The sequence below is a fragment of the Mesorhizobium sp. M8A.F.Ca.ET.165.01.1.1 genome, assembly GCF_004792065.1.
Lineage (GTDB): Bacteria > Pseudomonadota > Alphaproteobacteria > Rhizobiales > Rhizobiaceae > Mesorhizobium.
The window spans coordinates 222,244-279,914 of record NZ_SRTH01000006.1 but is presented as its reverse complement, the minus strand read 5'-3'; the positions used below and the strand labels follow the sequence as shown (position 1 = coordinate 279,914).

At 63.4% G+C, this 57,671-nt stretch carries 49 protein-coding genes, 3 pseudogenes and 1 riboswitch (1 of these 53 running past the window's edge); of the genes and pseudogenes, 25 read left to right on the top strand and 27 right to left on the bottom strand.

Annotation, left to right across the window (positions count from 1 at the left end):
* Window positions 1–162 precede the first annotated feature (162 nt).
* The 10 genes and pseudogenes from EN808_RS19245 to EN808_RS19195 form a co-directional block, all read left to right on the top strand.
* Window positions 163–390 carry a hypothetical protein gene (locus EN808_RS19245; RefSeq protein ID WP_245454713.1) on the top strand — a complete coding sequence of 76 codons (228 nt, stop codon included), beginning with the start codon at window positions 163–165 and terminating at the stop codon, window positions 388–390.
* 121 nt (window positions 391–511) lie between these two features.
* A riboswitch (TPP riboswitch) is annotated at window positions 512–628 on the top strand.
* Window positions 629–731: 103 nt separating this feature from the next.
* Entirely contained in the window at window positions 732–2,567 is a 1,836-nt protein-coding gene (gene thiC / locus EN808_RS19240) for a phosphomethylpyrimidine synthase ThiC (RefSeq protein ID WP_135916643.1), read from the top strand.
* Complete coding sequence (gene thiO / locus EN808_RS19235; protein WP_135916642.1) at window positions 2,564–3,565, top strand: glycine oxidase ThiO; 1,002 nt, start codon at window positions 2,564–2,566, stop codon at window positions 3,563–3,565. The genes thiC and thiO overlap by 4 nt, the downstream gene beginning before the upstream one ends.
* Window positions 3,534–3,734: a sulfur carrier protein ThiS gene (thiS, locus tag EN808_RS19230; protein ID WP_135880790.1), complete on the top strand. Its 201-nt coding sequence runs from the start codon at window positions 3,534–3,536 to the stop codon at window positions 3,732–3,734. Before thiO ends, thiS begins: the two co-directional genes overlap by 32 nt.
* Before the next feature lies 1 nt (window position 3,735).
* The gene (locus EN808_RS19225; RefSeq protein ID WP_135916641.1) at window positions 3,736–4,509 is read left to right on the top strand and encodes a thiazole synthase; all 774 of its coding nucleotides are present in this window, start codon (window positions 3,736–3,738) and stop codon (window positions 4,507–4,509) included.
* Complete coding sequence (locus tag EN808_RS19220) at window positions 4,506–5,111, top strand: thiamine phosphate synthase (RefSeq protein ID WP_135916640.1); 606 nt, start codon at window positions 4,506–4,508, stop codon at window positions 5,109–5,111. Before EN808_RS19225 ends, EN808_RS19220 begins: the two co-directional genes overlap by 4 nt.
* Window positions 5,102–5,917, top strand: coding sequence for a hydroxymethylpyrimidine/phosphomethylpyrimidine kinase (locus EN808_RS19215; protein WP_135916639.1), 816 nt, complete (start codon window positions 5,102–5,104; stop codon window positions 5,915–5,917). The genes EN808_RS19220 and EN808_RS19215 overlap by 10 nt, the downstream gene beginning before the upstream one ends.
* Window positions 5,918–6,544: 627 nt before the next feature.
* On the top strand, window positions 6,545–6,769 hold the full coding sequence (locus EN808_RS19205) for a DUF982 domain-containing protein (protein ID WP_245454712.1): 225 nt from the start codon (window positions 6,545–6,547) through the stop codon (window positions 6,767–6,769).
* A 531-nt stretch (window positions 6,770–7,300) separates the two neighbouring features.
* A complete protein-coding gene (locus EN808_RS19200) occupies window positions 7,301–7,933 on the top strand; it encodes an Hsp20/alpha crystallin family protein (RefSeq protein WP_126057616.1) in 633 nt (210 codons plus the stop codon).
* A 29-nt stretch (window positions 7,934–7,962) separates the two neighbouring features.
* Window positions 7,963–8,745: pseudogene (locus EN808_RS19195) on the top strand (sensor histidine kinase); the annotation flags it as partial.
* 298 nt (window positions 8,746–9,043) lie between these two features.
* Here EN808_RS19195 and EN808_RS19190 read toward each other — a convergent pair.
* Together EN808_RS19190 and EN808_RS19185 are read right to left on the bottom strand one after the other, a co-directional pair.
* Window positions 9,044–9,326, bottom strand: a pseudogene (locus EN808_RS19190) (transposase); the annotation flags it as partial.
* Window positions 9,226–9,438 (bottom strand): hypothetical protein, encoded by a 213-nt coding sequence (locus EN808_RS19185; protein WP_126057615.1) that lies wholly within the window; start codon window positions 9,436–9,438, stop codon window positions 9,226–9,228. The pseudogene EN808_RS19190 and the gene EN808_RS19185, both read right to left, overlap by 101 nt.
* Window positions 9,439–9,560: 122 nt before the next feature.
* On the opposite strand from EN808_RS19185, the pseudogene EN808_RS36365 reads away from it, so the two are divergent.
* Window positions 9,561–10,074, top strand: a pseudogene (locus EN808_RS36365) (transposase); the annotation flags it as partial.
* A 314-nt stretch (window positions 10,075–10,388) separates the two neighbouring features.
* Here EN808_RS36365 and EN808_RS19175 read toward each other — a convergent pair.
* Window positions 10,389–12,971 (bottom strand): EAL domain-containing protein, encoded by a 2,583-nt coding sequence (locus EN808_RS19175; RefSeq protein WP_126057614.1) that lies wholly within the window; start codon window positions 12,969–12,971, stop codon window positions 10,389–10,391.
* A 422-nt stretch (window positions 12,972–13,393) separates the two neighbouring features.
* Here EN808_RS19175 and EN808_RS19170 point away from each other — a divergent pair, with 422 nt between their 5' ends.
* The 4 genes from EN808_RS19170 to EN808_RS19165 all read left to right on the top strand — a co-directional run bounded on the left by EN808_RS19170 (window position 13,394) and on the right by EN808_RS19165 (window position 18,219).
* Entirely contained in the window at window positions 13,394–15,865 is a 2,472-nt protein-coding gene (locus EN808_RS19170) for a hypothetical protein (RefSeq protein WP_245455307.1), read from the top strand.
* Entirely contained in the window at window positions 15,804–16,757 is a 954-nt protein-coding gene (locus EN808_RS37035) for a shikimate kinase (protein ID WP_245467324.1), read from the top strand. The genes EN808_RS19170 and EN808_RS37035 overlap by 62 nt, the downstream gene beginning before the upstream one ends.
* Entirely contained in the window at window positions 16,645–17,187 is a 543-nt protein-coding gene (locus EN808_RS37030) for a shikimate kinase (RefSeq protein ID WP_306462658.1), read from the top strand. The genes EN808_RS37035 and EN808_RS37030 overlap by 113 nt, the downstream gene beginning before the upstream one ends.
* 609 nt (window positions 17,188–17,796) lie before the next feature.
* Entirely contained in the window at window positions 17,797–18,219 is a 423-nt protein-coding gene (locus tag EN808_RS19165; protein WP_127275627.1) for a hypothetical protein, read from the top strand.
* Window positions 18,220–18,841: 622 nt separating this feature from the next.
* On the opposite strand, the gene recQ is transcribed toward EN808_RS19165, so the two are convergent.
* Entirely contained in the window at window positions 18,842–20,686 is a 1,845-nt protein-coding gene (gene recQ, locus EN808_RS19160) for a DNA helicase RecQ (RefSeq protein WP_135916638.1), read from the bottom strand.
* A gap of 204 nt (window positions 20,687–20,890) precedes the next feature.
* Window positions 20,891–21,433 carry a hypothetical protein gene (locus EN808_RS19155; RefSeq protein ID WP_135916637.1) on the bottom strand — a complete coding sequence of 181 codons (543 nt, stop codon included), beginning with the start codon at window positions 21,431–21,433 and terminating at the stop codon, window positions 20,891–20,893.
* Window positions 21,434–21,547: 114 nt separating this feature from the next.
* Here EN808_RS19155 and EN808_RS19150 point away from each other — a divergent pair, with 114 nt between their 5' ends.
* Window positions 21,548–22,969 (top strand): coniferyl aldehyde dehydrogenase, encoded by a 1,422-nt coding sequence (locus tag EN808_RS19150; RefSeq protein ID WP_135916636.1) that lies wholly within the window; start codon window positions 21,548–21,550, stop codon window positions 22,967–22,969.
* 153 nt (window positions 22,970–23,122) lie between these two features.
* On the opposite strand, the gene EN808_RS19145 is transcribed toward EN808_RS19150, so the two are convergent.
* From EN808_RS19145 to uxaC, 8 genes are read right to left on the bottom strand one after another with little or no spacing between them, the layout of a single operon-like run.
* Complete coding sequence (locus EN808_RS19145; protein ID WP_127275631.1) at window positions 23,123–23,461, bottom strand: cupin domain-containing protein; 339 nt, start codon at window positions 23,459–23,461, stop codon at window positions 23,123–23,125.
* Between the two features lie 10 nt (window positions 23,462–23,471).
* Window positions 23,472–24,236 (bottom strand): 2-dehydro-3-deoxy-D-gluconate 5-dehydrogenase KduD, encoded by a 765-nt coding sequence (gene kduD, locus EN808_RS19140; RefSeq protein WP_127873382.1) that lies wholly within the window; start codon window positions 24,234–24,236, stop codon window positions 23,472–23,474.
* On the bottom strand, window positions 24,233–25,084 hold the full coding sequence (gene kduI, locus EN808_RS19135; RefSeq protein WP_135916635.1) for a 5-dehydro-4-deoxy-D-glucuronate isomerase: 852 nt from the start codon (window positions 25,082–25,084) through the stop codon (window positions 24,233–24,235). Before kduI ends, kduD begins: the two co-directional genes overlap by 4 nt.
* A 22-nt stretch (window positions 25,085–25,106) precedes the next feature.
* Window positions 25,107–25,880 (bottom strand): FadR/GntR family transcriptional regulator, encoded by a 774-nt coding sequence (locus tag EN808_RS19130; RefSeq protein ID WP_135916634.1) that lies wholly within the window; start codon window positions 25,878–25,880, stop codon window positions 25,107–25,109.
* Window positions 25,881–25,891: 11 nt separating this feature from the next.
* The gene (locus tag EN808_RS19125; RefSeq protein WP_127275635.1) at window positions 25,892–27,172 is read right to left on the bottom strand and encodes a TRAP transporter large permease; all 1,281 of its coding nucleotides are present in this window, start codon (window positions 27,170–27,172) and stop codon (window positions 25,892–25,894) included.
* A 3-nt stretch (window positions 27,173–27,175) separates the two neighbouring features.
* Window positions 27,176–27,763, bottom strand: a complete 588-nt coding sequence (locus tag EN808_RS19120; RefSeq protein ID WP_167531540.1) for a TRAP transporter small permease — start codon at window positions 27,761–27,763, stop codon at window positions 27,176–27,178.
* Window positions 27,760–28,737, bottom strand: a complete 978-nt coding sequence (locus EN808_RS19115; protein WP_127275636.1) for a TRAP transporter substrate-binding protein — start codon at window positions 28,735–28,737, stop codon at window positions 27,760–27,762. The genes EN808_RS19120 and EN808_RS19115 overlap by 4 nt, the downstream gene beginning before the upstream one ends.
* Window positions 28,738–28,771: 34 nt before the next feature.
* The gene (uxaC, locus tag EN808_RS19110; RefSeq protein WP_135916633.1) at window positions 28,772–30,178 is read right to left on the bottom strand and encodes a glucuronate isomerase; all 1,407 of its coding nucleotides are present in this window, start codon (window positions 30,176–30,178) and stop codon (window positions 28,772–28,774) included.
* Between the two features lie 200 nt (window positions 30,179–30,378).
* Between uxaC and EN808_RS19105 the strand changes: the two genes are divergently transcribed.
* A complete protein-coding gene (locus EN808_RS19105) occupies window positions 30,379–31,887 on the top strand; it encodes a mannitol dehydrogenase family protein (protein ID WP_135916632.1) in 1,509 nt (502 codons plus the stop codon).
* A 143-nt stretch (window positions 31,888–32,030) separates the two neighbouring features.
* Here the strand turns inward: EN808_RS19105 and EN808_RS19100 are convergent, their stop codons facing one another.
* From EN808_RS19100 to EN808_RS19065, 8 genes are all read right to left on the bottom strand, one after another.
* Window positions 32,031–32,438 (bottom strand): F0F1 ATP synthase subunit epsilon, encoded by a 408-nt coding sequence (locus EN808_RS19100; RefSeq protein ID WP_127873378.1) that lies wholly within the window; start codon window positions 32,436–32,438, stop codon window positions 32,031–32,033.
* 111 nt (window positions 32,439–32,549) lie between these two features.
* On the bottom strand, window positions 32,550–34,124 hold the full coding sequence (gene atpD / locus EN808_RS19095) for a F0F1 ATP synthase subunit beta (RefSeq protein WP_167531538.1): 1,575 nt from the start codon (window positions 34,122–34,124) through the stop codon (window positions 32,550–32,552).
* A 70-nt stretch (window positions 34,125–34,194) separates the two neighbouring features.
* A complete protein-coding gene (locus tag EN808_RS19090) occupies window positions 34,195–35,082 on the bottom strand; it encodes a F0F1 ATP synthase subunit gamma (RefSeq protein ID WP_127275642.1) in 888 nt (295 codons plus the stop codon).
* A gap of 46 nt (window positions 35,083–35,128) precedes the next feature.
* Window positions 35,129–36,658, bottom strand: coding sequence for a F0F1 ATP synthase subunit alpha (gene atpA / locus EN808_RS19085; protein ID WP_127275643.1), 1,530 nt, complete (start codon window positions 36,656–36,658; stop codon window positions 35,129–35,131).
* On the bottom strand, window positions 36,658–37,218 hold the full coding sequence (locus EN808_RS19080) for a F0F1 ATP synthase subunit delta (RefSeq protein ID WP_127275644.1): 561 nt from the start codon (window positions 37,216–37,218) through the stop codon (window positions 36,658–36,660). Before EN808_RS19080 ends, atpA begins: the two co-directional genes overlap by 1 nt.
* Before the next feature lie 246 nt (window positions 37,219–37,464).
* Window positions 37,465–37,860 (bottom strand): DUF4345 family protein, encoded by a 396-nt coding sequence (locus tag EN808_RS19075; RefSeq protein ID WP_127275645.1) that lies wholly within the window; start codon window positions 37,858–37,860, stop codon window positions 37,465–37,467.
* Between the two features lie 94 nt (window positions 37,861–37,954).
* Window positions 37,955–38,650 carry an aspartate/glutamate racemase family protein gene (locus tag EN808_RS19070; protein WP_135916631.1) on the bottom strand — a complete coding sequence of 232 codons (696 nt, stop codon included), beginning with the start codon at window positions 38,648–38,650 and terminating at the stop codon, window positions 37,955–37,957.
* A gap of 50 nt (window positions 38,651–38,700) precedes the next feature.
* Window positions 38,701–40,884 (bottom strand): primosomal protein N', encoded by a 2,184-nt coding sequence (locus EN808_RS19065; RefSeq protein WP_135916630.1) that lies wholly within the window; start codon window positions 40,882–40,884, stop codon window positions 38,701–38,703.
* 91 nt (window positions 40,885–40,975) lie between these two features.
* Here EN808_RS19065 and fsa point away from each other — a divergent pair, with 91 nt between their 5' ends.
* Entirely contained in the window at window positions 40,976–41,632 is a 657-nt protein-coding gene (fsa, locus tag EN808_RS19060; protein ID WP_135916629.1) for a fructose-6-phosphate aldolase, read from the top strand.
* Window positions 41,633–41,706: 74 nt separating this feature from the next.
* On the opposite strand, the gene EN808_RS19055 is transcribed toward fsa, so the two are convergent.
* The 3 genes from EN808_RS19055 to leuS form a co-directional block, all read right to left on the bottom strand.
* Entirely contained in the window at window positions 41,707–44,193 is a 2,487-nt protein-coding gene (locus EN808_RS19055) for a DNA translocase FtsK (protein WP_135916628.1), read from the bottom strand.
* A 331-nt stretch (window positions 44,194–44,524) separates the two neighbouring features.
* Window positions 44,525–45,103, bottom strand: a complete 579-nt coding sequence (gene lptE / locus EN808_RS19050) for an LPS assembly lipoprotein LptE (RefSeq protein WP_135916627.1) — start codon at window positions 45,101–45,103, stop codon at window positions 44,525–44,527.
* Complete coding sequence (gene leuS / locus EN808_RS19045) at window positions 45,090–47,714, bottom strand: leucine--tRNA ligase (protein WP_135863291.1); 2,625 nt, start codon at window positions 47,712–47,714, stop codon at window positions 45,090–45,092. The genes lptE and leuS overlap by 14 nt, the downstream gene beginning before the upstream one ends.
* A 153-nt stretch (window positions 47,715–47,867) precedes the next feature.
* Between leuS and EN808_RS19040 the strand changes: the two genes are divergently transcribed.
* Together EN808_RS19040 and EN808_RS19035 are read left to right on the top strand one after the other, a co-directional pair.
* Window positions 47,868–48,530, top strand: a complete 663-nt coding sequence (locus tag EN808_RS19040; protein ID WP_127873373.1) for a YggS family pyridoxal phosphate-dependent enzyme — start codon at window positions 47,868–47,870, stop codon at window positions 48,528–48,530.
* A 101-nt stretch (window positions 48,531–48,631) separates the two neighbouring features.
* On the top strand, window positions 48,632–49,681 hold the full coding sequence (locus tag EN808_RS19035; protein WP_127873372.1) for an aldo/keto reductase: 1,050 nt from the start codon (window positions 48,632–48,634) through the stop codon (window positions 49,679–49,681).
* Between the two features lie 56 nt (window positions 49,682–49,737).
* Here EN808_RS19035 and EN808_RS19030 read toward each other — a convergent pair whose 3' ends face one another.
* On the bottom strand, window positions 49,738–50,643 hold the full coding sequence (locus EN808_RS19030; protein ID WP_127873371.1) for a LysR family transcriptional regulator: 906 nt from the start codon (window positions 50,641–50,643) through the stop codon (window positions 49,738–49,740).
* Between the two features lie 137 nt (window positions 50,644–50,780).
* Here EN808_RS19030 and EN808_RS19025 point away from each other — a divergent pair, with 137 nt between their 5' ends.
* On the top strand, window positions 50,781–51,962 hold the full coding sequence (locus EN808_RS19025; RefSeq protein WP_127277733.1) for an MFS transporter: 1,182 nt from the start codon (window positions 50,781–50,783) through the stop codon (window positions 51,960–51,962).
* Window positions 51,963–52,017: 55 nt separating this feature from the next.
* Entirely contained in the window at window positions 52,018–53,052 is a 1,035-nt protein-coding gene (locus tag EN808_RS19020; protein WP_127277734.1) for an aldo/keto reductase, read from the top strand.
* Between the two features lie 125 nt (window positions 53,053–53,177).
* On the opposite strand, the gene EN808_RS19015 is transcribed toward EN808_RS19020, so the two are convergent.
* Window positions 53,178–53,450 (bottom strand): usg protein, encoded by a 273-nt coding sequence (locus tag EN808_RS19015; RefSeq protein WP_023784217.1) that lies wholly within the window; start codon window positions 53,448–53,450, stop codon window positions 53,178–53,180.
* Between the two features lie 306 nt (window positions 53,451–53,756).
* Between EN808_RS19015 and acs the strand changes: the two genes are divergently transcribed.
* The 3 genes from acs (at window position 53,757) to EN808_RS19000 (ending at window position 57,440) form a co-directional block, all read left to right on the top strand.
* On the top strand, window positions 53,757–55,712 hold the full coding sequence (gene acs, locus EN808_RS19010; protein ID WP_135863301.1) for an acetate--CoA ligase: 1,956 nt from the start codon (window positions 53,757–53,759) through the stop codon (window positions 55,710–55,712).
* 8 nt (window positions 55,713–55,720) lie between these two features.
* Window positions 55,721–56,467, top strand: a complete 747-nt coding sequence (locus EN808_RS19005) for an MOSC domain-containing protein (protein WP_135916626.1) — start codon at window positions 55,721–55,723, stop codon at window positions 56,465–56,467.
* A 154-nt stretch (window positions 56,468–56,621) separates the two neighbouring features.
* On the top strand, window positions 56,622–57,440 hold the full coding sequence (locus EN808_RS19000; RefSeq protein WP_135916625.1) for a sugar phosphate isomerase/epimerase family protein: 819 nt from the start codon (window positions 56,622–56,624) through the stop codon (window positions 57,438–57,440).
* A 22-nt stretch (window positions 57,441–57,462) separates the two neighbouring features.
* Here EN808_RS19000 and EN808_RS18995 read toward each other — a convergent pair whose 3' ends face one another.
* Window positions 57,463–57,671 carry the 3' end of a cyclopropane-fatty-acyl-phospholipid synthase family protein gene (locus EN808_RS18995; protein ID WP_135863311.1) on the bottom strand. 1,060 nt of this gene lie beyond the right edge of the window, so the window shows 209 of its 1,269 coding nt (coding positions 1,061–1,269); its start codon lies beyond the right edge, outside the window; the stop codon is at window positions 57,463–57,465.

The window sequence follows — 57,671 nt, the reverse complement described above, 5'->3', positions numbered from 1 at the left end:
CGCGCCCACGCGATTTCTCTGCTGGAACAGCGGCACATCCTCAGCGCCAGGACACGGCCGCCGCCGTCGGGTTTTACGAAGCCGGTGATTGCATAAGTTGCCCGCAAGATATCATTGGTATCGGGAACGCCGCCGATGCCGCATCCTGAATAGAGCGGCCGCTTGCACCTGCCAGCCCGACGACCAGATCATATCTGCAACTCCATCTACCTGGACGTGGTGCAAATCACCTCGCTGAAGCCGCAAATCGTCGCCTTCGACCAGGATAACCACATCCGTGACCGCCTGAGCTACTCGGTCGATCTCGACGCACATGGCCGATACAGTTTTTCCATCCTTCACGAAGCGAATGAGACTTTGGCCATTCCAGCCCTGGTCTACGGGGCGTGACTTGTCCCCGATGCATGCGCGAGCTCTCCGCTCGGCCGGCCGCCGGACGTCGCCACCGGCCGAAGGCGCCCGAAGGCGCCCGAAGGCGCTTGACAAAGCAGCACCGGCCCATTCAACTTGAGGCATTCACCAGGGGAGTCCCGGTAAGGGGCTGAGATACTGCTGGCTTTCGCGGCGCAGTGACCCGTTGAACCTGATCCAGTTCATACTGGCGTAGGGACGGTGCAAGCGCTTTGCGGGAGTTTACGCCCGAGGTCCTGCTGCAGCAGGTCTACAGAAGCGTCTTTTCATCCTTCCGGCACAGAACTGGGTCTCCAATGCATGAGCAAAGGAGCCTCACGATGAATGCCCTCACCCCCGCCGTGTCGACGGGACCACTGCCCGCCTCGCGGAAAATCCACAAGCCCGGCGTCCTCTACCCGCAGATCAGGGTGCCGATGCGCGAGATTTCCGTCCATCCGACGGCCGGCGAACCGCCCGTCACCGTCTACGATCCGTCCGGCCCCTACACCGATCCATCAGTCCAAACCAGCATCGAAAAAGGCCTTGCCCGGCTTCGCCACGAATGGGTCACGGCGCGTTGCGATGTCGAAGCCTATGACGGGCGCCACGTCCGGCCGGAAGACAATGGATTCGCCACCGGCGAGCGCCTGACACCGGAATTTCCGATACGCAATCGGCCGCTCAAGGCCAAGCAGGGCAAGGCGGTGACCCAACTTGCCTATGCGCGCGCCGGCATCATCACGCCAGAAATGGAGTTCGTAGCCATCCGCGAGAATCTCGGCCGCGAGGTGATGCGCGGCAAGCTGCAACGCGACGGCGAAGCCTTCGGCGCGGCGATCCCAGATTTCGTCACACCCGAATTCGTGCGCGACGAGGTGGCGCGCGGACGCGCAATCATTCCCGCCAACATCAATCATCCCGAGAGCGAACCGATGATCATCGGGCGAAATTTCCTGGTGAAGATCAACGCCAACATCGGTAACTCGGCTGTCACATCGTCGATGGCCGAAGAGGTCGAAAAGATGGTGTGGGCGATCCGCTGGGGCGCCGATACGGTGATGGACCTGTCGACCGGCCGCAACATCCACAACATCCGCGACTGGATCGTGCGCAATGCACCGGTGCCGATCGGCACGGTGCCGCTCTATCAGGCGCTCGAAAAGGTCGGCGGCATCGCCGAGGACCTCAACTGGGAGGTCTATCGCGACACGCTGATCGAGCAGGCCGAGCAAGGCGTCGACTATTTCACCATCCACGCCGGCGTGCGGCTGCACTACATACCGCTGACCGTCGACCGGGTCACGGGCATCGTCTCGCGCGGCGGCTCGATCATGGCCAAATGGTGCCTGCACCATCACCGGGAGAGCTTCCTCTACGAGCATTTCGAGGAGATCTGCGACATCGCCAGAGCCTATGACGTTTCCTTCTCGCTCGGCGACGGCCTTCGTCCCGGTTCAATCGCCGATGCGAACGACGCGGCGCAATTCGCCGAACTGGAAACACTTGGAGAACTCACCAAGATTGCCTGGGCAAAGGACTGCCAGGTGATGATCGAAGGCCCGGGCCATGTCCCCATGCACAAGATCAGGCAGAACATGGACAAGCAGCTCGCAGTGTGCGGTGAGGCGCCGTTCTACACGTTGGGGCCGCTGACGACCGACATCGCGCCGGGCTATGACCACATCACCTCAGGGATAGGTGCCGCCATGATAGGCTGGTTCGGCACCGCAATGCTTTGCTACGTCACGCCGAAAGAGCATCTCGGCCTTCCCGACCGCAACGACGTCAAGATTGGGGTGATCACTTACAAGATAGCCGCCCATGCAGCCGATCTGGCGAAGGGCCATCCGGCAGCGAAAACCAGGGATGATGCCCTTTCGCGCGCGCGCTTCGAGTTCCGCTGGGAGGACCAGTTCAACCTGTCGCTCGACCCCGAAACCGCACGGTCCTTCCACGACCAGACCTTGCCCAAGGAGGCGCACAAGCTGGCACATTTCTGTTCGATGTGCGGGCCGAAATTCTGCTCCATGCGTATCTCCCACGACATCCGCGCCGAAGCCCAGAAGGAAGGCATGGCGGCGATGGCGGCGAAATACCGCGAGGGCGGCGATCTCTACATGCCGGCTGACGAGACCGGCGTAGCGCTCATGCCAGAGGCGCCGGAGCCATCATGAGGGTGTTGGTCAAAGGGGCCGGCGTCGCCGGCCTCACCGCCGCCTTCGAACTCGCCGCCCGCGGCGCGACGGTCACAGTCGCTGAGATCCGGCAGACCCTTGGCGGCAATGCCTCGTGGTTCGCCGGCGGCATGCTGGCGCCATGGTGCGAGCGTGAAAGCGCCGAGCAGCCGGTGCTGGATCTCGGACGCGTCGCCGCCGACTGGTGGGATGCGGCACTGCCGGATCAGGTGACACGGGCCGGAACACTGGTCGTGGCCATGCCGCGAGATGCCGGTGAGCTTGACCGGTTCGCCAGTCGCACGTGGGGGCATCGGCGTGTCGACGGAGATGAAATCGCGTTCCTGGAGCCCGACCTTGCCGGCCGCTTTCGCCGCGGGCTGCTGTTCCCCGACGAAGCCCATCTCGACCCGCGCCGGGCGATGGCGGCACTCCATGACAGGTTGTCGGCCATGGGTGTCGAATTCCAGTTCGATGTCGATATCAGGCGGATTTCCGGTTTCGATCGTTGGATCGACTGCACGGGAATGGCAGCAGCCGATGACAGGCTGCGCGGCGTTCGCGGCGAAATGCTGATCCTGCGCGCGCCTGATATCTCGCTGTCTCGCCCGGTCAGGCTGCTGCATCCGCGCTTTCCACTCTATGCGGTGCCGCGCGCCGACCACCGTTTCATGATCGGCGCGACAATGGTTGAAAGCCAGTCCGCCGGTCCGGTGACGGCACGTTCGATGATGGAGCAGCTGAGTGCCGCCTATGCCCTCCACCCGGCCTTTGGCGAGGCCGAGATCGTCGAAACCGGTGTCGGCGTTCGTCCGGCCTTTGCCGACAATCTGCCGCGGGTCGAAACGAACGGCGGGATCATCGCGATCAACGGGCTTTATCGACACGGTTTTCTCCTCGCCCCCGCCATGGCGCGCCAGGCCGCCGACCTGGTTTTCAGCCAGGACAGAACCAAGGAGCTTGCTCATGAAACTGACCGTCAACGGCGAAGCGCGTGAGGTTGCCACCGCCACCACGCTAGCCGAATTGCTTGCCGCGCTCGACTATGAGGGCGACTGGCTCGCCACCGCCGTCAACAGCGACCTGGTGCACAAAGCCAGCCGGACGGCGTTCTGCTTGAACGAAGGCGACCGGATTGAAATCCTCTCGCCCATGCAGGGAGGCTAGCATGTTCGACCTTCTGGGGACGACGCTTCAATCCCGCCTGCTGCTCGGCACGGCTCAATATCCTTCGCCGGCCGTCCTTGCCGATGCAGTCAGGGCGTCGGGCACGTCGGTGGTGACCGTCTCTTTGCGGCGTGAGATGGCGGGCGGCAGGGCCGGCGAAAAATTCTGGTCGCTGATCCGCTCGCTCGGCACGAGAATCCTGCCCAACACGGCCGGCTGCCACTCCGTCAAGGAAGCGGTCACCACCGCGAGCATGGCGCGCGAGGTCTTCGGCACGACCTGGATCAAACTCGAAGTGATCGGCAACCACGACACGCTGCAGCCGGACGTGTTCGGCCTGGTCGAAGCCGCCCGTATCCTGTGCGAGGACGGCTTTGCGGTATTCCCCTATACCACCGACGATCTCGTCGTCGCCGAGCGGCTGCTGGAAGCGGGCTGCAAGGTCCTGATGCCGTGGTGCGCACCGATCGGTTCCGCCTTGGGACCGGTCAACATGACGGCGCTGCGCTCGATTCGCGGACATTTCCCAGGCGTCCCCCTGATCGTGGATGCGGGGCTGGGACGGCCGTCGCACGCTGCCACCGTCATGGAACTCGGCTTTGACGCCGTGCTGCTGAATACGGCGGTCGCCAGGGCGGCCGATCCCGTCGGCATGGCGCGTGCTTTCGGCAAGGCGGTCGAGGCCGGTCGTGAGGCTTTCAGCTCAGGAATGCTCGAACCGCGCGACGTCGCCGTGCCATCGACGCCGACGATCGGCAGGGCCGTTTTTTCATGAAGCTCGATCCCTTCTACCTGATCGTCGACAGCGCTGCCTGGATCGAGCGGCTGGTGCCGCTCGGCGTCAATCTGGTTCAGCTTCGCATAAAGACCATGGATGAGGCCGGATTACGCGCGGAGATCCGCTCAGCGAAGGCTTTGTGCGCTCGATACCGGTGCCAGCTGATCATCAATGATTACTGGCGGCTGGCGATCGAGGAAGGCTGCGACTTCATACATCTCGGCCAGGAGGATTTGCAGACCGCTGACCTCTTGGCGATACGGGCAGCCGGCGTAAGGCTCGGACTGAGCACACATGATCATCAGGAGCTGGAAACGGCGATGGCCGCCGAGCCTGACTACATAGCGCTTGGACCCATCTATCCGACCATCCTGAAGAAGATGAAATGGGCGCCGCAAGGGGTCGAACGGATCAGCGAATGGAAGCGCCAGGTCGCGCCGTTTCAATTGGTCGCCATTGGTGGCCTCAACCCTGAGCGGCTCGACGGTGTCTTTGCGGCTGGCGCGGACAGCGCGGCGGTGGTGACCGACATCACGCTCAACGACGACCCCGAGGCGCGCACGCGAGAATGGATCGAAAAGACGGACCAATGGCGCTGAGGCGAGAACCACATGTGCTTGTCGTCGGTGGATCGGACTCCAGTGGCGGTGCTGGAATTGCACGCGATATCGAGACGATCTCTGCCATTGGCGTGCGCACCTGTCTCGCCGTCACAGCGCTAACGGTGCAAACGCATGACGCCGTGATCGAAATCTATTATCCGCCACCTAGCCTGGTGGCCAATCAGATGTGCGCCGCGCTGCAGGCCAACGACGTGGCCACAATCAAGATCGGCATGCTGGCGACTGCCAAGATCATTGTTGCCGTTGCCGCAGTGCTGCGCAAATTTCCGCATGTCCCCGCAGTACTCGACCCTGTGCTGGCCTCCACCTCAGGCCGCGCACTTCTGCAAGCAGGCGCTATCGCTGCCATGAAGCGCGATCTTATGCCGCTTTGCTGCATTGTCACGCCCAACCTCCCTGAACTGGCGCTCCTTAGTGGCTCCGAACTGGCAGTGGATGAGGACGGAGCGCTCCAACAAGGAAAAAGACTGCTGGCCGCCGGCCCTCAAGCCCTGCTGATCAAGGGTGGGCATGCGTCGGGAACCCGGTCGACCGATATTCTGTTACGCTCCGGGCACGAACCCATCCGCTTCGATGCACCGCGCCTTGCCACATCGATGCGCGGGACAGGTTGCATGCTGGCCAGCGCGATTGCGGCGCATCTGGCGAAGCCGAAGCCGCTCGAAGACAGCGTGCGCGAAGGCAAGCTGTTTGTCTTGGAGAGGCTTCAGAAATGCCGGCTGAATAACCACAGCGTTCTGCGTCCAGCCAAGCAGACCCATTTTCCAGAATTTTTCCCGTAGCGAGACTAGAGAAGGGGCTACTGCTTCTCTATGCCATCCTCACAACGCGTTGAGTTTCTCACTGCCAATTATGCGACTTTCGAGGTGCAAATAGCGAATATCGAGTTCTTAGTGACAGAAACGACCGGAATTGGTTGCGTGGATCACCAGGTCGCTACCGATTGGGTCAGCGACTCAATAGAACGTCACATCTCTGTCCACACTCGAGCTTATTTGCCGCAAACGCGTCGAGCCCCGCGTCAATCGGTCTTATAATAGTATCCGGGGCAGCTCCAAAGCTGTGGCATCGGCTACCCGCCGGCCGTGGCGCTTGCTGTTCGAGCGTCGGACGCCGCCTGCCATTGAACATCTGATGGGCTATTGGGTGGCGGCGACACACTCATCCAGGTGCAACTGGCTTTTTCAACTCGGGAACCAGCAGAAGCCTTCGCTGCGTCGCAACATTTGGATTATGTCGTACAGCCCGATCTTCCAGAGAAAACAAGACCTAACGTTCGAAACCTGTCACGCAACCAACCACCGAATGAAAGATCCAGCGTGCGATCGCAGGGAGGTAAGAATAACCGGTCTGGCTTTCCTATCGCCGGTCCAGGTTAAGACCAACGACGTCGTCACGACATCAACACAGTGCGCGAAGCGCTCGTATTCCTGAATCAGTGGCCAAAAGCGCGTCGGGGACCGGTATTCAGTTGCGCGGTGAGAAGCAGCAACGCAGCGATCGCCGGACAGATGACACCCGAGCAGGCGCGGCAAGCATTGTGGGATTTGCCAGGATTGCCGGCGTGCTGGCCAAATCTGATTTCGTCGTTGGTGGCGACTGATTTAAAGCTGCAGGAAGATCACCGCCGGTAACGCGTTGGCCCGCTGCTCGCCAAGACGGAAAGAACGCCGCCTTGTGAGTTCCAATAATGGGCGATGCGGGAATTGCACATGTCTGTGCCCATCTGTCCGGCCGAAATGCAAATGGCGTCACTGGCGAAGGTCAGCGAACGCGGCACGCAGGGCTGGATTCTTTTGACTTGCGGCAAGCCGACATAGGTGCTGGCTTGATGTCTCGGTCACTGCGACGTGTCATGCCGATTCATTCGTCAGCTACCATGACGATGCGGCGCGTCGCCTGCGATCAGTTGATCGAACCGCGGTGCAATTCGGGACGCTTCGTCGATCCCGACAGTTGCGCAAAGGGAAGCCAAATCAGCGACTAGAGGCAACGTGGCTACGGATTCGAAGGGACCCCGCTGTTGCCGAAGAGGTGACTGGTGGAATGTCAAAGATCACCTCGTGAAAGGCCATTTGGGGCCACCTAATGATAAAGCCGGATGCCGCTATCGGGTCCTGGCACGGGAATGACGGTCCGGCCCTACGGTGGATCGAGTTCGGTTCATGTCGCTTCGCAAGGAGGATGTGTTCCGGCGTCTGCCCGAACCCCTCTTTCTCGCATTCTGCGAGGTTGCGCGATCGGGCCGCTCGGTCTCTGTGCTGATCGCCCCTCCTGTTGCCATCGATCGATTCCGCTTCCGGTGCGCACGCACGTGTCGCGCGTGGCAATCATGCAAGGTCGTGAATCATAGGAGGATGTACATGCTTTTGTCGGATTTCGGCCGCATCGGGTTCGATCCGTTTGTGGAAATGCGGCGCATGCAACAGGAAGTAAACCAGCGTTTGGCCGGGCTGACCGCCAGCGCCGCTCAGGAGTTTCCGCCGATCAATCTTTGGACTGGCGAGGACAGCGTGGCGGTGGCCGCGGAACTGCCGGGGATATCACCTGACGAAATCGGCCTCACGGTGCGCGAGAACATTCTGACATTGAAGGGAACGCGCGAGCCTCGAACGGAGGACGAGAAATCCGTCTGGCACCGCCGTGAGCGCGCCTATGGGACCTTCTCCCGGACAGTGCAATTGCCATTCCGCGTCGACCCGGAACGGGTCGAGGCGCGTTTCGCCAACGGGCTGCTCGAAGTCGAGTTGCACCGGCCGGAGGCGGATCGGCCGAAGAAGATCCAGATCAAGGGATAGAGGGAGGCAAGCATGGCTCAGGAACGCGGATCGGCCGTCGCACCATGCTGCTCAATGCCCGCAAGGTGCTTTACGACCATAGTTCGGCCATCACCATCCTTCTCGCCTTCAATGACATAACGGCCCGTCGTATCATCGAGCGGGAGAAGGAAGAACTGCTCGGTCGCACCGAAGACCTGCTTCGGCAGAAAGACGTCCTGCTGCGCGAGATGGAGCATCGGGTTGCCAACAGCCTGCAGATCATTGCCTCGATCCTGTTGCTGAAGGCACGCTCGGTGACGTCGGAAGAGACGCGCCAGCATCTCAAGGACGCCCATCAGCGCGTTCTGTCCGTGGCCGAGGTGCAACGCCATCTCCACACCTCCGCCGGCGTCGACGAGATCGATGTCGGCTCTTACCTACCGAAATTGTGCAGCAGCCTCGCCTCGTCGATGGTCGGCGAAGCCCAGCCGATCACGGTCACCGTAATGGCCGAAGGCGGCAGGATAGATTCGCAAAGGGCAGTCAGTCTGGGACTAATTGTCACCGAACTCGTGCTCAACGCCATCAAATATGCTTTCCCCAAGAAGAGAACCGGCGCTCGCATCCAGGTGAGCTACGAGACCGCGGGCAGTGACTGGAAACTGACGGTTTCGGACAATGGCGTCGGCAAGATCGCCAACGACGTACCGGCTACCGGACTTGGAACAGCCATCGTCGAAGCACTGGTGAAACAACTGGAGGCCAGGGTGGAGATTATCAGCGATATTGACGGCACCAGCGTGTCGGTCACCCGGGCGACGTTCACCTCGCGCGTGCCGCGAGCGGCGTAAAAACCGTTACTACGATGCTGCCTTCCGGACATCGCCTGATGTCCAGGGGATCTTCTGCCGCCACGGCCTTGTCCCCGGAGCGCAGGACTGCCAGTCGCATCGCATAAGCCGAAACCTCTCAGTCGGTTGAGGGCGCTTCCGATGGCCAAGATCCGCTTTTTTGGCGTTCAGCCGGTGGGACCAAGCTCTGAAGCTGACGCTGCGCAGGTCTTTGCGTGGATGACTCGGTGCGGTCGGTAAACTCGAAGTGGCGGTTGTGTGCGTCAAGTTCTGCAAAATGGGGCGGCCACGATGCTGGTCATGCGGCTTGGCGTAGAGCGAGCTTCTTGTGCTCGCGCAGGTCGTCAATGTTGATGTAGGGCCTCCATCCAGTTTTCGTTGGTTTCGACAGCCGGCGCCCTGACGAGGCGCAGGCAGCTTTCGGCGTTGGGGAAGATGCGCACGACATAGGTGCGCCGGCGGATTTCCTCATTGAGCCGTTCAAGCATGTTGGTGCTCTTGAGATGCTTGTGATGCTGGCGCGGCAGGCAAAAGAAGGTCAGCGTGCGCTCGATGGTCTCCTCCACCGTCGTCCATCTCGGCCTCGAGCACCTCCTGCATCACCGCACGGATCATTTCGTGAAGTCCGTCCGGGTCTGAAAGCAGAATGTCTTTGACGGCAGCGCTGGCGGTCTTACTTTCAATCTTGGTCATGGTGGCGTTCCTTCGCGGGAATCGGCGACATGAACAATCACCAGATCCCATGGCGACGGATGGATAGCGGCGCGTGCTCTGGCAGAGTGACGCTGCTAACAAACACCCCGCGGAGGAACACCATGCATGTAGTGGCCGACCGATCCGAAACTCTGACTGCTATCCGGACTGGTCTGGGCGCAATCTTCGTATCGCTGGAGCTCAGCCGTTCAACCTGGCTGATCTCGTCGTTGTCGCCAGGTGGCGGCGAGAAGTTGTCGAAACACAGTGTCCCCAGTGGTGATTTATCCGCCTTGTTCCGTCGCTTCGATAGCGTGCGAGAGAAGGCAAGAGCACGCATGGGGCCAGACTTCCCCGTCGTCGCTATCCAGGAAGCCGGGCTCGATGGCTCCTGGATCCATCGGGTTCTGAGCAAGGCGGGGATCGAGAGCTACGTCGTTGATCCCGCTTCTATCGCAGTGTCTCGTCGCAGTCGCCGAGCCAAAACCGATAAGATCGATGGTGAAACGCTCGTCTCTCCTTGCCTTCAAGCGAGGCGAACCGCGCATATGTGCAATGGTCAAAGAGCCAACACCGGAGCAGGAGGATCGCCGGCGTATCTGTCGTGAACGCAAGGTACTGACGACCGAACGGGTATATAAAACGCCGCTCACTCAGAATGGTCTCGTCGCCCGAGCCCAGCGGCCGTAGGCGGGATGTTGGTGCAGCCGTGAAGAGCAGCGACCGAATGTGAGGTTGATCTGCTCGGTTACGAGCAGAGTCCTGCAAGTCGGGTTCAACCTGGATCCCATAATCGATATGACAAGCTAATCCCACTTTGACCGGCGCTCAGCACACCTAATTTCGAGCCGCGCCGACCTACACACCCGCTATCGACATGATCCGAGTGGCGGCCTGAACTAGGCCGGCAAACTCATGTTCGTTGGCACTGTTTTTCGCTTGCATCCCGGTTAGGCGGGGACAGACGCCCTACTGCGACGCCTGCCCGGCTTGTCCGTGTCTCGCTCGCCTGACGTTTCGGGTTCGGTCTCAATGATCTCGCCCGCCACCACGGCGCGGGTCCGCTCCAGCATCGCGGGGATGTCCCGCGCGGGCAGCGGGCGGCTGAGCAGGAAGCCCTGCGCCTCGGTGCAGCCTTCTCTTCGGACCCGTTCCAGCTGCTCCACGGTCTCGACGCCCTCGGCGGTGGTCTGCATCCCGAGGCTGTTGCCGAGGCTCGTGACCGCTCGAATGATGGCGACGGAACTGTCGATATCTCCGGCGTCCGTGATGAAGGATTGATCGATCTTGATCTTGTCGAATGGGAACGAGCGCAGATAGCTCAAGCTCGAATATCCGGTTCCGAAGTCGTCCATCGCGATATGAACGCCGAGCATGTGGATATGTTGCAGCATCGAGAGAGTCGCCTGGCTGTTGGCCAGCAGCACTGTCTCGGTGATCTCAAGCTCAAGCCGGCTGGGGGGCAGTCCCGAGATATCCAATGCCTCGACGATGGTGGAGAGCAAGCGCGCGTTGCGAAATTGCGCCGGGCACAGATTGACGGCGACCTTGATGCTACCGGGCCAGCTTGCCGCGTCGAGACAGGCTTGCTTGATAACCCATTCACCGATCGGGACGATGAGGCCGATGTCCTCGGCCAGCGGGATGAATTCTCCCGGGGATACGATGCCGCGCGTCGGGTGATGCCAGCGCAGCAGCGCCTCGAAGCAGCTGACCTCGCCGCGGTCGAGATTGAGGAGCGGTTGGTAGTAGATTTCGAACTGCTGCCGCACCACCGCTTCGCGCAGGTCGAGTTCGAGAAACCGCCGCGCCTGCATGCGCGCATCCATTTCCGGTTCGAAGAACCTGTAGGTTCCGCGGCCTTCCGCCTTCGCCCGGTAGAGCGCCATGTCGCCGGTCTTGAGAAGTTGGTCGGCGTCAATGCCATCGTCCGGCGCGATCGAGATGCCGATGCTGGCGCTGATCATAACCCCGTGGCCATCGACGACATAAGGTGCGCTCAGCCCATCAATGACCCGTTGGGCAAGAGCTGTCGCCTCGACCGGCTGATCAACCGCGGTTTGAATGATCACGAACTCATCGCCGCCGAGCCTTGCCACGGTGTCGCCTTCACGGGCCACCTGTTTCAGTCTGGCGGCGACCTCCTTCAGCAAGGCGTCGCCAACCGGGTGCCCCAGCGTGTCGTTGACCATCTTGAAATGATCGAGATCGAGGCAGTGGAAAGCAATCTTGCTACCATCACGCCGCATCTCGACCAAAGCCTCCTCGGCGCGTTCGCGGAACAATATGCGATTTGGAAGCTCGGTAAGTCCGTCGTGGCGCGCCATGTATGAAATCTTGGCTTCGCTCCGCCGCAAGTCGGTCACGTCATGGTGAGTGGCAAGCCACCCGCCGCCCGGCAGTGGCTGATGGATGAGGTCGATGGTGCGTCCGTCCCTGAGTTCCACCAGGCTCACCGTCCGCTCTGCGCGATCGATGGTCTCCGTCAGCTGCTGCACATACTTTTCCGGGTCATGGCCGGCATAGAGGCCCGCCGCGATCCGGAACCGCATCAAATCGATCCACGGCGTGCCGGGACGAGTCAGGGGCTCCGGCACATGGTAGAGATCGGCGTAGCTTTGGTTGCACAGAACCAGCCGCCTCTCCGCATCGAACATGCAAAGCCCTACGGGCATATTGGCGGCGGCCGCGGCCAATTGCTGCCGCTCCAGCTCGGCTTCTCGGGCCAAGGCATCGCTGCGCTCCAGGCTGGCCCGGTAGCCGGCAAAGGCCGAGAACAGCACTCCAACCTCGTCCTGCCGATCCCTTTTCAGCGCAATGAGACTCGAACGGCGCTCGCCCTGCGCCAAGCAACGCATCGCCTCGGTCACGGCGAGGATCGGCTTGCTGACATTGTGGCGTATCCAGGCGACAAGCCCACCAAGACACCCGGCGGCAAAAAGAACTGCCAGCCAAGTCAATCTTTGCGCAACGGTGTAGGTCCTGTCCGCCATCACCGCCGCGGCCGTGCTGCGCTCGTTGGTGAGGGCCAGCAGGTCGTCCAATCGCTGCGTGGCGGCGGCAACGGTCGGGAGCGATACCGTCTCGAACTCCTTGACAGCCATTGTTCGCCCTCCTGTTTCGAGGAGCGGGAAAATCGATGTCAGGGAATCTTCGTAGGCCGTCCATAGGTTGACGAACTGGTCGAACAGCTGCTGCTCGGCCAGCGATCCGGCACTCCGGCGATAGGCGCGCCGACCTTGCAGTATTTCGTCGCTTTCCCTCGCCATCTCCTTCTCAATGCCGGCTATCTGCGCAGCCTCGGCAGTGCGCACGCGCAACGTCGCATAGAGCTGGTGTTCCGCGAGGTTGCGCTTCATCTCGCCGACGATCTGGACCTGGGGCAACCAAACGCTGGTGATCTCGCTCGTGACCTTGTTGAGTGATCGCAGTTGCGCGACCCCAAATACTCCCACGGCCACGACGCACAGCAGCGCCAGCCCAAAGCCCAACGAGAGCTTGGTCCCGACGCTAATGTCCTTTAGCCCTCTCATCTAGAAAACTGCAAACGCAAGACCAGTCCTCGTCAAATAGCATCGAGCTTTAGCGAATAGTAAAAGTATTCCTAGTGTCGCGTCTAAGGTATTAATGCTGGCTTAAGACTGCGTAATCCCCTAGAGGATCGACCAAACCACGTTGTAAAAGGCCGGCGGATGAAGCTCACCGATTTCCATATGATCCGATGACGGGCCTACAATGAGATCGAGGTGCTCGCACCTAGTCTTGGAAGCCGCTTGCAGCTTCTTTCACCGCACCGTGGGATCGGCCTTCGATCCCCTTCGAATGTAGCGAGGCCAGCCCATATTATGCACGACGATGGGGCTTTGAGGCTGGCAGTCGAATCTATGATCGGCAGTGTTCATCAGCCGAGGAAGGAGCGCCGCGGCGCGCGCCGAGGCGGTGCGCGAACTCGAGCGTGATCGCCGAGATCGAGGCGAAGGAGCCGCTCGAAGCGCTCGACACCTTCATGGCGCAGAACGCATCGATGATCCAGGCCCAGCATGCAGCCTCCAGCTTCGATGTCCATCGGGTCCTTCAGGCCATGGACCACGAGCCGAGACCGCCGCAAGGCGATGCCGGACTGATGCGGCTGCCGGTGGTCGACATGCAAGGCCGGCCGCTGGCCAGCGAAGCCGAGTTGCGCTATTCCATTTTCCACCGCTTGACCTCGGGCGCGGTGAAGGTGGTGGCGGTGCAGCTAAAGGGAACTCCGACTGGAGCCATGCTGACACGCACGTTCACCGTGGAGGGCGTGCCCTACCGCATGGACCTGTTCGGCGGCAGCAAACTGAAGCCGCCGCAAAAGAGCCTGAACCAGCTTGCCTCTCACCTGCCTTTCACGGCCGCAGAGGCCCCAAGCGGCAAGCTTTTGGCGATCCCCTATGCCGAGACGGCTCCGGGTACGGCCTTTGAGCAGCTGTCGCGGGCCTGGGCGCCGTTCAAGGAAGCCTATTACTATACCCAGCGCCGCGGATTTGCCGCGCCGCCGGGCATCCCCGACATTGGCCCCCATGATTATGCGCTGGAAGGGTGCTTCAAGCTGTCCCTTCTGCCCGACCATCCCGCAGGCGCAGTGCATCCCTTCCGGTTCGAGGGGCGAGACGGCGAGATCGCCTTGCGGCCGCATGACGGCTGCGGCTTCATTAGGGCCTCACTGGCCGAGCGCATGCCGTCCATTGCCCGGGCTCGCCACGACGCTCCCGAGCGGATGCCTGCCTATGCCGATAAAAGGCAATCGGCGGTACCGCCCTCGGCGCTGCAACATTATCCGCGTAGCGTCGAGGTAGCACAGGAGACCCGCGAGAAGGCTCAGGCTTGGCTCGAAACCCATCAAAGCCTCACCGCCGAGGAGCTGTTCCGGACGGTCACGGGCGGGCATATCGAGGGTTCGAGCGCTATCGCCGTGCCGTCCAGCGACGAATGCCTGCATGTGCCGACGGGCAAGAGCAAGACCTTGACCCGTGACGCTGGCGTGCTTGTCGGACGCTCCCCCTATGACAAGCCCAACCTGCGCCCGTTCGCCGCCGACCGGGTCAGGTCGGCGCGCGATGGCGACCGGACCGCGGCGTTCCTGGATCGGTGCGTGGCCTTCCAATATAGCTTCAACTTCGCGCACAGGTCGGGGGCTGGGCTTGCCGCCGACGATCCGACCTTCTTTGCCAAAGGCATCTTGATCGTTGTGCCCGACGAAATGTGGCCGGCGGACTTCGCCGAGCGCGGGGTCGTGATGTCTGCCGAGGACGTAAAGTGCCATTCGTACTGGCTGGAGGAAAAGGACCGGGTCAAGGCCGACACCGCGCTCGAGTGCGTCGGCATCCTGCAGGCGACGGAGGTGTTCGCGCCCGGCTCTTTGGTTGCGGTTCCAAGCGTCGAACAAAAAATGCTCGACGGCGATTTTGATGGCGACACCGTCGTCATCATTGGCGACCAGCCTCGCCTTTACGAGCATGTGCGCCAGTTCGACGCGCAGCTGCAGGCGCGCGGCATCGCCTCGATGAAGCCGCCGAAGTCGCACACGCCGGCCATTGAGAAAAGCGGCTACCAGTTCACCCGGTCCAAGCAGATCCTGTCGGCCACCGGGCTGGTGCTGGAGACCTACAGCTGCCTGCAGCGCAACGTGCTGGCGCAGCCGCTGGAGGCGCAACGCTGGTTTGCCGAGCGTGCCATCTTCGGCACCTACGAGGGCATTCATAATGAGCTCAAGGCCGACATCCGCGCACTGTTGCAGGAAGATCGGCCGGATGGCCAGGCCCTCCATGAGCTCATCGCCAGGGCGAGGGAAGACAGCAAGGCCGCCAGGCATCCGGTGGCCTGCGAACTGGCCGCGTTGTTAGTGGCCGAGCTCCAGGACTGGAACCTGCAGCTCAATAGCGAGCCGGCTCATGAGCAGTCGGAAGTCAAGCTGCATGAAAGCGCCATCAATCTGTTGAGCGTCGGCATCAAGGTCGGCACTGACGCCTACAAGTCCGATACCGGTGCGCGGGTGTTCATGCAAAAAACCACCGAATTGCAGCGGCTCTTGGAGCAGAGGCCGGGCTTCAAGTCGGCGCCATATGTCAAGGCGCAGGCGGCAAAGCTCCACCAGGGCCGGTTCGACGTCGATGGCAGCCTGGCGGATCTGAAGGACAACCCCACGCTGGCGGCATCGGTCATGGAGGCCTCGATCAGACTCGCCGTCGAAAAGCGCATTCTGCTCAGCGCCTTAGCAATCTCGGCCGAAGACGACCGCGCCAGCACGATAACGCTGAGCAGCGAACAGGCCCTTGAGCGGGCCAGGCTCGAAGCCGCCCCCGCCGAAGCGCAAGAAAGCGCGATTACCAAAAATTGTGCATGCGGTTGCCGAGCTTTTGCGGCAGGACGGCATCGAGGTGAAGGTGCCGCATCTTGACCAACGGTCGGGCGGGCAGGTCTGGATAGCCGACGAGTTGACCGGCCAGAGCGTGAGCACGGCGCCGGAGGCCCAACTGGTCACCAATGCCGTGCGCCATGTCTTCGAGATCCCGGACGAGGCTTTTACGCGCGCCTTCAGGAAGGCGGCACTGGCCTTCGAGGAGCGGGACTGCAGCGAGGTCGAGACCACCAACTGGGTCATCAGGATGGACAGGCCGCGGTTACGCGGCGTTCACACGGCGTTCAGAACCGCGCAGAACTATCGCTTCGAGGTCGAGTTCCCTACGCCGGCCAGTTATCGGGCCGAGCTCGCGCACCGCGCGCAGAGCTCACAGCTAGTCCCCATTCCCCGTGGTGCCTGGGAGATATTACACTGGGACTCGTCAGGAGAAAGCAGGTCGAGGGCGGCAGGGACCTCCAGGTCGCCCATCGTCGCAAGACAACAGATTGCGGTCGCTCGCTCGCCGCAAGCCGGCGAGATCCTCGCGGCCCTCGGTACGCGGCCGGTCGTGCTCGTCGGCATGCCGGCGAGCGGCAAGTCGACCATCGGCGCCCAGCTTGCCAAGGAGTTGGGGGTGGAGTTTGTCGACATCGATAAGCATATCGTCGCCGATCACGGCAATCTGATGGAGATGTTCGCCGACCCTGGCCGTGGCGAGGCGCACTTCAGGGACCTGGAGACCAAAGAGCTCGCCAAGCAGCTGGAGAGAGGCCCCATCGTCATCGCAACCGGCGGCGGCTGCTTTGGCAAGGAGTCCAATCAAGCCCTGATTCTTAATAAGGCGAGGTCGATCTGGCTCGACACCCGAGCTGAAAGAGCTCCGCAGGCGCCTCGAGAGGGACACCAGCCGGCCGCTGCTGCAAGGCGCCGACATCGAGCAGAAGGTTGACCAGCTGTACGAAGAGCGCAGTCCGTTCTACCAAAAGGCCGATATCAGGTTGCCCCTCGTCCCGCCCTTTCAAAAAGACAAGAAGGACGCCCGCATTTGCGTGAAGGAACTCTACGCTTTCCTGTGCAGCGACAGAGAAGCCGCTCTGCCCGCTGCCGAGATATCACATGTCTCCGGTGCTTCCGGCACCGCCATCAGCATGTCCCCAACAGCTCAGCGCATGCACGATGATCATCACAACGGCTACGATTGCGGGGGCGGCGTCGTGGAAACCATCCAGGCGCCGGCGGCACTATTGAGTGAAAGGGAACGGCCGCCGCTCCTCGACACCCTCACCGCCGACCCGCAGCCTTTGCTGGCCGGCAATAACGCACGAGCGAATTTAGCGTCTTCCACGAGAAGCAGGGAACGCTCAAGTCGAGGACGATAGCTTAGGCGTCGCAGGTTTGGTGCAGGGTGCGGGTTCGCACCGAATGCTAATAAAAGTGGGAAACGCATGCATAAGTCGTGAGAAGCCTGATGGCCGAGTTGATCCGGCCTGGATGACACAAACGTACAAAGACGAACCGCCGGTGCCGGGTCGCGCGCCAAATCCTGGTGATCGACCGGAAAGGATCAGCTCCGAGTCTAAACGGCATCGTCAACTTAATGAAGCGCGGATACTATGACAGAGTGACCCAATCCACCGCCGCGCCATTGCGTCGGTTTCGACAGATAAGATGGATTGGGCAGGCGAGCTCAAAAGAGCGATTGTAAATCGCAGTTGTAGCAGTGTAACAAACTGCGTAACAAAAAGCGCGAAAAGATTAGCATTTTCAGCAGGATAGGCGTGAAACCGAATCCCTCCCTCTCCGCCACAACATCAATAACAACCGTCACTTTCGACATTCCTGCTGTCCTGAGAGCCCCGCCAGCGTGTTTGCGCGAGCGCTACGGCGCCTTTGTCATCCGCATTGCCGAAAGCCTCGCCACGGGCCTTGCGACCGGCGTGGGCTTCGCCATCGTGCGCGCCTTGGCGGGTTAGAAAGTGGTGCGGGTATTGCCGGTCTACACCCCAGAAGATTACCCACTTATCCGGCAACTTCCTGGTGCCGATGATATGCCCCCGACTTGGGAAGAGTGGCACGCGAATTTCGATGCGACGCATATGGAGAGCTTGGAGGGGCTAAGCTACGCTACCATGCGCATCAAGCCCGACTTGTTCAAAGTTTGGTTGGACACCAATTCGCAGGTCGCTTCGGAAGACTCCAGACAACTCTACGCCCAAGAGTTGCTTGATGCGTGCAAGGCGAAATCTGAAACTCGCCAAGAGGACGAACGTGCCCGACGGTTGATCGCTCGCATGGCGAACGACCCGCTCCCCACTGACCCCCTGATGTATAAATTGGCTGAGGTCGGTGCGCTGTTCATGATCGTGATGGCGATCGTTTCAGCCGCGTTGATCATGCTGGCGAGGCGCTGACGTGGTCGCGCTAAGGATACCTCCTATTTCATTCATTCGGATAACTTCGCTTCTATTGGAGGAAGGCGCATGATCATCCTGGCCAGCGGGATGCCGTGCCCCCTACCAGTCTCTCGCCGGTTAGGCTCGGCGCCATCAGGCAACTCTTGCAAGGACGCCGAGCCGCTGCATCGCTATCGGGCCGGCGCTGCTCTGGTGGACGAGGCCACGTAGCCGTTCGCGCCTTCATAATCCTCTGCCGGACTAACCTGAGCATCTAATTTAGCCGATTGCTGCGCTCGCGCCTTGATTACGCGATGCTGAGTTGGCGCAATAATGAGGGGCGGGTTTTGCGTAGATTCCGACACGTCGCTGCGGCGGCGCATGATCACTAACCTATTGGCGTCGCCGCCTTGGCAATCCTCATCCCGCTCTACATCATCCTCAAATGACAATCCCATAGAAACGCCTCAGATCCCGTCTGCCGAAGACGCATGTCGTCGTCTGGGAGAAGAGAGCGGGTGGGTAAGTTCGATCCGCAAACAATCGGTACACCGTCGGAAGTATGGCGGTGGCCGTCGTTTCGGCGGAGGCGGGGTAGCCTAACAGCAGCTGAAGGCAGTCCCATCGCCAAGCCTGATCCTCAGCCTGCCCCGTCGGACTGATGCGCCGCGATCGCGGCCAGAAAAACCTCGCCAAACTCCTTGAGTTTCGCCCCGCCCACGCCATTCACCTCGGTGAAGGCGTCGAGGTCGCGCGGGCGGCGGGCGGCCATGTCGATCAGCGTGCGGTCGGAAAACACCACATAGGCCGGCACTTGACGCTCCTTGGCCAGCCGCAGCCGCAGCGCCTTGAGCGCCGCCAGCAGCGAGGCATCCACGCCCTCGGCATCGGCGGGAGAGCCTTCCCCGGAACGCTTCCTGCCGCGCGTGAGAGGGTCGCGGTTCTCGACGCGATACCGGAATTCAACCTCGCTGCGGCCGAGCGCGCGGCCGCTTTCGGAGATGGCGAGACCGCCATGGCCCTCGGGATCCGGCATCAGGAACCCGCCGGCAACCAATTGCCGGATCAATGACAGCCACACGGTCTTCCTGTGCGCGGCGCCGGTGCCAAAACTGCTCAGCGATTGATGGCCCCGCGCCAGCACCTTCTCGGTCTCATGGCCAAGCAGGATGTCGATGACATGGGCCGCGCCGAAGCGCTCGCCGCTCTGCGCGACCGCCGCGAGGATTTTCCGCGCCTCGGCACTGCCATCGGCGCGCGGCGCCTGATCGAGGCAGTTGTCGCAATTGCCGCAGGCTTGAGCCTCTTCGCCGAAATAGCCGAGCAGCACCTGGCGGCGGCATTGCGCCGTTTCGCAATAACCGATCAGCGTGTCGAGCCGGCGATGCGACCGTCTCTTGTGCTCGGGCGAGGCGTCCTCGTCATCGATGAACAGCCGCCGCATGCGGATGTCGCCAAGACCGTAGAGCATATGCGCCTCGGCCTCGCGTCCGTCGCGGCCGGCACGACCGATTTCCTGATAATAGGCCTCCAGGCTGCCCGGCATATCGGTGTGGAAGACATAGGCGACATCGGGCTTGTCGATGCCCATGCCGAAGGCGATGGTCGCCACCATGACGACGCCGGACAAGGTCATGAAGGCGTTTTGATTCGCCTCGCGCGCCTCCTTGCTCATGCCGGCGTGATAGGCAAGCGCTCTGACGCCGTTCCTCTCGAGGAAGGCCGCCATCTCCTCGGTCTTCTTGCGCGACAGGCAATAGATGATGCCGCTCTTGCCCGCATGGCGCTCGATGAACCGCAGCAATTGCCGCTTGCTGTCCTGCTTGGACTCGATGGCCAGCTTGATGTTGGGCCGGTCGAAACCCAGCACCAGCGTCTCGACCCGCTCGGCGAACAGCCGAGCGGCGATGTCGGTGCGCGTGCTCTCGTCGGCCGTCGCCGTCACCGCGATGATCGGCACATTGGCAAAGATGCCGCGCAACCGGGACAGATCTTCATATTCGGGCCGGAATGCCGGACCCCATTGCGAGATGCAGTGCGCCTCGTCTATGGCGATCAGGCTGACGTCGAGCCTGGAGAGCGCCTCGAGCATGCGCTCGGTCATCAGCCGCTCCGGCGCCAGATAGAGCAGCCGCGTTTGGCCTGAAGCGACACGGCGCCAGGCCGCGACATTGGCCTCGCGGTCGAGCGAGGAATTGATCGTATCGGCCGCTACCCCGGCAAGCCGCAGCGCCGCGACCTGATCCTGCATCAGCGCCACCAGCGGCGAGACGACGAGGGTGAGCCCGCCCAGCACGAGCGCCGGAACCTGGTAGCAGAGCGATTTTCCGGCCCCCGTCGGCATGACGGCCAGCACATGGCGCCCGCCGAGCAGCGCGTCCATGACGTCGGCCTGACCGGGGCGGAAATCGTCGAAGCCGAACACGTCCTTCAGCACGCGCCGCTTGGGATCCTCGGCGCGGATGCTCGCTGCCATTACCTGCATCAGGCGGCCGCCGGACTGGGAACGGCTTTTCGCGGATTGGAGAGGATAGGCAAATCGGTCAAAGCGACCTCCGGGTGAGGGCCTGGAGTAGCGCAGCCCTCATCCGATCACAACGGTCGATCTCGCCGATCTGCACCAGTGCCGCGCACGACCGCCTGACAGGTCAGACTAAGGTGATACAGAGATATAGCTCCCTCCCAGGCATCACTCGCCGCTGCCGCCTTGCTCCAATTCGTCATAATAGCGCTGGGCGGCCTTGCCCTTCTCCAACCGATATGTCTCGGACCGGCGATCGAATTCGGCCTTGAGAGCCTTCGACAGTTGCAGCGCATGGAAGCAATAGCCGGTAAGGACCGCCAGCAGCATGATAAACAGGCCTATCGGCAATTGGCCATCGCTCAGCATGAGGATGCCGATGACGGCTTCCAGCAGCGCGGCGAGAGCCGCCATGACCGTCAGGAAAATCTTCGCCGGCCTTGACCCTTTCAGGAAGTAGTAGCCACCGATGACGTAGGCCACGCTTGAGGCGGAACCCACAATATTCGGCGAATGTCCAAAGGCCAGCAGGACGATCGCGGACAGGATGCCGATCGCGCCGGTTACTAAGAAAATGCCGGCCACTGCCAGCATGTGGTGTTTTCCGCTCATTCGAACCCCCTTGGTGTCGAAACCTTGCCCGTCCCGCATTGCAGCATGCAACCAAGGATTGCACAAGGCCTGCCGAACCACCTTCTGCAAAATCGCCAACGCCGCTTATGGCATCGGGGCATCATCGCGCCTCCTTCCCCAACGACACCATCGCTCCCGCTGGATTCCTTCGCTCTGCGATGTAAACTTGGCCAATCAGGCCGGGAGGGCACGATGCTGCAGGTAAGACAGGATGCTCTCGACGAGCGGTTCCGGCTACAGCGCGCCGCTTTCGAGAAGCAACCCTTTGCGGACCTTGGCCTGAGGAAAGACCGTCTCAAACGCCTGCTGGCGCTGACCGAGCGGTATGAGAGCGAAATCTGCGCCACGATCGACGCTGACTTCGGCGGCCGCTCGGCGCATGAGACCCGTCTTGCGGAACTGTTCGTCGTGCGCGCCGGTATTCGCCATGCGCTTGCGCATGTCGGCGGCTGGATGCGGGAGCGTCGTGTCGCCACCACCTTGCCCTTCCTGCCAGGCAAAAACCGCCTTCTGCCGCAGCCACTTGGGGTGGTCGGCGTCGTATCGCCCTGGAACTACCCCTTTCAGCTCGCCGTGGCGCCGGTCACGGCGGCCCTCGCCGCCGGCAACCGCGTCCTGGTAAAGCCTTCCGAATTGACGCCTGCTTTCTCCGAACTGCTGGCCAGACTGGCCGGCGAGCACTTCGCCCCGGATGAACTCAGCGTCATCACCGGCGATGCCGAGATGGGCAAGGCCTTCGTCTCGATGCCCTTCGACCACCTGCTGTTCACCGGCTCGACCGCGGTCGGACGCCAGGTCGCCATCGCCGCCGCCGCCAACCTGACCCCGGTCACGCTCGAACTCGGCGGCAAGTCGCCGGCGATCCTCGACCCCTCCTGCGACCTCGACGCGGCAACAGCCAGCGTCGCCTATGGCAAGCTGCTGAATGCCGGGCAGACCTGCATCGCGCCGGATTATCTGCTGGTGCCCAAGGGACAGGCAGCCACGGTCGCTGCCAAGCTCGCAATCGCGGTGGCGCGGCTCTATCCCTCGCTGCGCGACAACCCCGACTATACCGCCATCATCAGCGACCGGCATTACCAGCGCCTGCGCGCCATGATCGCGGAAGCCCGCGAGGCCGGCGCCGATATCACCGAGATCAACCCGGCCGGCGAAGACCTCGGCACCACGGGGCGGAAGCTTTTGCCGACCCTGGTCAGCAACGCCGGGCCGGACCTGCGGCTGATGCGCGAGGAGATTTTCGGCCCGGTGCTGCCGATCGTCGAATACGCCACGGTCGACGACGCCATCGACTATGTGAACCGGGCCGACCGGCCGCTGGCGCTCTACTGGTTCGGGCGCGACAGCGGCAACCGCCGGCGCATCCTGCGCGAGACCGTCGCCGGCGGGGTCACCATCAACGACTGCATGCTGCATCTGGTGCAGGAGAACCAGCCCTTCGGCGGTGTCGGCGCCAGCGGCATGGGTGTCTATCACGGCGAGTGGGGCTTCCGCACCTTCAGCAAGGAGAAGCCGGTCTTCCAGCAGTCGCGCTTCAGCGCGGGAGCCCTTCTGCGCCCGCCCTATGGCAGGACGTTCGAACGGCTTTTCGGCCTGCTCAGGCGCATCACCTGACACGCATTAAGTTTATATTCACCATGATCCGGCAGGTTTCCGGTTCTGCGGTGATGTTTTGAGTACCGCGGCGCCATTGGCGCCCAGGCAACAAACCCGCGCTTCCTTGGAAGTGCGGGTTTTTTCATTGGCCGGGAAATCTCGCCGGCCCGGTCAGGCGAGAAAATCGGCGCGGTGTGGCGTGAAACTGTCGACCAGCCGTCCCGCCTCCAGCGCCCTGACGCCGTGCACCAGGCCGGACGGCACGATGAAGCTGCCGCCGGTCTCGAGGATTGCGGTCCGTCCGTCGATGGTCACCTCGAAACGGCCTTCGGCGACGTAGCTTGCCTGGACGTGCGGGTGCGAATGCAGCGCGCCGACGCCACCCTTGTCGAAGCCGAATTCGACCATCATCAGTTCGTCGGTGGACAGCAGCACGCGACGGCGATTCCCGTCCAGGGTCGGCGTCCAGGCACCCTCGCCGGCTTGCGCGAAGATTTTCGGATCGGTCATCGTCATCTCCTCATCGCGCCAGCCAGCCGCCGTCCACTGGGACCACCGCGCCATGCATGTAGTTCGAGGCCGGTGCCAGCAGGAAGACGGCGGCATCGCCAATGTCTCCCGGCTCGCCCCAGCGCCCGGCGGGAATGCGCCCGAGGATGGCGGCACTGCGGTCGGGATCGGCGCGCAGCGCCTGCGTGTTGTTGGTCTCGATATAACCCGGCGCTATGCCGTTGACGTTGATGCCTTTCGCCGCCCACTCGCAGGCGAGCAAACGGGTGATGCCGAGCACGCCATGCTTTGAGGCAGTATAAGACGCGACGCGGATGCCGCCCTGGAAACTCAGCACCGAGGCGATGTTGACGATCTTGCCCCGGCCCCCGTCGGCAAGGACGCGCCGGGCAAAGGACTGGCTGAGCAGGAAGACCGTCTTCAAATTGACGTCGATGACATCGTCCCAATCGGTCTCCGTCAGGTCGACGGCATCGGCGCGCCGGATGATGCCGGCATTGTTGACCAGCCCGTCGAGCGGCCCGCTTTCGTCCCAGACACGATCGAGCATCGGTCCGGCCGCTCCGGTGTTGGCAAGGTCGGCGGCGACCGCCTTGAATTCGCCGCCCAGAGCCGCGACCTTGCTCGCCGTATCGGCCATAGACGAGCGGCCGACGCCGATCACCGCGCCGCCGGCGCGCGCGATGGAGACCGCGATGCCTTGGCCGATCCCAGTGTTGGCGCCGGTGACCAGGATGCGTTTGCCGGCTAGGCTGAAGGCAGTGAGGTCGCTCACCGCAGCGCGTCCATGGCCACGGCATCGACATCGGTGTAGTCGACATTGTCGCCCGCCATCGCCCAGATGAAGGCGTAGTTGGACGTGCCGGCGCCCGAATGGATCGACCAGCCCGGCGACAGCACCACCTCTTCGTTGCGCATGACGATATGGCGCGTCTCGTCCGGCTCGCCCATGAAATGGAAAACGCGCGCCGCCTCGGGCAGGTCGAAATAAAGATAGGCCTCCATGCGGCGGTCATGCACATGGCACGGCATGGTGTTCCAGATAGAGCCCGGCGCCAGCTGCGTCATGCCGACGACGAGCTGGCAGGTCTTTGTTCCCCCGGCGTGGATGAACTGGAAGATCGAGCGCTCGTTGCAGGCCTCCTTGCTGCCGAGATCGAGGCGCTTGGCGTCATCGAGGCGGATCAGCCGGCTGGGATGAGCCTGATGCGCCGGGGCGCTGAGCAGATAGAACTTGGCGGGGTCGTCTTTATCTGCCGAAGCGAATGCCACATCGCTGGAGCCCATGCCGAGATAGAGCATGTCGCGCGCCCGCAGGTCGAAGGACTGGCCGCCGGCTTCGATCGAGCCGGCGCCGCCGATATTGACGGCGATCAATTCGCGCCGATCGAGAAAACCTTTGGTGCCGGTCGGCTTGATCGCTTCCAACGGCAATGCCGTCGCCACCGGCACGGCACCGCCGACGATCATCCGGTCGTAGTGGGTGTAGGTCAGGATGATCCGGCCAAGCTGGAAGAGATCGTCGATATGGAAATTATGGCGCAGTTCGTCCGTTCCCATGGCGGCGGCGGCCGCCGGATCGATGGCGAAGCGCGATTTGTAGTCTGTGTGGTTCTGGCTCATCTCTGTCCTGACTTCCGGTGGATCATTCGCCGGCGGCGGCCCTGGTCGAACTGGCGTAATAGGCCTGCCGCGCCTGCAGGCGTTCGCGGTAGCGCTGCTGGCTGGCGCCGAGATGGGCACGCATCGCCTCGCGCGCGGCCTCGGCATCGCCCGCCGTGATCGCGTTCAGGATCACCAGATGCTCTCGCTGCAGCCCGCGCTGGTAGCTGTCGGACTGCACCAGCTCGGTCGACCAGGGCGAGGTCACGTCGCACGGAATGGCGCGCCGGCCGAGCACGTCGAGCATCTCGACATAGAACGGATTGTTGGTGGCGCTGGCGATGGCGCGATGGAAGGCGAGATCGGCGGGTCCGGTCGGCTGGCCGTCGAGTAGCAGCCGCTCGAACTCGAAGAAGGCTTCCTGGATCGCCGCTTCCTGCGCGGCGTTGCTGCGGATGGCGGCGAGCCCGGCCGATTCGATCTCGATCGCCAGCCGCACCTCGAGCACGTTGAGCGCGATCGAATCCTTGGCCCCCATGTCGGCAGCCAGCGCCCCGAACATGGTCGAGATGTGCTCGGTGACGAAGACACCCGCCCCCTGCCGCGGCTCGACAAGGCCGTCAGCGGCAAGCTTGGCCATCGCCTCGCGGATGACGGTGCGACTGACGCCGAAGGTCTCGGTCAGCTGGCCCTCGGTCGGCAGCTTGTGGCCGGGCAGGATTTCACCCGCATGCAACTGCTTGCGGATCGCCGCCACGACGGTTTCCGACAGTTTGGGTTTTCTCTCGACCCTGAGGTCGTTTGCGGTATCGGACACCTGGTGATCTCCTAATGGAACAGGCTCGGCAGCCACAATGAGATTTCCGGTATGTAGGTGACAAGCATCAGCACCACGAAGGCGGCGCCATAGAATGGCCAGATCGAGCGCATCGCCGTCCAGATCGGAATGCGGCCAATGGCGCAGCTGACGAACAGGACCGCGCCAACCGGTGGCGTGCAAAGGCCGATGCCGAGATTGAGGATGAGGATCACGCCGAAATGCACAGGATCGACGCCATAGGCCATGACCACCGGCAGGAAGATCGGCGTCGTGATGATGATCAGCGGCGACATGTCCATGAAGGTGCCGAGAATGAGCAGCACGATGTTGATCAACAGCAGGATGACCAGCTTGTTGTCGGATACCGACTGCAGAAAGGCGACTAGCGCCGCCGGCACTCTGAGATAGGCGAGCAGCCAGCCGAAGGCCGCCGCGCAGCCGATAATCATCAGCACCATGGCGGTGGTCCGCACCGAGGCCGTCGTCGCCGCGACGAAGTCACCCCAACTCATCGAGCGGTAGATGATCAGCGTGACCAGGAAGGCGTAAACGATAGCGATGCAGGAGCTCTCGGTCGCGGTGAAGATGCCGGACCTGACGCCGCCGAAGATGATGGCGATCAGGATAAGGCCCGGAATGGCGGCGACAAGCAGCTGCAAGGCCCGACCGAAGCCCGCGAAGGGCTCCGTCGGGTAGCCGCGGCGGCTGGCGACCCAATAGGCCGTTATCATCAGCGACAGCGCCAGCAGCAGACCCGGCAACACGCCAGCCGTGAACAGATCCGCGATCGAGATACGGCCGCCGGCCGAAATCGAGTAGATGATCATGTTGTGCGAGGGCGGGATCAAAAGCGCGATGATGGCGCCGACCGAGGTGATGTTGACGGCGTAGTCGATGCCGTAGCCGCGCGCCTTCATCTGCGGGATCATCAGCCCGCCGACTGCCGACGCATCCGCCACCGCCGAGCCGGAAATGCCGCCGAACATGGTCGACGCCGCGATGTTGACCTGCCCCAGACCGCCACGCAAATGGCCGACCAGTGAGCCTGCCAGCGCGACCAGCCGCGCGGCGATGCCGCCACGCACCATGAGGTCGCCGGCGAAGATGAAGAAGGGTATGGCCATCAGCGAAAAAACGCTGACGCCGGAATTGAGCCGCTGGAACACCACGACCGGCGGAAGGCCTAGCGTGAGGATCGTCGCGAAGCTGGCGACGCCCAGACAGAACGCGATCGGCGTGCCGATGACCAGCAGGAACACGAAGGTGCCGAAAAGGACCATCAAGGCCATGGTTCAGACCTCCTCGCCGGTTGCATGGATGTCGGCGTCGACGGGCAGGCCGGCAAAACGCCCGGCCAGCCGTTCCAGTGAAAACAGGCAGACCAACGCGCCTCCCAGGATGACCGGCAGGAAGCTGACGCCGCCCGGCAGGGCGAGCGAAGGCATCACCGTATTCCAGGTCAGCCTCGCCAGTTGCACGCCGTAGACGATCATGCCGGCGCCGAAGGCCAGCACGACAAGATCGGAAATGCTGCGCAGCACCGCCTTGGCCGAGGCAGGCAGGACGTAAAGCAGCACGTCGAAGCCCAGATGCGTGCGCTCGCGCACGCCGACCGCGGCACCCAGGAAGATGAACCAGCCCATCAGCAGCACCGAGAAGGATTCGGTCCAGCTCGGCGAACGGTTCAGCATGTAGCGCGAGAAGACCTGCCAGAAGATGATGATCGTCATCAGCGTCAGGCCGGCGCCGCTGACCCACAACGCCAGCCGGGCAAGCCCGGAGAGAACGCGCTCGGCAGCGAGCCAGAAGCCTCTCGTGGCAGGGGCGTCCGAAGGCAGCGCAGGAGTCCTCGCGCTGCCTGACCTGTTAGCCCCGTTCATTTCTCGGCCTGTATCTTCGCCGCCAGATCCTTCAGTTCCGGCGTCGACAAATATTTGTCGTAGACCGGCTTCATTGCGTCGATCAGCGGCTGCTTGTCGATCTCGCTGACCTTGACGCCGGCCTTCTCGACGATGTCGCGCGACTTCTTCTCCTGCGCGTCCCAGAGCTCGCGCATCTTCACGACGCTGTCCTTGGCCGCCTGCCGCACGATCGCCTGGTCTTCCGGCGACAGCTTCTCCCAGCTTGCCTTCGACATGACCAGCACTTCCGGCACGATCTGGTGCTGGTCCATGGTGTAGTGCTTGGCCACTTCGTAGTGCTTGGCGGATTCGAAGCTCGGCCAGTTGTTCTCGGCGCCGTCGATGACGCCGGTCTGCAGCGCCGAGTAGACCTCGCCATAGGCCATCGGCGTGGCATTGGCGCCAAGCGCGTTGACCATGTCGACGAACACGTCGGACTGGATGACGCGGAACTTCATGCCTTTCATGTCCGCCATCGAGGTGATGTCCTTCTTGGTGTTGTAGAAGGAACGCGCGCCGGAATCGTAGAAGGCGAGGCCGACGAGGTCATGCGCCTCGAACGCCTTGAGTATCTGGTCGCCGATCGGCCCGTCCATGACATGGCGCATGTGCTCGACCGAGCGGAACATGTAGGGCAGCGACGGCACGGCGGTTTCCGGCACGATACCGTTGAACGGTCCCATCGAGACACGGTCGAGGTCGATGACCCCGGCCTGGGTCTGCTCGATCGTGTCCTTCTCCTCACCGAGCTGCGCCGAGTGATAGACCTCGATCGAATAGCGGCCGGCGGTGCGCTGCTTGATGAGGTCGCCCATGTACTTGACCGCTTCGACGGTCGGATAGCCGTCCGGATGGGTATCCGAGGATCGCAGCACGGTCTCGGCATTTGCAATGCCGATCAGCAGCGAACCGAAGGCGAATGTGGCCGCCGTCAATTTCGAAAAATGCAACATGACTTCCTCCCTTTGAAAAATCGGAGCGTGCCGTTCAGAGCCGGTACGCCGTCTTGGCGAGCGTGTAGGCAAGCTCCTTCGCGAGTTCATGAGCCTCGTCCTCGCGCAGCCTGTGCTCGGCGACGAGGCGCGCCAGGAACGCGCAGTCGACCCGCCGCGCCACGTCGTGACGGGCCGGGATCGAGGGAAAGGCGCGCGTGTCGTCGTTGAAGCCGACGGTGTTGTAGAAGCCGGCGGTCTCGGTGGTCATCTCGCGGAAACGGCGCATGCCTTCCGGGCTGTCGTGGAACCACCAGGCCGGCCCGAGCTTCAGCGCCGGGTAGACGCCGGCCAGCGGCGCCAGCTCGCGCGGGTAACTGCTCTCATCCAGCGTGAACAGAATGACGGTCAGGTCGCGCTCGAGCCCGACGCAGTCGAGCAGCGGCTTCAGCGCCGCCACATAGTCGGTGCGGGTCGGGATATCGAAGCCCTTGTCCCTGCCGAATTTCTGGAAAATTCCAGGCGGATGATTGCGCCAGGAGCCGGGATGGATCTGCATCACCAGTCCGTCGTCCCGGCTCATCTTGGCCATTTCGGTCAGCATCTGGGCGCGAAACAGCTTTCGTTCACGCTCGTCCTGCGAGCCGGCGCGAATCCGGTTGAACAGCTCCTGCGCCGCCGCATCGGAAAGATTGGCGGTGTCGGCCGTGGGATGGCCATGATCCGACGAGGTCGCGCCGAAGCTCTTGAACAAGGCGCGGCGCTGGCGGTGCGCATCGAGATAGCCGGCCCAGGTCCCGGTGTCGCAGCCGGTGACCTCGCCTAGCCGGTCGAGATTGACCGAAAACCCTTCGAAATCGGGATCGACGACGGCATCCGGCCGATAGGCGGTGACGACGCGGCCCTCCCAGCCGCTGTCGCGGATCATCTGGTGCCATTTGAGATCGTCGAGCGCGCCTTCGGTCGTTGCGATGACCTCGATGTTGAAGCGCTCGAACAGGGCGCGGGGGCGGTAGTTCTCCCACTGCAGCACCGTCGCGATCGTGTCGTAATGGCGATCGGCGGTTGCGGCGCTCAACGGCTCTGCGATGCTGAACAGATGCGCAAGCACATGGTCGAACCACAGCCGGGTCGGCGTGCCACGGAAGAGATGATAGTGCTCGGCGAACAGCCGCCAGATCGCCCTGCCGTCGGTCTCGACGGGCGCGCCATCGAGCGTCGGCACGCCGAGAGCCTCCAGCCGCACGCCCTGGCTGAACAGCATGCGAAAAATATAGTGGTCCGGTACGATGAGCAGTTGCGCGGGATCGGGGAACGGCTCGTTCAGCGCATACCAGCGCGGGTCGGTGTGGCCGTGCGGGCTGATGATGGGCAGGTCCTTGATGCTGGCGTAGAGATCGCGGGCGATCGAGAGCGGACGCGCCTCGGCTGGAAACAGCAAATCCGCATTCGTCAGTGCCACGGCATCCTCCCAGGGTCGCTATCGGTAGGATCGGCTGGAAATAATGTCAACATACAAAAATCGGATTGTTGTATGATGACTTTTGAGCAATGTTGAGCATTGTCGGCAACCGCCGCCGATGTTACGCCGTTTTGCGATCCGCCCGCGGATTAGCAGCCATTCCCTGACCAGCCGTCCCACGAGATGAGTGCCGCAAACCGATGACAGCCCTTCGCCTTTCCAACCGCACGGCGCAGGCATTGCCGGCCAAGGTCGCCGCGCCTCGATACGATCGTGGCGCGATTACGCCGGGCATTGTGCATCTCGGCGTCGGCGCCTTTCACCGGGCCCATCAGGCCGCCTACATCGATGAGTGCCTGGCCGCCGGCGAGACGGGCTGGGGCATAACAGGCGTGTCGTTGCGCAGCGCCGACACCCGCGACGCGCTGGCGCCGCAGGATGGGCTGTACACACTGGCGGTTCGAGGCAGCGGCGGCGAGAAGCTGCATGTCATCGGTTCCATCGGCTCGCTGCTGGTGGCGCCGGAGGACCCGGCCGCGGTGCTGGCCGCGCTGATCGATCCGCGCACCCGCATCGTGACATTGACCATCACCGAGAAAGCCTATTTGCGGGCGGCCGGCGGCGGGCTGGACACGGCCCATCCCGACATCGTCCACGACCTGGCCAATCCACAAAAGCCGAAGACGGCGCATGGTTTTCTGACCGAAGCGCTCGCCCGGAGGCTGGCCGCCGGCACCCCGCCCTTTACCGTGCTTTGTTGCGACAACCTGCCGGCCAACGGCGCCACCTTGCACAGGCTGCTGGTCGAATTCGCCTCACTGCGCGATGCCAGACCTGGTTCGGCGGGCGGTGCTGGAATTGCCGGCCACATCGCCGATCAGGTCGCATTTCCCTCCAGCATGGTCGACCGCATCGTGCCGGCCACGACCGATGCCGACCGGGCGCGGATATCGGGCGAACTTGGCATCGAGGACGCCTGGCCCGTGATGACCGAGCCTTTCCGCCAATGGGTGATCGAGGACGATTTCCCGGCAGGCCGTCCCGCCTGGGAAAAATTCGGGGTCACCATGGTCGGCGATGTCGCCCCCTTCGAGGACATGAAGCTGAGGCTGCTCAACGGCGCGCATTCGGGCATCGCCTATCTTGGCCTGCTCAGCGGCCATGCCACGGTCGACAGCGCCTTCGCCGATCCGGCGATCCGGCGGTTCGTCGATGCGCTTTGGGAGGAAGCCAAATCGACATTGCCTGACGATGCCGGCCTCGACACATCAGCCTATACGGCCGAGCTTGCCGAGCGTTTTTCGAACACGGCACTTGCCCACCGTACCGCACAGATCGCCAATGACGGCAGCCAGAAACTGCCGCAGCGCATCATTGCCTCGGCTATCGAGTGCCTGGAAGCCGGCACCGAGCTGGTCCACCTCACGCTGGTGGTGGCAGCCTGGATCGCCGCCTGCGCGGCGCGCGGAAAGAGCTTGCCGAGGGGCCATTTCACCGATCCGCTCGATGCGGAGCTGACGGCGCTTTTGGACCAGCAGCTGCCGGCGAACGAAACCGTGACGGCGGTATTCGATCTGGCCGGCTTCGCCGGGGATCACGCCGAACGCCAGACGCTGATCGAACTCGTGGCCATCCATCTTGTCCATCTGCGGAGGGACGGCACGACCTTGGCCTTCGCCGCGCTCGGCATAGACGGCGAAGGACCGTAAGGCGGAGCTGGACGGGTCAACAGGCGGTACAGGACCTCGATGTCGGCGGTACGATATCGCCGCCGCAGCTGAAACGCCTGACACCCCAACAAACAAAAAAGCGAGGCAAGGCCCCGCTTTCAATCCGTCTTCCGGGACAAGCCTCAGGCCGGCAGGATTGCGCCTTCCAGCGTGGTGAGCTGGCTAAGGAACTGTTCCGCCTTGCTGCGCGACTGATCGTCCTTGGCGTCGGCCGCGTCTTCCCTGGCTTCCTGGATGCGGCGGGCGAGGTCGGCGCGGTCGACATCCTTCACCGCCACAGCCGATTCCGCCAGCAGCGTGCAGCCGGCCGGGACGATGTCAGCGAAGCCGCCGAACACGACATAGCGTTCTTCGCTGCCCGAGGCATTCTTCACCGTGACGACGCCCGGCTTGATCGTGGTCATGACCGGCGCGTGATGGGCCATGACGGTCATCTCGCCCTCGGCGCCCGGAATGACCACGGATTCGACCTCGGCGGAAACCAGCAGGCGCTCCGGCGAGACCAGTTCGAACTTGAAAGCTTCAGCCATGTCAATTTAGCGAGTAGGGAATAGTGAGTAGGAAGTAGGGAGAGAGGACAACCGCCCCGATCACCCAGCTGCTATTCACTACTGACTACTGACTACTCCCTATTCCCTTGATTAAGCCGCTTCAGCCGCGAGGCGCTGTGCCTTCTCGACCGCTTCGTCGATGCCGCCGACCATGTAGAAGGCGGCTTCCGGCAGGTGGTCATAGTCGCCGTTGCAGAGGCCCTTGAACCCCTTGATGGTATCGGCGAGGTCGACCAGTTTGCCCGGCGCGCCGGTGAACACTTCGGCGACAAAGAACGGCTGCGACAGGAAGCGCTCGATCTTGCGGGCGCGGGCCACGGTCTGCTTGTCCTCTTCCGAGAGCTCGTCCATGCCCAGGATGGCGATGATGTCCTGCAGCGACTTGTAGCGCTGGAGGATCGACTGCACCTGGCGGGCAACGGCATAGTGCTCGTCGCCGACGACCAGCGGGTCGAGCATCCGCGAGGTCGAGTCCAGCGGATCGACGGCCGGATAGATACCCTTTTCGGCGATCGAACGGTTGAGCGTCGTCGTCGCGTCAAGGTGGGCGAACGAGGTCGCCGGCGCCGGGTCGGTCAAGTCGTCGGCCGGCACGTAGATCGCCTGCACCGAGGTGATCGAGCCCTTGGTGGTGGTGGTGATGCGTTCCTGCAGCGCGCCCATGTCCGTGGCGAGCGTCGGCTGATAGCCCACGGCCGACGGGATACGGCCGAGCAGAGCCGACACTTCCGAACCCGCTTGCGTAAAGCGGAAGATGTTGTCGACGAAGAACAGCACGTCCTGGCCCTGGTCGCGGAAATATTCGGCAACCGTCAGGCCGGTCAGGCCGACGCGGGCGCGCGCGCCCGGCGGCTCGTTCATCTGGCCGTACACCAGCGCCGCCTTCGAACCTTCGCCGCCACCCTTCTTGTTGACGCCGGATTCAATGAACTCGTGGTAAAGGTCGTTGCCTTCGCGGGTGCGCTCGCCGACGCCGGCGAACACCGAGTAACCACCATGCGCCTTGGCGATGTTGTTGATCAGTTCCTGGATCAGCACCGTCTTGCCGACGCCGGCGCCGCCGAACAGGCCGATCTTGCCGCCCTTGGCGTAGGGCGCGAGCAGGTCGAGCACCTTGATGCCGGTGATCAGGATCTGCGCTTCCGTCGACTGTTCGATATAGGCCGGAGCCGGCTGGTGGATCGAGCGCAATTCGACCGCGTCGACCGGGCCTGCCTCGTCGACCGGCTCGCCGATGACGTTGATGATACGGCCGAGCATGCCCGGGCCGACCGGCACGGCGATCGGGCCGCCGGTGTCACGCACTTCCTGGCCACGCACCAGGCCTTCGGTGGAGTCCATGGCGATGCAGCGCACGGTGTTTTCACCCAGATGCTGCGCAACTTCGAGCACCAGGCGATTACCGACATTGTTGGTCTCGAGCGCGTTCAGGATCGGCGGCAGATGCTCGCCGAACTGCACGTCGACGACGGCGCCGATGACCTGGCGGACCTTGCCGACAACGCCGGTCGCCTTGGTGGCCACGGCCTGGGTCTTGGCAGCGGCGGCCTTGGCCGGCGCTGCTGCCGCCTTGGCCGGAGCCGCCTTTGCTGCCGGAGCCTTGGCCGCCTTCGCGGGAGCTGCTGCCTTGGGGGCTGCCGTCTTCGGGGTCGCTGCTTTCGCCATCGTCTTTACCCTTTTCGTCCTTTGTTTCTCACGCGGTCCGGTTCGCGGGCCAATGACCCGCTGACCGCGCCTAGAGCGCCTCGGCGCCCGAAATGATTTCGATCAGTTCCTTGGTGATCTGCGCCTGCCGCTGGCGGTTGTAGGTGATCGACAGCTTGTTGATCATCTCGCCGGCGTTGCGCGTCGCATTGTCCATGGCGCTCATCTTGGCGCCCATTTCGCCCGCCGCGTTTTCGAGCAGCGCACGGAATATCTGCACCGCGATGTTGCGCGGGATGAGGTCGGACAGGATTTCGCCCGGCTCCGGCTCATACTCGTAGACGGCGCTGGCGCCATCCGCCGTTTCGGGCTGAGCCGAAGAGGCGGACGCTGCCGGAATGATCTGCTGCGCGGTCGGAACCTGGCTGATCACCGACTTGAACTGCGAGTAGAACAGCGTGCAGACGTCGAAGGCGCCCTCGTTGAACAGATGGATGACCTTGCGGGCGATCGCATCGGCATTGACGAAGCCGAGCGTCTTGACCTCGCGCAGATCGACGCGTTCGATGATCATCGCGGCATAGTCGCGGCGCAGGATGTCGAAACCCTTCTTGCCGACGCAGATGATCTTGACCTGCTTGCCGTCGGCCAGGAGCCTGCGGATATGGTCGCGGGCATGACGGGCGATCTGCGAATTGAAGCCGCCGCACAGGCCACGCTCGGCGGTGCAGACGACGAGCAGATGCACGTCGTCCTTGCCGGTTCCGGTCATCAGCGCCGGGGCATCGCCACCGCCACCGACAGCCTGGGTGATGTTGGCCAGCACGGAACCCATGCGCTCCGAATAGGGACGCGCCGCTTCCGCCGCCTCTTGCGCACGGCGCAGCTTCGCCGCGGCGACCATCTGCATCGCCTTGGTGATCTTCTGCGTCGCCTTGACCGAGGCGATACGGTTACGAAGGTCTTTTAATGAAGGCATGCTTCAAACCTGATCCCGTCTTGTCTCATCCGGACTGGCACTTCGCTCAGGCGAAGGTCTTGGCGAAGGCGTCGATCTCGGCCTTCAGCTTGGCGCGCAGATCATCCGACAGCGCCTTTTCCTTGCGGATGGCGTCAAGCACGTCCTTGCCGGCCGAACGCATGTGGCTGAGCAGGCCGTGCTCGAACTTGCCGACCTGGTTGACCGGCAGCTTGTCGAGATAGCCGTTGACGCCGGCGAAGATCACCGCGACTTGCTCTTCCGTCTTCAGCGGCGAGAACTGCGGCTGCTTCAGGAGCTCGGTCAGGCGCGAGCCGCGGTTGAGCAGGCGCTGCGTGGCGGCGTCGAGATCCGAGCCGAACTGCGCGAAAGCAGCCATTTCGCGGTACTGCGCGAGCTCGCCCTTGATCGAGCCGGCAACCTGCTTCATCGCCTTGATCTGCGCCGACGAACCGACGCGCGACACCGACAGGCCGACGTTGACGGCCGGACGGATGCCCTGGAAGAACAGGTTGGTTTCGAGGAAGATCTGGCCGTCGGTGATCGAGATCACGTTGGTCGGGATGTAGGCCGACACGTCGTTGGCCTGCGTCTCGATGACCGGCAGCGCGGTCAGCGAACCGCCACCGAGATCGTCGTTGAGCTTGGCGGCGCGCTCGAGCAGGCGCGAGTGCAGGTAGAAGACGTCGCCCGGATAGGCTTCGCGGCCCGGCGGACGGCGCAGCAACAGCGACATCTGGCGATAGGCGACGGCCTGCTTCGACAGATCGTCATAGCTGATCAGCGCATGCATGCCGTTGTCGCGGAAATATTCGCCCATGGTGCAGGCCGTGAACGGCGCCAGGAACTGCATCGGCGCCGGGTCGGAAGCGGTGGCGGCGACGATGATCGAATATTCGAGCGCGCCGCGCTCTTCCAGCACCTTGACGAACTGCGCGACGGTCGAGCGCTTCTGGCCGACGGCGACGTAGACGCAGTAGAGCTTTTCCTTCTCGGGGCCGTTGTCGTGCACCGACTTCTGGTTAAGCATCGTGTCGAGGATGATGGCGGTCTTGCCGGTCTGGCGATCGCCGATGACGAGCTCGCGCTGGCCGCGGCCGACAGGGATCAGCGCATCGATGGCCTTGAGGCCGGTCGACATCGGCTCGTTCACCGACTTGCGCGGGATGATGCCGGGCGCCTTGACGTCGACGCGCTTGCGCTCGACCGCCTTGATCGGGCCCTTGCCGTCGATCGGATTGCCGAGCGCGTCGACGACGCGGCCGAGCAGGCCGGGGCCGACAGGCGCGTCGACGATGGCGCCGGTGCGCTTGACGGTGTCGCCTTCCTTGATGTCGCGGTCGGCGCCGAAGATGACGACGCCGACATTGTCGGCTTCGAGGTTGAGCGCCATGCCGCGGATGCCGCCGGGGAATTCGACCATTTCGCCGGCCTGGACATTGTCGAGGCCGTAGACGCGGGCGATACCGTCACCGACGGACAGCACCTGTCCGACTTCGGAGACCTCGGCCTCCTTGCCGAAATTCTTGATCTGGTCTTTCAGAATTGCGGAAATTTCCGCGGCGCGGATGTCCATCAGCCGACCTCTTTCAGTGCAAGCTTGAGCGAATTGAGTTTGGTTTTGAGCGACGTATCGATCTGGCGCGAGCCCATCTTGACCACCAGCCCGCCGAGCAGCGACGGGTCAACGGTGACGGAAATGGCCACGTCCTTGCCGGCAACGCTTTTCAGCGCCGCCTTGAGTTCGGTCTGCTGGGCCGCGGTCAGCTCATGAGCCGACGTCACTTCGGCCGCAGCCTCGCCACGGGCTTCGGCCGCGATCTGGCGGAACGCCTTGATCATGCCGGGCACCGCGAACAGGCGGCGATTCTTGGCGACGACGCGCAGGAAATTGCCGGTCAGGCCGGTGATGCCTGCCTTGTCGGCGATCGCCGCGATGGCCTTGGCCTGGTCCTCGCTGGAGAACACCGGGCTGTTGATCAGCCGGGTGAGGTCCGCGCTGCCCGCGAGCAGTGCCTCGAAACCGTTGAGGTCGGCCTCGACCTTGGCCACGGAATTTGCTTGCGATGCCAGTTCGAACAGCGAACCGGCATAGCGCTCTGCGACACCTGAGATTGGCGATGACGATTGGGCCACGGACCGTCTTTTCTCTTGTCTGACAGGCCGCAGATTGTTGGCGCGAGCAAAAACTCTGGCTAAATCTTTGACCTTACTGCATTTTTCCAAGCACGGAGGCGCGGCTTCCGCTATCCCCGGCCGAAAGTCGATTGCCGTCTAGCACAGGCATTTTAAGACCGCAATGCGTCGTTCCGCATGGTTTTCAGGCACTATTGTCGCATCCGGCGAAAGATCCGCGTCCTGCGCGCCGGAATACCCTTGGATTCAGGGCACAAAGCCGAAGGCAAAGGCGAGCGGCAAGGCCGCGAGCGCCAATTCGACCACAATGGAAACCCAATTGAAAGGTGTATTGGCGCCATCCGACATCATCGACAGCAGCCGGCCGAAGGCAGTGAACAGCCAGGAGAAGCCGAGCGCCATGTAGACCAGCGGCTGCGCTAGCAGGATGCAGCACAGGCCGACCCCGAGATAGAAGCCCGACATGCGACCGCGCCCTTCGGCAATCGCCGCCGCCTTCTCGGGTTTCGCCTGCAGGCGCAGGATGCGGAACGCCAGACCCGGCGCCAGGAAAAACAGAAGGCCGAGCAGCACGGTGAAGACCGCGCTCGACCAGGCCAGCCATTCGCCCTGGCTCGTCGGCCATGGAAGCGCAAAATCCATCGTGTCCCTCGAAATGCCTATTTTGAAATCGCGGGCATTCTAGCGGAGGAAAAATGCCGCGCCAGATGGCTCAAGGCACTTTAGGAGACCCGCATCAACCGAGCGCGAATTCCACCGCCGCCTCGGCATGGATGCGGGTCGTGTCGAAAACCGGAATGTCGAAATCGCCCTGGCCAATGAGCATGGTGATCTCAGTGCAGCCCATGATCAGGCTGTCGGCGGCCTCTTCGCGGCGCAAGCGGTTTGCCTCGGCGACATAGGCGGCCTTCGAGGCTTCGGAGACAATGCCCTGGCAAAGCTCGTCATAGATGACGCCATGCACCATGTCGCGGCCGGCCGCATCGGGTACGACCGGTGAGAGGCCGTATTTGTCGGCGAGCCGGCCCTTGTAGAAGTCCTGCTCCATGGTGAACCGCGTTGCCAGCAGCGCCGGCCGCTGCATGCCTGCGCGCTTGATCGCCAATGCCGTGGCATCCGCGATGTGAATCAGCGGGATCGACACGGCCGCCTGCACCTGGTCGGCCAGCTTGTGCATGGTGTTGGTGCACAAGAGCAGGCCTTGCGCGCCGCCGGCCTCGAGCTTGCGCGCGGCATCGACCAGCAGCGCGCCGGCGCCGTCCCAATCACCATGATGCTGCCGCTCGGCGATCTCGGCGAAATCGAACGACCACATGAGAAGCTTCGCCGAATGCAGCCCACCCAGCCGCTCGCGCACGATCTCGTTGAGCAGGCGATAATAGATGGCGGTCGATTCCCAGCTCATGCCGCCGAGCAGGCCAAGGGTTTTCATGTGATCTTTCCGTTTCTCTCGCCGAGACAGCTGTAGCTGAAATTGCGTCCCTACAGAAAGCTCTGCGGGTCGATGTCGACCTGCACCCGGACCGAGCCGCGCTGTTTCGGTCCATTGGCCAGCATAGCTCTGATAAAACCTTGCATGTCGGCGCGGCGCTCGCCCTGGATCAGCAGGCGGAAGCGATGGCGGCCGCCGAGCAGGGACAGCGGCGCCTCGGCCGGCCCGAGCACGAACAGGTCCGACGCCTCGGGCGCGGCGCGGCGCAGGCCGCGGGCATGGCCTTCCGCCTCCGCCCGCGTCACGGCGCTGACGATGACGCCGGCCAGCCGGCCGAAGGGCGGCAAGGCAGCGCGTTCGCGCTCAGAAATCTCACGCTGGTAGAAAGATTCGGCGTCGCCGGAGACGATCGCCCGCATCACCGGATGGTCGGGCTGGAACGTCTGCAGCAGGCCCAGGCTCTTCTTGCCGGTGCGGCCGGCACGGCCGGTCACCTGGCTGAGCAACTGGAAGGTGCGCTCGGCGGCGCGCGGATCGCCATTGGCAAGGCCGAGATCGGCATCGACGACGCCGACCAGCGTCATATCAGGGAAATTGTGGCCCTTGGCGACCAGTTGCGTGCCGATGACGATATCGGCCTCGCCATTGGTGATTGCCTCCAGCTCCAGCCGCAACCGTCGTACACCCCCCATGATATCCGACGACAGCACGATGGTGCGTGCGTCCGGGAAATGCGTGACGACCTCCTCGGCGATGCGCTCGACCCCCGGACCGCAAGCGACCAGGTGGTCGAGCGTGCCGCATTCCGGGCAGGCTTCGGGACGGCGCTCATTGTGACCGCAATGGTGGCAGACCAACTGGCCGCGAAAGCGGTGTTCGACCAGCCAGGCCGAGCACACCGGGCAGCCGAAGCGATGGCCGCAGACCCGGCACAGCGTCAGCGGCGCGTAGCCGCGTCGGTTGAGGAACAAGAGCGACTGCTCCTTCTTCTCCAGCGTCCGGCGCATATGGTCGATCAGCACCGGCGACAGGAAGCCGCCACGCGCCGGTGGCGCGCGCCGCATGTCGATCGACTTGAGGTCGGGAAGTGCCGCCTCGGCGAAGCGGGCGGAAAGCACAGCCCTGGCATAGCGGCCTTGGCTGGCATTGACCCGGCTCTCGACCGACGGTGTCGCCGACGCCAGGACCACGGGGAAGCCGCCTATATGGCCGCGCACGACGGCCATGTCGCGCGCATTGTAGAAGACGCGGTCTTCCTGCTTGTAGGCGGGGTCGTGTTCCTCGTCGACGACGATCAGGCCAAGCTCCTTGAATGGCAGGAACAGCGCCGAGCGCGCGCCGGCGACGACGCGCACGCCGCCTTCCGCCACTTGCCGCCAGACTTTTTCGCGCATTCGCGGCGGCAGGTCGGAATGCCACTCGGCCGGCTTGGCGCCAAAACGCTGCTGGAAGCGTTCGAGGAAGGCATGCGTCAGCGCGATTTCCGGCAGCAGGATGAGCACTTGGCCGCCCTGCTCGAGCGCGGCCGCCACCGCCTCGAAATAGACCTCCGTCTTGCCCGAACCGGTGACGCCGTCGAGCAACGCGACATTGAACTCGCCGGCCGCGACATTGGCGCGCAGCATTGACGCGGCCTCGTTCTGGTCCGGCATCAGTTCGGGAACGGCATAGCTTGGGTCAGGCGCGGCCACCACCGGGCGCGGCGGGATCATCACCGTCTCAAACACGCCCTGCGCTTTCAGCCCCTCGATCACCGTCGACGACACGCCGGCGGCGTGCGCGAGGCCGGAGCGCGTCCAGGCCAACCCACCCTCGGCCGTCTCCAGCACGCGTGCCCGCGCATCCGTCATCCGGTCGGGCACAAGCAGGGTGCGCTGCAGCCCCTCGATCCAGGGTTCGGGATCAAAGGCCTCCGGCGCCCTGAGCAGCATGCGCGCCACCATGCCCGGCGCCGACAGCGTGTATTGCGCCACCCAGTCGACGAATCGGCGCATGGCGCGGTCGATCGGCGGACAGTCGAAAACCTGCTCGATCGGGCGCAATTTCCTGGCATCGACCTGCTCGACCGTGCCGTCCCAGACGATGCCGGCGACCTGGCGCGGCCCAAGCGGCACGCGCACGATCGAACCCGGCACCACCCGCATGCCGGCCGGCACGGCATAGGTGTAGGGACGTTCGGCCGGCATCGGCACCAGCACCGGTGCGGCCGCGACAAAGGGCGAATCTTCGATCATGAGGCGTGACCTTGCCCTGACTTTGGTCTAGATCAAAGAGCAACGCTGAACGCGCCTTCCCAAGCACGACGAAATCGTCAGGAGACCCGCCATGAAATTTTTTGCCGACACCGCCGATATCAAAGAGATCAAGGAACTGAACGATCTGGGACTGCTCGATGGCGTCACCACCAACCCCTCGCTGATCCTGAAATCGGGCGGCAAGATCGCCGAGGTCACCAAGCAGATTTGCGACATCGTCGAAGGGCCTGTCTCGGCGGAAGTCGTGGCGATCGAATACAAGCAGATGATGGCTGAGGCCGAGGTGCTGGCCAAGATCGCGCCTAATGTCTGCATCAAGGTGCCGCTGACGCTGGACGGCCTGAAGGCCTGCAAGACCATCCGCACCGAGATGAAGCGCATGGTCAACGTCACGCTGTGCTTCTCGGCCAACCAGGCGCTGCTCGCCGCCAAGGCCGGCGCTTCCTTCATCTCGCCCTTCGTCGGCCGCATCGACGACACCGGCTCGGACGGCATGGAACTGATCCAGGAGATCCGCCAGATCTACGACAATTTCGACTTCCAGACCGAAATCCTGACCGCTTCCGTGCGCACGGTGAACCACGTCAAGCAGGCGGCTCTCATCGGCGCCGACGTCATCACCGCGCCGCCAGCGACGCTAAAGGCGCTGGTCAACCATCCGCTGACCGACAAGGGCCTTGCCGCTTTCCTCGCCGACTGGGCCAAGACCGGCCAGAAGATCGGCTGAGCGGTCCGACACCAGATACAAAAAAAGGCCGGGCAACCGGCCTTTTTTATTGGCGTCTCGTGGCGGCCTGCCGCTCAATCCGCGTCGTCATCGGCGGGCGCGGCCGCCGGCTGGCGCTTGCCCGCCATGATCTCGCGCTTGCCGACATGGTTGGGCGCGCCGACCAGACCTTCCTTCTCCATGCGCTCGACCAGTGAAGCGGCGCGGTTGTAGCCGATGCCGAGGCGGCGCTGGATGTAGGACGTCGAACATTTCTTGTCGCGCAACACCACCTTGACCGCCTCGTCATAGCTGGAATCGCAGTCCTCGGCGGCAACGGCTCCCTTGTCGAAGACCGCTCCCTGGTCGCCTTCCTCTTCCTCTTCATCCTCGTCGGCCGTCACGGTCTCCAGATATTCGGGGCGGCCCTGCGCCTTCAGATGCGCCACGACATGCTCGACCTCGGCGTCGGACACGAAGGGGCCGTGCACACGGGCGATGCGCCCGCCGCCCATCATGTGCAGCATGTCGCCCTGGCCGAGCAGCTGTTCGGCGCCCTGCTCGCCCAGGATGGTGCGGCTGTCGATCTTGGAGGTGACCTGGAAGGAGATGCGGGTCGGGAAATTGGCCTTGATCGTGCCGGTGATGACGTCGACCGAAGGCCGCTGCGTCGCCATGATCAGGTGAATGCCGGCGGCCCGCGCCATCTGCGCCAGGCGCTGGATGGCGCCTTCGATCTCCTTGCCGGCGACCATCATCAGGTCGGCCATCTCGTCGACGATGACGACGATGTAGGGCATTGGCGCGAGGTCGATTTCCTGCTGTTCGAACAGCGGCTCGCCGGTGCCCTTCTCGAAGCCGGCCTGCACGGTCATGACGACCGTCTCACCCTTGTCGCGGGCTTGGGCGGCGCGCTCGTTGTAGCCGTCGATGTTGCGCACGCCGAGCCGCGCCATCTTGCGATAGCGGTCCTCCATCTCGCGCACCGCCCATTTGAGCGCGGTGACGGCCTTCTTGGGATCCGTGACGACAGGGGTCAGAAGGTGTGGGATGCCGTCATAGACGGACAGTTCGAGCATCTTCGGGTCGACCATGATCAGCCGGCATTCTTCCGGCTTCAGCCGGTAGAGCAGCGACAGGATCATGGTGTTGATGGCGACCGACTTGCCGGACCCGGTGGTGCCGGCGACGAGGAGATGCGGCATCTTCGCCAGTTCGGCGATGACAGGTTCGCCGCCGATCGTCTTGCCAAGGCAAAGCGCCAGCTTGCAGCTGGTCTTGCGGAAGCCCTGCGATTCGATCAGTTCGCGGAAATAGACGGTTTCGCGGGTCTCGTTCGGCAACTCTATGCCGATGACATTGCGGCCAGGCACCACGGCGACGCGCGCCGAGACCGCCGACATGGAGCGGGCGATGTCGTCGGCGAGACCAATGACGCGCGAGGATTTGACGCCAGGTGCCGGCTCGAATTCGTAGAGGGTGACGACCGGACCGGGGCGTACGTGGATGATCTCGCCGCGCACGCCGAAATCCTCCAGCACGCTTTCCAGGAGATCGGCATTCTGCTCGAGCCGCTCCTGCGACATGTAGAAGCCTTGGCCCTCGGGAGGCTGCTGCAGCAAATCCTCCGAGGGAAGCTCGTAGCCTTCGCCCGTCTCCGGCTGAGCAACCTTGCCGGCCATGGGCAGCGACGGTGCACGCGCTGCGGGAACGGCTTCGCCCACGCGTTGCACAATCGGCGCCGAGGCGGCGCTGCTTGCGGCAGGTGCGACTGCGGTCGCCATCCGAGCCTGCCGGGCAGCCCTGCCAGCCGGAACGGACGGCTCGGCCACGGCCTTGTTGGAGTTGGCCGGAAAGACGTCGGGCTGGGCGGACGGTGCCTGGCCGGGAAGGCATTCGATGACACGGAACAAGGCGGTGACATCGGCCGCGGCGGACGCGGAGACGTCGGCTCGCGCCGCGTCAAGCGGTGGAGCCGCGACCGGTGCGCGCGGAGCCGGGCTGACCTGCCGGACCGGCGACGTCACATCGACCAGAAGGGGCGCCAGGCCCTCGAAGAAGGCGTGATCCGAAAGATAGGGCCGCCGGGCTTTTTCAGCGGTGGCTGCTTTGGCCGGCGCGCCATTCCCGGCGACGGGTGCCGGACGCGTGGCCGCTGGTGCCGTTGCGGGCACCTTCGGAGCCGCCGGCACAACGCCTTTCGACGTCTCGCCGCCGCGCGCTGGCTGAGCGGACCCGGCCGGTGACGCCCCGCGATGCATGACGGCGCCAGGCCCGGCCTGCTGCGTCGGGAGCGCCTGCGGGCGACCCTCCCCGGCAACCTCGTCCTGCTGGCGATGCTTGGGCTCATAGTCCGGCGTGCGTGTAAAACGCACATTGGGCGCAAGGAAAAAATACTCTTGCCAGGCAGGGCTTTCGGTGTCGCCGCCGAAATCGGCGACCCGCTCGGAATGACCTGCGTGAGAAGCGCCGGGCTGGCGAACATCCGCCTTGCCGCGCGGGCCGCCGGAACGCTCTCCTTGGGGGTCATCGGGCGAAACTGCGTGCAACGAATTGACCCGAGAAAAACGCCTGGCTTCCATGCTCAAGACTCACTGTGAAATGTCTGCTGAGCAATAGGGAGCGAGTGGTTAACAGTTGCTTCCTGTCAGCGTCGCTGGAGCGATCGAGACGCATCTTTCGCGGCGACGCCGCACGATGAGGATTCGAGCAGCCGATCGTGTTTCCACGACCGGTTGCTCATCCGAATGCGGCTATTGGAAAAAGGGCGAGCCTTTGCTCGCGTGACAACCAGCGGGCGGAGATTTACATGCCGCCAAACAGCACGGCTGCCGACGAGTCCGATCGCCGGGAACAGGAAATGCGATCAAGGAGAGAGGGGCGATTCGGCCTCTTCTGATGCGGCGACTCGCGCTAGCTGGCCGTCTTGCCGTGCCGGGCCAGATCCTGGGCGATGGACAGTTGCAGGGCTTCGGCCAGTTCGCGCGCGGCACGGTTCTCGGCGTCGATCTGCGCCCGGTAGGAAGCAAACTCCTGACGCGGCCTGTCGAAGGACGAGGTGATCGCCCGCTTGCCGACCGCGATCACCGCGCCGGTTTTCGCATCGGTTAGCGTGTAGCCGGCGGTCAGTGTCACCGAACCGGCGGTCGGCTCGTCTTGATCGGTTCCAACCTGGACCAGCGCCGAGGATTCAACGGCTTCGGTCACGCCGAGATCGAGCGAATAAAGCGGCGAGGCCGGTTCGCCGGCGCCGCGCCCGAACCCGAAGATCAGATTGTTGCGCACCTGCTGGGCATAACGCGTCCGGACCGGCTTGACCGCAATCGACGCCAACTCGGCATTGGCGCTGGAGCCGGTCGACAGCGGCGCGCTCGAATAGAGCGGCCGCACCTGGCAGGCCGAGACGAGCGCAAGCGAACCGACAAGACCGGCAAGCGCGATGCTGCGCAGCAAACGGCTCAACTCTGTCTTTTCCCGATCAGGCAACGACATTGACGATCCTCTGCGGCACGATGATCACCTTGCGCGGAGCCTTGCCTTCAAGTGCTTTCTGCACGAAGTCGAGAGCCAAGACCGCTTTTTCGACCGCACCTTGGTCCGCGTCGCGGGCAATTGTCAAATCGCCCCGCTTCTTGCCGTTGACCTGCACCGGATAGGTGACTTCGTTGTCGACGACCAGCGCCGGATCGAAGACCGGCCACGGCCGTTCGGCGAGCAGATCGGTGCCGCCCAGCACCTCCCAGCACTCTTCGGCAAGGTGCGGCATCACGGGCGCGATCAGATGCACCATGATCTCCACGGCCTCGCGGCAAGCGCTTTTCAGCGCCGTATCAGCCTTGCCTTCCGTCACCTCGTTGAGCGGAGTGGTCAGCGCGTTGGCCAGTTCATAGATGCGGGCGATGGCACGGTTGAAGGCGAGCTTCTCGATGTCTTCGCCGACCGCCTTCAGGATTTTGTGCGCGGCCTTGGAAACCGCTCCGGCCTCGCCATCATTGGCGGCCTTCGGTGCGATGCCTGCCAGCGTCTCGGCCGCCGTCGACACCAGCCGCCAGATGCGCTGCATGAAGCGATGCGCGCCGGCCGCACCATCGTCGGTCCACTCGACATCGCGTTCGGGCGGCGAATCCGACAGCATGAACCAGCGCGCCGTGTCGGCGCCGTAGCCATCGGTGATGTCTTCCGGGCTCACCGTGTTCTTCTTCGACTTCGACATCTTTTCGAGCGGGCCGATGGTGACCGCATCGCCGGTGGCGATGTCGATGGCGCGGCGCTTGCCGTCGACATCCTCCAGCCGCACTTCGGCCGGCGCCAGCCAGCGGCCGTTCGATGCCGAACCGACACGGTAGGTTTCGTGCACGACCATGCCTTGCGTGAACAGGCCCTTGAACGGCTCGGCCAGGTCGACATGGCCGGTCTCGCGCATGGCGCGGGTGAAGAAGCGTGAATAGAGTAGATGCAGGATCGCATGCTCGATGCCGCCAATATACTGGTCGACCGCCAGCCACTCGTTCGCTGCCTTGGGATCGGTCGGGTCATCCGCCCACGGCGCTGTGAAGCGGGCGAAATACCAGGACGAATCGACGAACGTGTCCATCGTATCGGTTTCACGGCGCGCGTCCTTGCCGCATTGCGGGCACTTCACATGCCGCCAGGTCGGGTGACGGTCGAGCGGATTGCCCGGCCGGTCGAAATCGACATCGTCCGGCAGCTTGACCGGCAGGTCGGCCTTCGGCACCGGCACCACGCCGCAATCCTCGCAATGGATCATCGGGATCGGGCAGCCCCAGTAACGTTGCCGCGAAATGCCCCAGTCGCGCAGGCGGAAGTTCACCTTGCGCTCGGCCATGGGGCGATTACCGATGGTCTTTTGTTCCAGCAGCCTGGCGACCTCGTCGAAAGCTCGGTCCGGAGTCATGCCATCAAGGAAGCGCGAGTTGATCATCGCCCCATTGTCGGTATAGGCCACGTCGATCACCTGGAAAGCCGACGGGTCCTCGCCGTCCGGCATCACCACGGGCACCACCGGCAAGCCGTATTTGTTGGCGAAGTCGAGGTCGCGCTGGTCATGCGCCGGGCAGCCGAAGATGGCGCCGGTGCCATATTCCATCAGCACGAAATTGGCGACATAGACCGGCAGCGTCCAAGTACCGTCGAAGGGATGGACGACGCGGATGCCGGTGTCGAAGCCCTTCTTCTCAGCCGTCTCCAGCGCCGCCACCGAAGTGCCCATATGGCGGACTTCGTCGATGAATTTCGCCAGCGCCGGATTGGTCTCGGCGGCCTTTTTGGCCAGCGGATGATCGGCGGCGATCGCCATGAACGAGGCGCCGAAAATGGTATCGGGCCGCGTCGTGTAGACCTCAAGCTCGTGCTCGCCGGCAATTTCCGAGGCCAGCGGCCAGCGGATCAGCAGACCTTCCGAACGGCCGATCCAGTTCTGCTGCATCAGCTTCACTTTTTCGGGCCATTCGTCGAGGCCGTCGAGCGAATCCAGCAGGTCCTGCGCGAAATCGGTGATTTTGAAGAACCACTGCGTCAATTCGCGCTGCTCGACCAGCGCGCCGGAGCGCCAGCCGCGTCCGTCGATGACCTGCTCGTTGGCGAGCACCGTCATGTCCTCCGGGTCCCAGTTGACCTTGGAGGATTTGCGCGTCACCAGCCCCTTCTCGACGAAGTCGAGGAACAGCATCTGCTGGCGGTGGTAGTAATCGACATCGCAGGTGGCGAATTCGCGCGCCCAGTCCAGCGACAGGCCCATCACCTTGAGCTGCTCGCGCATGGTGGCGATGTTCTGGTAGGTCCACTCCTTGGGATGAACCTTGTTCTGCATGGCGGCGTTTTCGGCCGGCATGCCGAAGGCGTCCCAGCCCATCGGATGCAGCACGTTGAAGCCCTTGGCCCGCTTGTAACGCGCCACCACGTCGCCCATCGTATAGTTGCGGGTGTGGCCGATATGGATCCGCCCCGACGGATAGGGGAACATTTCCAGCACGTAGTACTTCGGGCGCGGATCGTCATTGTGCGCTTCGAAAAGCTTCTTTTCGGCCCAGGCCTTCTGCCATTTGGGTTCTGACGCGCGCGGATTGTATCGTTCGGTTGCCATGGGACGTTTTTCACTTAAAAGCATGCCGACTGCGGGCAAGAGCCCGGCAGTTCACGAAATGTGGTCCGGGTGTTCACCATGGTTTGGCAAACCCGTCAACCATATGGGCATCGCGTCCGACAAAAACGCGGGTCAAAACAGCGGGATTTGCATATGGGCGACACCGTTCAGCAGTTTTTCGCGGTCAAGGCGAGGATCGCCGCCGCCGAGCAGGAGGCTGGCCGTGAAGCCGGCGCGGTGACGCTGGTGGCGGTCTCCAAGACCTTCGACGCCGTCGATATCCAACCCGTGATCGAGGCCGGGCAGCGCGTCTTCGGCGAGAACCGCGTCCAGGAAACACAAGGCAAATGGCCTGACCTGAAGGAGGCTTTCCCCGACATTGAATTGCACCTGATCGGCCCGCTGCAGTCGAACAAGGCCAAGGAGGCGGTAGCGCTGTTCGACGTCATCGAAACGGTGGATCGCGAAAAGATCGCCGCCGAGCTCACCAAGGAAATTGTCCGGCAAGGTCGGGCGCCAAAACTCTATGTCCAGGTGAATACCGGTTCCGAACCGCAAAAGGCCGGCATCGAACCGCGCGAGGCGGTCGCCTTCGTCAAACGCTGCCGGGAAGTCCACGGCCTCACCATCGAAGGCCTGATGTGCATCCCGCCGGCTGACGAGAATCCCGGCCCGCACTTCGCCTTGCTGGAAAAACTGGCGCGGGAGGCCGGCGTCGCCGGACTGTCGATGGGCATGTCGGGCGATTACGAAACGGCGATCGCCTTTGGCGCCACCAGCATACGAGTCGGCTCCGCCATCTTCGGCAGCCGCTAGCCGTTGGGCCAGATCGACGAGGTCGCTGCACCAGCGCTGGAAACGAAACGTACCGTTCCTATTTGTTTCGTGTCATCACACATTTCTCTGGAGCTTTCGCCATGCGCTACAATCAGCTTGGAAATACCGGGCTTTTCGTTTCCGAACTTTGCCTCGGCACCATGACCTTCGGCGCCGCCGGCCAGAACGCCCAATGGGGCCTGATCGCCAGCCTCGACCAGAAGGGCGTCAACGAGATCGTCGGCCGTTCGATTGCCGCCGGTGTCAACTTCTTCGACACGGCGGACGTCTATTCCTTCGGCGAGTCCGAACGCCTGCTCGGCCAGTCGCTCCGGGATCTCGGCATTGCCAGGTCGAGCGTGGTCATCGCCACCAAGGTCCATGCCGCCACCGGCGACGGGCCGAACCAGCGCGGCTCCTCGCGCGGCCACATCATGGATTCGGTCGATGCCAGCCTCGAACGGCTGCAGCTCGACCATATCGATCTCTATCAGTTGCACGGCACCGACGCGGTAACGCCGATCGACGAAACGCTGCGGGCACTCGACGATCTCGTCTCCAGCGGCAAGGTCCGCTATGTCGGCGTGTCCAACTGGCAGGCCTGGCGCATCGCCAAGGCGCTCGGCATCGCCGACCGCAAGGGCTTTGCCGGCTTCGAGACCATCCAGTCCTATTATTCGATCGCCGGCCGCGACCTCGAACGCGAGATCGTGCCGCTGATCAACGAGGAGAAGCTCGGCCTGATGGTGTGGTCGCCGATGGCCGGCGGCCTGCTGTCCGGCAAATACGGCCCTGGCGCGCCGGGCAATGGCGAGGGCCGCCGCGCGTCCTTCAACTTCCCGCCGGTCAACGAGGAGCGCGCCTGGGCAGCGGTCGCCGCCATGCGCGAGGTCGCCAGGAAGCATGATGTCAGCGTCGCCACCGTGGCGCTCGGCTATGTCCTGGCCAAGCCTTTCGTCATGAGCGTGATAATCGGCGCCAGCCGCATGGAGCAGCTCGAACAAAACCTCGCCGCCACCAGCCTCAAGCTCGATGCCGACGATCTCGCCAGGCTGGATGAGGTGAGCGCCTTGCCGGCCGAATATCCCGGCTGGATGGTCGAGCGCCAGGGCGCCGGCCGGCGTCCGGCGCCCTTCGTCCCTAAGGCATAGCCTGCGGGAAAGCCGGCCTTTTCGAAGCCGCGTATCCCATGGACGCGCGGCTCCAACTACAGCCGAACCGTCTCGGCCAGGAAATCGAGAAAGGCCCGCACCCGTGCCGGCAGATGGCGGCCCTGGCCGACATAGACGGCGTGCGTCGCCTCCTCGTCGCCCGGGTTGAAATCCTCCAGCAGCGGCACCAGCCGCCCGGCGGCGATATCGGCCGCCACATGCCAGCGCGCCAGCCGGGAAATGCCTACCCCGGCCAGCGTCATCAGCCGCATTGCCTCGCCATCGCTGACCAGCGCGTTGCCGGTGATCGGGATCATGACGGCATTGCCCTGCGCGTCGAGGAACGGCCAGCCGTCAATATGCCTGACGAAGCCGAAGCCCATCCGGTTGTGTGTGTCGAGATCGGCTGGCGTCAGCGGCGTGCCATGCGGCTCGAGGTAGGAAGGGGCCGCAACGAGGACCACCGGGCTCTGCCCGAGCTTGCGCGCCACCAGCCGTGATTCGCCGAGCGGCCCGGCCCGGATCGCTACATCGGCGCGTTCGGCCATCAGGTCGATGACACTGTCGGTCAGCACCAGATCGACCGAGATTTCGGGATAGCGTTCGAGGAAGCGCGGCAGCAGCGGGATCAGCCGGTGCACCCCGAACGGCACGTAGGTGTTGACGCGCAGCCGCCCGCGCGGCGCGGCGCCCGCGGCCGCCTCACGCTCAGCCGCCGCCATGTCGGCAAGGATGCGTAGCCCGCTTTCATAAAACGCCGCCCCTTCCGGCGTCAGCAGCAGCTTGCGCGTCGAGCGGCTGACCAGCCGCGCGCCAAGCCGGGCTTCCAGCCGCGCGATCAGCTTGCTGACGGCCGACGGCGTCATGCGCAGCGCGCGCGCCGCGGCGGAAAAGCTGCCTGCCTCGACAACGCGCACGAAGACTTCGATCTCGCCGGAACGGTTTATGTCGGGTCTGGCCATCTGTGAATCTATTTCACAGAAAATATGCCCTGATCAAGTCTGGTTCACAGCACTCGGCAACACGATCTTCCCGGTCGGGGCGCGGGTTGGACAGGCGCTCATCGCCTGAACGGCCCGTCTTTCAAAGTGGAAACGCCATGCCTCTTGCTCTCTACGCCCTCGCCGCCGGTGCCTTTGGCATCGGTGTCACCGAATTCGTCATCATGGGCCTGCTCATCGATGTCAGTAAGGATCTTGGTGTGTCGATCTCGGCCGCCGGCCAATTGATCTCGGGTTATGCGCTCGGTGTCGTCATCGGTGCACCCCTGTTGACCATCGCCACCGGCAACTGGCCGCGCAAAACCGTGCTGCTGGCGCTGATGGCGATCTTCACGATTGGCAACCTCGCCTGTGCGCTGGCGCCCGATTACTGGACGCTGATGGGTGCCCGCATCATCACCGCCTTTGCCCACGGCACTTTCTTCGGCGTTGGCTCGGTGGTCGCCACTGGTCTGGTCGCGCCCAACAGGAAGGCTTCGGCGATCGCGCTGATGTTCACCGGCCTGACCATCGCCAACATCCTCGGCGTACCTTTCGGCACCTGGCTCGGCCAGGCTTTTGGCTGGCGCGCGACCTTCTGGGCAGTGACCGCGGTCGGCCTCGCGGCCTTCGCCGTCATCCTGGCCCTGGTGCCGCGTGGCCAGGCGACGCCGGAGAAGAGCGACTTGCGCGCCGATCTCGCCGTGCTGCGCCGAACGCCCGTCCTGCTCGGCCTCGCCACTACGGTGCTCGGCTATGCCGGCGTCTTCGCCGTCTTCACCTACATCGCTCCGTTGCTCACCGAGATCAGTGGCTTCGGGGAAGCGGCCGTGTCGCCGATTCTGCTCGTCTTCGGCGGTGGCCTCATCGCCGGCAATCTCGCAGGCGGCAAGGTCGCCGATCGCTGGCTGGTGCCGGCGGTGCTCGGCAGTCTCGTGGTGCTGGCGCTGGTGCTTGCCACGATGAGCTTCGCCATCCACAGCCAGGTCATGGCCGTGATCTATGTCGGCCTGCTCGGTGCGGCCGCCTTCGCCACCGTGGCGCCACTGCAGATGTGGGTGCTGGAAAAGGCGCAAGGCGCCGGCCAAAGCCTGGCCTCATCGTTCAACATCGCCGCCTTCAATCTCGGCAATGCCGCCGGCGCCTGGCTTGGCGGCGCGGTCATCGCCCATGGCCTTGGACTGGGTTCGCTCACTTGGGTCGCTGCCCTGCTGCCGCTCGCGGCACTCGCCGTGGCCGGACTGGCGCTGCGCCTCGATCGCGGCGCCACATCAGGCGCGCCCGCCTCCGTCCGGTTGTGACATCAGCCGACATCCGAATCGCCTCACTTCTTCACAAACCACCAGGAGCAAGAAAATGGACTATCGACGTCTCGGCGCATCGGGTTTGAAAGTCCCGGCGCTTTCATTCGGCGCCGGAACCTTCGGCGGATCCGGCCCACTGTTCGGCGCCTGGGGCAACAGCGACGCGCAAGAAGCGCGGCGGCTTATCGACATCTGCCTCGAGGCCGGCGTCAACCTCTTCGACACCGCCGACGTCTATTCGAACGGCGCCTCGGAAGAGGTGCTCGGCGAGGCGATAAAAGGCCGCCGCGACGCCGTTCTGATCTCGACCAAGACCGCGCTGCCGATGGGCGACGGCCCGGCCGACCACGGCTCGTCACGCTCGCGGCTGATCAAGTCGGTCGATGCCGCGCTGAAGCGTCTCGGCACCGACTATATCGACCTGCTGCAGCTGCACGCCTTCGATGCCGGGACGCCGATCGAGGAAGTTCTGGCGACGCTGGACGGCCTCGTTCGCTCCGGCAAGCTGCGTTATGTCGGTGTTTCCAACTTCTCCGGCTGGCAAGTGATGAAGTCGCTCGGCTTGGCGCAGACGCACGGCTACCCACGCTATGTCGCGCACCAGGTCTACTATTCGCTGCTCGGCCGCGACTATGAATGGGAGCTGATGCCGCTCGGCCTCGACCAGGGCGTCGGCGCGTTGGTGTGGAGTCCGCTCGGCTGGGGCCGCCTGACCGGCAAGATCCGCCGTGGCCAGCCCTTGCCGGAAAAGAGCCGCCTGCACGAGACCGCGAGCTTCGGCCCGCCGGTCGAGGACGAACATCTCTACAGGGTCATGGAGGCGCTTGACGCGGTGGCTGAGGAGACCGGCAAGACGGTTCCGCAAATCGCCATCAACTGGCTGCTGCAGCGCCCGACCGTCTCATCTGTTATCATCGGCGCCCGCAACGAGGAGCAACTGCGCCAGAACCTCGGCGCCGTCGGTTGGACGCTGACGCCGGAGCAGGTCAAGAAGCTGGACGCGGCGAGCGAAGTCACCGCCCCCTATCCGTACTTCCCCTACCGGCGGCAGGAAGGCTTCGCACGGCTGAACCCGCCGGCGGTGTGATTGATAGGCGCTAACAGGTTACGTCGCGGGACAGCGCCCCCTCTGTCCTGCCGGATTGTCCGGCAGGACAGAGGGGGGCGCCGTAGGACGCCTTCCTCGACAGCCATCGTCGCCCTATCCGACCCTCAGTGCAGGACGAACTCCCCATCCACCTTGCGCCATTCATTCGGGGCGATCAGCTTCTGGTGCGTATAGACCACCGAATGCAGCGGCCCATCCAGCTTGGCTTTCCAGAATTCGATGAACCGGATCAGCACCGGAAACTTCGGAGCGATGTCGTAGTCCTGCCAGACGAAGCTCTGCAGGAGATGCGGGTGGTCGGGGAAATGATAAAGAATCTTGGCCGTTGTCAGGCCGTAGCCTTTGAGCATCAGGTCCATTTCAAGATGGTCGCGCATTGCGGTCCCCAAGGTTGATTCTCCTTTCCTCCCAGGCACCAATTGTGCGCGCCGTTACTTAACTGTCTATTGATTTTTCTTGATCGCAAAACGAACTTTTCCCGCAAAAACATGCAGTTAGCAGCGAACCGTTTCGAGTGCTGACAGTCTCGAAAAGCGCCCCTGCGGCATCCCGCCGCGCGAATCCAACGTCTAATGTTGCCGTCGCGGCGGAACTGGTAATAATGCCGCCGAATTCGCGGCTGCGTCGCCGCGATCCCGCGGGCATTTCAAGCCGGCGGATTGGTTCGGGAGGAAAGCCAAGAAATGTCCGAGGTTCATGTTCATCGCGTCAAGCCGGCGTGGAAGAAGAACGCCCTGATCGACAATGACACCTACCTAAAATGGTATGCCGACAGCGTGAAAAACCCGGACAAGTTCTGGGGCAAGCACGGCAAGCGCATCGACTGGTTCAAGCCCTTCTCCAAGGTTAAGAACACCTCCTTCGACGGCAAGGTCTCCATCAAGTGGTTCGAGGATGGCCAGACCAATGTCTCGTACAATTGCATCGACCGCCACCTGAAGAAGCGCGGTGACCAGACCGCCATCATCTGGGAAGGCGACAACCCTTACGACGACAAGAAAATCACCTACAACGAGCTCTACGAGCATGTCTGCCGGCTCGCCAATGTGATGAAGAAGCACGGCGTCAAGAAAGGCGACCGCGTCACCATCTACATGCCGATGATCCCGGAGGCGGCCTACGCGATGCTGGCCTGCACGCGTATCGGCGCCATCCATTCGGTCGTCTTCGGCGGCTTTTCGCCGGATGCGCTTGCCGGCCGCATCGTCGACTGCGAATCGACCTTCGTCATCACATCGGATGAAGGCCTGCGTGGAGGAAAACCCATTCCTCTCAAGGACAACACCGACAAGGCGATCGACATCGCCGCCAAGCACCACGTCATGGTCAAGAACGTCGTGGTCGTGCGCCGCACGGGCGCCAAGATCGGCTGGGCGCCGGGCCGCGATGTCTGGTATCACGACGAAGTCGCGACGGTGAAGTCCGAGTGCAAGCCGGAGAGAATGAAGGCGGAAGATCCGCTGTTCATCCTCTACACGTCGGGCTCGACCGGCAAGCCGAAAGGCGTGCTGCACACCACCGCCGGCTATCTCGTCTATGTGTCGATGACGCACCAATATGTCTTCGACTATCATGACGGCGACATCTACTGGTGCACCGCCGATGTCGGCTGGGTGACCGGCCACAGCTACATCGTCTACGGGCCACTCGCCAACGGCGCCACCACGCTGATGTTCGAAGGTGTGCCGAACTACCCCTCGCAGTCACGCTTCTGGGAGGTCATCGACAAGCACAAGGTCAACATCTTCTACACCGCGCCCACGGCGCTGCGCGCGCTGATGGGCGCCGGCAACGACCCGGTGAAGAAGACGTCGCGCAAGTCGCTGCGTGTGCTGGGCTCGGTCGGCGAGCCGATCAACCCGGAAGCCTGGGAGTGGTATTTCAACGTCGTCGGCGACGGCAAGGTGCCGATCGTCGACACATGGTGGCAGACCGAAACCGGCGGCATCCTGATCACGCCGCTGCCCGGCGCCACCGACCTCAAGCCGGGTTCGGCGACGCGGCCCTTCTTCGGCGTCAAGCCGCAGCTGGTCGACGGCGAGGGCAAGGTGGTGGAGGGTGCGGCCGACGGCAATCTCTGCATCACCGATTCCTGGCCGGGCCAGATGCGCACCGTCTATGGCGATCACGACCGCTTCGTGCAGACCTATTTCTCGACCTACAAGGGCAAGTATTTCACCGGCGACGGCTGCCGCCGCGATGCGGATGGCTATTACTGGATCACCGGCCGCGTCGACGACGTCATCAACGTCTCCGGCCACCGCATGGGTACCGCCGAGGTCGAATCGGCGCTGGTCAGCCATGAGAAAGTCTCGGAAGCCGCAGTCGTCGGCTATCCCCATGATATCAAGGGCCAGGGCATCTACAGCTACGTCACCTTGATGAGGGGCGTCGAAGCGACCGAAGATCTGCGCAAGGAACTTGTCGCCCATGTCCGCAAGGAGATCGGCGCCATCGCCACGCCCGACAAGATCCAGTTCGCGCCCGGCCTGCCCAAGACCCGCTCGGGCAAGATCATGCGCCGCATCCTGCGCAAGATCGCCGAGGACGATTTCGGCGCCCTTGGCGACACCTCGACGCTTGCCGATCCGGCCGTGGTCGACGACCTCGTCGCCAACCGGCAGAACAAGAAGGGCTGACGCCCGCCATGGCCGCGATCGGCTGCGTTGCCGAACTCTGGCGCTATCCGGCGAGTTCGCTCGCCGGCGAGCGGCTGGAGGCGATCGCGGTCGGCACCGACAGTATCGAGGGCGACCGTATGTTCGGCCTCGTCGATACGTCGGACAACGAGATCGCCCGGCCCGATCGTGACGCCAAGTGGCACAAGGTGCCGCGCATCAGGACCCGGCTGAACCATGATCGCGTCCTGGAAATCGCCATTCCCGGCGGTAACTGGCTAAGCGCACCAAGCCCCGAATGCGACCGCGCGGTGTCGGACTATCTTGGCTTTGCCGCCTCGATTCGCCCATTCGGCCGCGAGAACGCCCCGCCCGCCTATGCCGGCCCGCTGACGCAGGCGCGCTACAAGAAGGCGCCGATCCATCTCCTGACCACGGCCTCGCTGGCGCGGCTGAAGGCACTGCATCCCGATGGTGCCGCCGATCCGCGCCGCTTCCGCCCCAACATCGTCGTCGACATGGCTCCAGTCGACGGCTCGTTTCCCGAAACCGAATGGATCGGCCGCAAGCTCGCCATCGGCGACCTCGTCTTGACCATCTCCGAGCCATGCCGCCGCTGCGGCTTCACCATCATTGCCCAGGACGGTTTCGACAATGATCCCGGCATCCTGCGCAATCTGGTGCGCTACAACGCCCACAATCTCGGCGTCTATTGCACCGTCGACCAACCCGGCCGTGTCGATATCGGTGCGCCGATGCGTTTCGTGGCGGCATAGCCCCGTAGCGCGCCGCCCTGGTGCGATAGAGATGTGGCCTCCCTCTTCACGCTGCCTGTAATACGCATGACAGAAACCGCGCCATACAGCTGGCGCGGCTCGCCTTGTCGCTTCTGTCGTCCGCCAATTTCAGATCCCACCAATCGGAGTGCCTATGACTTCCCTGCCCATCCTTGGCGCGGCCATGACCCTGGACGACCTTGAGATCCACCGCGACTGGCTTTTCGAAAAGCAGCGTGACCTCGAATTGCAAAGCTTCGCCGAGGCCAGCGTTCTCAACGGCGACTGGGCACCGCTCGCCTCCCGCGCCAGAAAGCTTCTCGACGGCCACAAGGGGCGGCTCGGGATTCACGGACCTTTCTGGGGCTTCACCATCGCCTCGCAGGACCCCGATATTCGCGGTGTCGTCGGCAAACGCCTGCTGCAAGGTCTCGATGTCTGCGCCGCCGTCGGCGCGACGCACATGGTCGTCCATAGCCCCTACACGACCTGGTCCTACAACAACCTCGACAACAATCCCGGCGAGCGCGAAAAAATCACCGAGTACTGTCACCTGACACTGCGCGACGCCGTCAAGCGGGCCGAAGACATCGGCTGCACCATGGTGCTCGAAAACATTGAGGACAAGGATCCGCACATCCGCGTGGCCTTGGCCGACAGCTTCAAGTCGCCCGCGGTCGCGGTCTCCATCGACACCGGCCATGCCTACTATGCCCATGGCTCGACCGGCGCTCCGCCGGTCGACTACTTTGTGCACGCCGCCGGCAACCGCCTGCAGCATGTCCATCTGCAGGATGCCGACGGCTACGCCGATCGTCATTGGAGCCTCGGCGAAGGCACGATCCAATGGCGTTCTGTCTTTGCCGCGCTCGCCAGGCTCGAAAGCAATCCGCGCCTCATCATCGAGATCAGGGACAAGTCCCGGATACCGGCTTCGGCGGCCTATATCGCCTCGCTCGGCATCGCCGAATAAGGCCCGAGCTCGGCGCGCCGCGCTACCGGTAGAGATCCGCCCGCGTCGGCGGCAAGCCACTTGGACCCCGCGCGCGCTTTGTGGCGACGGTCTGGAATATCTGAGCCGAGGCGCGTTCGAAGGTGATGGAGCAACCGCTCAGGTAAAGCAGCCACAGCCGCGCCTTGGCTTCGCCGACCTCGGCGATCGCCTCGCCGAACCGCGCCTGCAGACGCTCGGCCCACAGCCTGC

Coding starts and splice junctions, on each gene's coding strand:
- thiC (WP_135916643.1), top strand. CDS start 732: ATGAATGCCCTCACCCCCGCCGTGTCGACGGGACCACTGCCCGCCTCG.
- thiO (WP_135916642.1), top strand. CDS start 2,564: ATGAGGGTGTTGGTCAAAGGGGCCGGCGTCGCCGGCCTCACCGCCGCC.
- thiS (WP_135880790.1), top strand. CDS start 3,534: ATGAAACTGACCGTCAACGGCGAAGCGCGTGAGGTTGCCACCGCCACC.
- EN808_RS19225 (WP_135916641.1), top strand. CDS start 3,736: ATGTTCGACCTTCTGGGGACGACGCTTCAATCCCGCCTGCTGCTCGGC.
- EN808_RS19220 (WP_135916640.1), top strand. CDS start 4,506: ATGAAGCTCGATCCCTTCTACCTGATCGTCGACAGCGCTGCCTGGATC.
- EN808_RS19215 (WP_135916639.1), top strand. CDS start 5,102: ATGGCGCTGAGGCGAGAACCACATGTGCTTGTCGTCGGTGGATCGGAC.
- EN808_RS19200 (WP_126057616.1), top strand. CDS start 7,301: ATGTCGCTTCGCAAGGAGGATGTGTTCCGGCGTCTGCCCGAACCCCTC.
- EN808_RS19185 (WP_126057615.1), bottom strand. CDS start 9,438: ATGACCAAGATTGAAAGTAAGACCGCCAGCGCTGCCGTCAAAGACATT.
- EN808_RS19175 (WP_126057614.1), bottom strand. CDS start 12,971: ATGAGAGGGCTAAAGGACATTAGCGTCGGGACCAAGCTCTCGTTGGGC.
- recQ (WP_135916638.1), bottom strand. CDS start 20,686: ATGCAGGTAATGGCAGCGAGCATCCGCGCCGAGGATCCCAAGCGGCGC.
- EN808_RS19150 (WP_135916636.1), top strand. CDS start 21,548: ATGCTGCAGGTAAGACAGGATGCTCTCGACGAGCGGTTCCGGCTACAG.
- EN808_RS19145 (WP_127275631.1), bottom strand. CDS start 23,461: ATGACCGATCCGAAAATCTTCGCGCAAGCCGGCGAGGGTGCCTGGACG.
- kduI (WP_135916635.1), bottom strand. CDS start 25,084: ATGAGCCAGAACCACACAGACTACAAATCGCGCTTCGCCATCGATCCG.
- EN808_RS19125 (WP_127275635.1), bottom strand. CDS start 27,172: ATGGCCTTGATGGTCCTTTTCGGCACCTTCGTGTTCCTGCTGGTCATC.
- EN808_RS19120 (WP_167531540.1), bottom strand. CDS start 27,763: ATGAACGGGGCTAACAGGTCAGGCAGCGCGAGGACTCCTGCGCTGCCT.
- EN808_RS19115 (WP_127275636.1), bottom strand. CDS start 28,737: ATGTTGCATTTTTCGAAATTGACGGCGGCCACATTCGCCTTCGGTTCG.
- EN808_RS19105 (WP_135916632.1), top strand. CDS start 30,379: ATGACAGCCCTTCGCCTTTCCAACCGCACGGCGCAGGCATTGCCGGCC.
- EN808_RS19100 (WP_127873378.1), bottom strand. CDS start 32,438: ATGGCTGAAGCTTTCAAGTTCGAACTGGTCTCGCCGGAGCGCCTGCTG.
- atpD (WP_167531538.1), bottom strand. CDS start 34,124: ATGGCGAAAGCAGCGACCCCGAAGACGGCAGCCCCCAAGGCAGCAGCT.
- EN808_RS19090 (WP_127275642.1), bottom strand. CDS start 35,082: ATGCCTTCATTAAAAGACCTTCGTAACCGTATCGCCTCGGTCAAGGCG.
- atpA (WP_127275643.1), bottom strand. CDS start 36,658: ATGGACATCCGCGCCGCGGAAATTTCCGCAATTCTGAAAGACCAGATC.
- EN808_RS19075 (WP_127275645.1), bottom strand. CDS start 37,860: ATGGATTTTGCGCTTCCATGGCCGACGAGCCAGGGCGAATGGCTGGCC.
- EN808_RS19070 (WP_135916631.1), bottom strand. CDS start 38,650: ATGAAAACCCTTGGCCTGCTCGGCGGCATGAGCTGGGAATCGACCGCC.
- EN808_RS19065 (WP_135916630.1), bottom strand. CDS start 40,884: ATGATCGAAGATTCGCCCTTTGTCGCGGCCGCACCGGTGCTGGTGCCG.
- fsa (WP_135916629.1), top strand. CDS start 40,976: ATGAAATTTTTTGCCGACACCGCCGATATCAAAGAGATCAAGGAACTG.
- EN808_RS19055 (WP_135916628.1), bottom strand. CDS start 44,193: ATGGAAGCCAGGCGTTTTTCTCGGGTCAATTCGTTGCACGCAGTTTCG.
- lptE (WP_135916627.1), bottom strand. CDS start 45,103: ATGTCGTTGCCTGATCGGGAAAAGACAGAGTTGAGCCGTTTGCTGCGC.
- leuS (WP_135863291.1), bottom strand. CDS start 47,714: ATGGCAACCGAACGATACAATCCGCGCGCGTCAGAACCCAAATGGCAG.
- EN808_RS19040 (WP_127873373.1), top strand. CDS start 47,868: ATGGGCGACACCGTTCAGCAGTTTTTCGCGGTCAAGGCGAGGATCGCC.
- EN808_RS19035 (WP_127873372.1), top strand. CDS start 48,632: ATGCGCTACAATCAGCTTGGAAATACCGGGCTTTTCGTTTCCGAACTT.
- EN808_RS19030 (WP_127873371.1), bottom strand. CDS start 50,643: ATGGCCAGACCCGACATAAACCGTTCCGGCGAGATCGAAGTCTTCGTG.
- EN808_RS19025 (WP_127277733.1), top strand. CDS start 50,781: ATGCCTCTTGCTCTCTACGCCCTCGCCGCCGGTGCCTTTGGCATCGGT.
- EN808_RS19020 (WP_127277734.1), top strand. CDS start 52,018: ATGGACTATCGACGTCTCGGCGCATCGGGTTTGAAAGTCCCGGCGCTT.
- EN808_RS19015 (WP_023784217.1), bottom strand. CDS start 53,450: ATGCGCGACCATCTTGAAATGGACCTGATGCTCAAAGGCTACGGCCTG.
- acs (WP_135863301.1), top strand. CDS start 53,757: ATGTCCGAGGTTCATGTTCATCGCGTCAAGCCGGCGTGGAAGAAGAAC.
- EN808_RS19005 (WP_135916626.1), top strand. CDS start 55,721: ATGGCCGCGATCGGCTGCGTTGCCGAACTCTGGCGCTATCCGGCGAGT.
- EN808_RS19000 (WP_135916625.1), top strand. CDS start 56,622: ATGACTTCCCTGCCCATCCTTGGCGCGGCCATGACCCTGGACGACCTT.